General features: G+C 69.1%; 51 protein-coding genes (2 of these 51 running past the window's edge). 31 read left to right on the plus strand and 20 right to left on the minus strand.

The genetic code is table 11. The annotated features are described in order from the left end of the window. From BJEO58_RS05260 to BJEO58_RS05290, 7 genes are all read left to right on the plus strand, one after another. On the plus strand, positions 1-631 hold the 3' portion of the coding sequence (locus tag BJEO58_RS05260; protein ID WP_101588358.1) for an N-acetylmuramoyl-L-alanine amidase. The gene continues 980 nt to the left of window position 1, outside the view; the window shows 631 of its 1,611 coding nt (coding positions 981-1,611); its start codon lies off the left edge, out of view; its stop codon occupies positions 629-631. Positions 632-693: 62 nt separating this feature from the next. Then, positions 694-1,356, plus strand: coding sequence for a VOC family protein (locus BJEO58_RS05265; protein WP_101588359.1), 663 nt, complete (start codon positions 694-696; stop codon positions 1,354-1,356). 7 nt (positions 1,357-1,363) lie between these two features. After that, the gene (locus BJEO58_RS05270) at positions 1,364-2,167 is read left to right on the plus strand and encodes a VOC family protein (RefSeq protein WP_101588361.1); all 804 of its coding nucleotides are present in this window, start codon (positions 1,364-1,366) and stop codon (positions 2,165-2,167) included. Between the two features lie 3 nt (positions 2,168-2,170). Beyond that, entirely contained in the window at positions 2,171-3,058 is an 888-nt protein-coding gene (locus BJEO58_RS05275) for a LysR family transcriptional regulator (RefSeq protein WP_101588362.1), read from the plus strand. A gap of 164 nt (positions 3,059-3,222) precedes the next feature. Further along, on the plus strand, positions 3,223-4,206 hold the full coding sequence (locus BJEO58_RS05280) for a zinc-dependent alcohol dehydrogenase (protein ID WP_101588364.1): 984 nt from the start codon (positions 3,223-3,225) through the stop codon (positions 4,204-4,206). A 6-nt stretch (positions 4,207-4,212) separates the two neighbouring features. After that, positions 4,213-5,907: an acetolactate synthase catalytic subunit gene (locus tag BJEO58_RS05285; protein WP_101588365.1), complete on the plus strand. Its 1,695-nt coding sequence runs from the start codon at positions 4,213-4,215 to the stop codon at positions 5,905-5,907. 2 nt (positions 5,908-5,909) lie between these two features. Further along, positions 5,910-6,743, plus strand: a complete 834-nt coding sequence (locus tag BJEO58_RS05290; protein ID WP_101588366.1) for an SDR family NAD(P)-dependent oxidoreductase — start codon at positions 5,910-5,912, stop codon at positions 6,741-6,743. A 361-nt stretch (positions 6,744-7,104) separates the two neighbouring features. Here the strand turns inward: BJEO58_RS05290 and BJEO58_RS05295 are convergent, their stop codons facing one another. Next, the gene (locus BJEO58_RS05295; RefSeq protein ID WP_101588368.1) at positions 7,105-7,425 is read right to left on the minus strand and encodes a putative quinol monooxygenase; all 321 of its coding nucleotides are present in this window, start codon (positions 7,423-7,425) and stop codon (positions 7,105-7,107) included. A 256-nt stretch (positions 7,426-7,681) separates the two neighbouring features. Between BJEO58_RS05295 and BJEO58_RS05300 the strand changes: the two genes are divergently transcribed. Both BJEO58_RS05300 and BJEO58_RS05305 read left to right on the plus strand, forming a co-directional pair. After that, the gene (locus BJEO58_RS05300; protein ID WP_101588573.1) at positions 7,682-8,836 is read left to right on the plus strand and encodes a CaiB/BaiF CoA transferase family protein; all 1,155 of its coding nucleotides are present in this window, start codon (positions 7,682-7,684) and stop codon (positions 8,834-8,836) included. Beyond that, a complete protein-coding gene (locus BJEO58_RS05305) occupies positions 8,833-9,753 on the plus strand; it encodes a hydroxymethylglutaryl-CoA lyase (RefSeq protein ID WP_219617075.1) in 921 nt (306 codons plus the stop codon). Before BJEO58_RS05300 ends, BJEO58_RS05305 begins: the two co-directional genes overlap by 4 nt. A 188-nt stretch (positions 9,754-9,941) precedes the next feature. Here BJEO58_RS05305 and BJEO58_RS05310 read toward each other — a convergent pair whose 3' ends face one another. From BJEO58_RS05310 to BJEO58_RS05335, 6 genes are all read right to left on the minus strand, one after another. Beyond that, positions 9,942-11,324, minus strand: a complete 1,383-nt coding sequence (locus BJEO58_RS05310; RefSeq protein WP_101588370.1) for an NAD(P)/FAD-dependent oxidoreductase — start codon at positions 11,322-11,324, stop codon at positions 9,942-9,944. 99 nt (positions 11,325-11,423) lie between these two features. Further along, on the minus strand, positions 11,424-12,338 hold the full coding sequence (locus BJEO58_RS05315; RefSeq protein ID WP_101588371.1) for an ABC transporter permease: 915 nt from the start codon (positions 12,336-12,338) through the stop codon (positions 11,424-11,426). Next, on the minus strand, positions 12,335-13,240 hold the full coding sequence (locus BJEO58_RS05320) for an ABC transporter permease (protein WP_101588373.1): 906 nt from the start codon (positions 13,238-13,240) through the stop codon (positions 12,335-12,337). The genes BJEO58_RS05315 and BJEO58_RS05320 overlap by 4 nt, the downstream gene beginning before the upstream one ends. Further along, on the minus strand, positions 13,237-14,424 hold the full coding sequence (locus BJEO58_RS05325; RefSeq protein ID WP_101588374.1) for a polyamine ABC transporter substrate-binding protein: 1,188 nt from the start codon (positions 14,422-14,424) through the stop codon (positions 13,237-13,239). Before BJEO58_RS05325 ends, BJEO58_RS05320 begins: the two co-directional genes overlap by 4 nt. Further along, positions 14,417-15,565 (minus strand): ABC transporter ATP-binding protein, encoded by a 1,149-nt coding sequence (locus tag BJEO58_RS05330; RefSeq protein ID WP_101588376.1) that lies wholly within the window; start codon positions 15,563-15,565, stop codon positions 14,417-14,419. Before BJEO58_RS05330 ends, BJEO58_RS05325 begins: the two co-directional genes overlap by 8 nt. A gap of 14 nt (positions 15,566-15,579) precedes the next feature. Next, on the minus strand, positions 15,580-17,085 hold the full coding sequence (locus BJEO58_RS05335) for an aminobutyraldehyde dehydrogenase (RefSeq protein ID WP_101588378.1): 1,506 nt from the start codon (positions 17,083-17,085) through the stop codon (positions 15,580-15,582). 241 nt (positions 17,086-17,326) lie between these two features. Here BJEO58_RS05335 and BJEO58_RS05340 point away from each other — a divergent pair, with 241 nt between their 5' ends. The 3 genes from BJEO58_RS05340 to BJEO58_RS05350 are packed head-to-tail and all read left to right on the plus strand — an operon-like array spanning position 17,327 to position 20,591. Further along, the gene (locus BJEO58_RS05340; RefSeq protein WP_101588380.1) at positions 17,327-17,821 is read left to right on the plus strand and encodes an Lrp/AsnC family transcriptional regulator; all 495 of its coding nucleotides are present in this window, start codon (positions 17,327-17,329) and stop codon (positions 17,819-17,821) included. 14 nt (positions 17,822-17,835) lie between these two features. Continuing rightward, complete coding sequence (locus tag BJEO58_RS05345) at positions 17,836-19,203, plus strand: aspartate aminotransferase family protein (protein WP_246075910.1); 1,368 nt, start codon at positions 17,836-17,838, stop codon at positions 19,201-19,203. A 14-nt stretch (positions 19,204-19,217) separates the two neighbouring features. Beyond that, entirely contained in the window at positions 19,218-20,591 is a 1,374-nt protein-coding gene (locus BJEO58_RS05350) for an NAD-dependent succinate-semialdehyde dehydrogenase (RefSeq protein WP_101588383.1), read from the plus strand. 182 nt (positions 20,592-20,773) lie between these two features. Here BJEO58_RS05350 and BJEO58_RS05355 read toward each other — a convergent pair whose 3' ends face one another. Next, the gene (locus BJEO58_RS05355) at positions 20,774-21,475 is read right to left on the minus strand and encodes a DNA alkylation repair protein (protein ID WP_101588385.1); all 702 of its coding nucleotides are present in this window, start codon (positions 21,473-21,475) and stop codon (positions 20,774-20,776) included. Positions 21,476-21,663: 188 nt separating this feature from the next. On the opposite strand from BJEO58_RS05355, the gene BJEO58_RS05360 reads away from it, so the two are divergent. Further along, positions 21,664-23,571: a gamma-glutamyltransferase family protein gene (locus BJEO58_RS05360; RefSeq protein WP_101588387.1), complete on the plus strand. Its 1,908-nt coding sequence runs from the start codon at positions 21,664-21,666 to the stop codon at positions 23,569-23,571. Between the two features lie 5 nt (positions 23,572-23,576). Next, entirely contained in the window at positions 23,577-24,293 is a 717-nt protein-coding gene (locus tag BJEO58_RS05365; protein WP_101588388.1) for a GntR family transcriptional regulator, read from the plus strand. A gap of 76 nt (positions 24,294-24,369) precedes the next feature. Here BJEO58_RS05365 and BJEO58_RS05370 read toward each other — a convergent pair whose 3' ends face one another. Then, a complete protein-coding gene (locus tag BJEO58_RS05370) occupies positions 24,370-25,035 on the minus strand; it encodes a YoaK family protein (RefSeq protein WP_101588390.1) in 666 nt (221 codons plus the stop codon). Positions 25,036-25,218: 183 nt separating this feature from the next. Between BJEO58_RS05370 and BJEO58_RS05375 the strand changes: the two genes are divergently transcribed. The 4 genes from BJEO58_RS05375 to BJEO58_RS05390 all read left to right on the plus strand — a co-directional run bounded on the left by BJEO58_RS05375 (position 25,219) and on the right by BJEO58_RS05390 (position 29,461). Further along, positions 25,219-26,943 carry a molybdopterin-dependent oxidoreductase gene (locus tag BJEO58_RS05375; RefSeq protein WP_101588575.1) on the plus strand — a complete coding sequence of 575 codons (1,725 nt, stop codon included), beginning with the start codon at positions 25,219-25,221 and terminating at the stop codon, positions 26,941-26,943. Positions 26,944-27,108: 165 nt separating this feature from the next. Further along, positions 27,109-27,810 (plus strand): fasciclin domain-containing protein, encoded by a 702-nt coding sequence (locus tag BJEO58_RS05380; RefSeq protein WP_101588391.1) that lies wholly within the window; start codon positions 27,109-27,111, stop codon positions 27,808-27,810. Positions 27,811-27,968: 158 nt separating this feature from the next. Then, on the plus strand, positions 27,969-28,604 hold the full coding sequence (locus BJEO58_RS05385; RefSeq protein WP_101588393.1) for a sigma-70 family RNA polymerase sigma factor: 636 nt from the start codon (positions 27,969-27,971) through the stop codon (positions 28,602-28,604). Further along, on the plus strand, positions 28,601-29,461 hold the full coding sequence (locus tag BJEO58_RS05390) for an anti-sigma factor (RefSeq protein WP_101588394.1): 861 nt from the start codon (positions 28,601-28,603) through the stop codon (positions 29,459-29,461). The genes BJEO58_RS05385 and BJEO58_RS05390 overlap by 4 nt, the downstream gene beginning before the upstream one ends. Before the next feature lie 168 nt (positions 29,462-29,629). On the opposite strand, the gene BJEO58_RS05395 is transcribed toward BJEO58_RS05390, so the two are convergent. Both BJEO58_RS05395 and BJEO58_RS05400 read right to left on the minus strand, forming a co-directional pair. Then, positions 29,630-30,175 (minus strand): MaoC family dehydratase, encoded by a 546-nt coding sequence (locus BJEO58_RS05395; protein ID WP_101588396.1) that lies wholly within the window; start codon positions 30,173-30,175, stop codon positions 29,630-29,632. A gap of 198 nt (positions 30,176-30,373) precedes the next feature. Then, on the minus strand, positions 30,374-31,816 hold the full coding sequence (locus tag BJEO58_RS05400) for a TM2 domain-containing protein (protein WP_101588397.1): 1,443 nt from the start codon (positions 31,814-31,816) through the stop codon (positions 30,374-30,376). A 179-nt stretch (positions 31,817-31,995) separates the two neighbouring features. On the opposite strand from BJEO58_RS05400, the gene BJEO58_RS05405 reads away from it, so the two are divergent. Both BJEO58_RS05405 and BJEO58_RS05410 read left to right on the plus strand, forming a co-directional pair. Continuing rightward, positions 31,996-32,322: a hypothetical protein gene (locus tag BJEO58_RS05405; protein ID WP_101588399.1), complete on the plus strand. Its 327-nt coding sequence runs from the start codon at positions 31,996-31,998 to the stop codon at positions 32,320-32,322. A 12-nt stretch (positions 32,323-32,334) separates the two neighbouring features. Further along, positions 32,335-32,964 (plus strand): class I SAM-dependent methyltransferase, encoded by a 630-nt coding sequence (locus tag BJEO58_RS05410; RefSeq protein WP_246076074.1) that lies wholly within the window; start codon positions 32,335-32,337, stop codon positions 32,962-32,964. A gap of 82 nt (positions 32,965-33,046) precedes the next feature. Here the strand turns inward: BJEO58_RS05410 and BJEO58_RS05415 are convergent, their stop codons facing one another. After that, positions 33,047-33,808 carry an IclR family transcriptional regulator gene (locus BJEO58_RS05415; RefSeq protein ID WP_246075911.1) on the minus strand — a complete coding sequence of 254 codons (762 nt, stop codon included), beginning with the start codon at positions 33,806-33,808 and terminating at the stop codon, positions 33,047-33,049. 159 nt (positions 33,809-33,967) lie between these two features. Between BJEO58_RS05415 and BJEO58_RS05420 the strand changes: the two genes are divergently transcribed. The 3 genes from BJEO58_RS05420 (at position 33,968) to BJEO58_RS05430 (ending at position 37,324) form a co-directional block, all read left to right on the plus strand. After that, positions 33,968-35,251: an acyl-CoA dehydrogenase family protein gene (locus tag BJEO58_RS05420; protein ID WP_101588402.1), complete on the plus strand. Its 1,284-nt coding sequence runs from the start codon at positions 33,968-33,970 to the stop codon at positions 35,249-35,251. A gap of 14 nt (positions 35,252-35,265) precedes the next feature. Then, on the plus strand, positions 35,266-36,354 hold the full coding sequence (locus tag BJEO58_RS05425; RefSeq protein WP_101588403.1) for an acyl-CoA dehydrogenase family protein: 1,089 nt from the start codon (positions 35,266-35,268) through the stop codon (positions 36,352-36,354). Between the two features lie 61 nt (positions 36,355-36,415). Continuing rightward, positions 36,416-37,324, plus strand: a complete 909-nt coding sequence (locus tag BJEO58_RS05430; protein WP_101588405.1) for a crotonase/enoyl-CoA hydratase family protein — start codon at positions 36,416-36,418, stop codon at positions 37,322-37,324. Between the two features lie 21 nt (positions 37,325-37,345). Here BJEO58_RS05430 and BJEO58_RS05435 read toward each other — a convergent pair whose 3' ends face one another. Then, the gene (locus tag BJEO58_RS05435; protein WP_101588406.1) at positions 37,346-37,807 is read right to left on the minus strand and encodes an OsmC family protein; all 462 of its coding nucleotides are present in this window, start codon (positions 37,805-37,807) and stop codon (positions 37,346-37,348) included. 63 nt (positions 37,808-37,870) lie between these two features. On the opposite strand from BJEO58_RS05435, the gene BJEO58_RS05440 reads away from it, so the two are divergent. From BJEO58_RS05440 to hutU, 3 genes are all read left to right on the plus strand, one after another. Beyond that, positions 37,871-38,605, plus strand: coding sequence for an ArsR/SmtB family transcription factor (locus BJEO58_RS05440; RefSeq protein WP_101588408.1), 735 nt, complete (start codon positions 37,871-37,873; stop codon positions 38,603-38,605). A 149-nt stretch (positions 38,606-38,754) separates the two neighbouring features. Next, a complete protein-coding gene (locus BJEO58_RS05445; RefSeq protein WP_101588410.1) occupies positions 38,755-40,206 on the plus strand; it encodes a sodium:solute symporter family protein in 1,452 nt (483 codons plus the stop codon). 134 nt (positions 40,207-40,340) lie between these two features. After that, positions 40,341-42,101 (plus strand): urocanate hydratase, encoded by a 1,761-nt coding sequence (gene hutU / locus BJEO58_RS05450; protein WP_101588411.1) that lies wholly within the window; start codon positions 40,341-40,343, stop codon positions 42,099-42,101. Positions 42,102-42,294: 193 nt separating this feature from the next. Here hutU and BJEO58_RS05455 read toward each other — a convergent pair whose 3' ends face one another. The 7 genes from BJEO58_RS05455 to BJEO58_RS05485 form a co-directional block, all read right to left on the minus strand. After that, complete coding sequence (locus tag BJEO58_RS05455; RefSeq protein WP_101588413.1) at positions 42,295-43,926, minus strand: BCCT family transporter; 1,632 nt, start codon at positions 43,924-43,926, stop codon at positions 42,295-42,297. Between the two features lie 243 nt (positions 43,927-44,169). Then, on the minus strand, positions 44,170-44,487 hold the full coding sequence (locus tag BJEO58_RS05460) for a TM2 domain-containing protein (protein WP_101588414.1): 318 nt from the start codon (positions 44,485-44,487) through the stop codon (positions 44,170-44,172). 180 nt (positions 44,488-44,667) lie between these two features. Then, positions 44,668-47,145 carry an immunoglobulin-like domain-containing protein gene (locus tag BJEO58_RS05465; RefSeq protein ID WP_101588416.1) on the minus strand — a complete coding sequence of 826 codons (2,478 nt, stop codon included), beginning with the start codon at positions 47,143-47,145 and terminating at the stop codon, positions 44,668-44,670. Between the two features lie 192 nt (positions 47,146-47,337). Further along, the gene (locus BJEO58_RS05470) at positions 47,338-48,180 is read right to left on the minus strand and encodes a fumarylacetoacetate hydrolase family protein (RefSeq protein ID WP_101588418.1); all 843 of its coding nucleotides are present in this window, start codon (positions 48,178-48,180) and stop codon (positions 47,338-47,340) included. A 23-nt stretch (positions 48,181-48,203) separates the two neighbouring features. Then, a complete protein-coding gene (locus tag BJEO58_RS05475; RefSeq protein WP_180951833.1) occupies positions 48,204-49,052 on the minus strand; it encodes an ABC transporter permease in 849 nt (282 codons plus the stop codon). Between the two features lie 10 nt (positions 49,053-49,062). Further along, a complete protein-coding gene (locus BJEO58_RS05480) occupies positions 49,063-49,848 on the minus strand; it encodes an ABC transporter ATP-binding protein (RefSeq protein ID WP_101588421.1) in 786 nt (261 codons plus the stop codon). 5 nt (positions 49,849-49,853) lie between these two features. Continuing rightward, on the minus strand, positions 49,854-50,882 hold the full coding sequence (locus BJEO58_RS05485; RefSeq protein ID WP_101588422.1) for an ABC transporter substrate-binding protein: 1,029 nt from the start codon (positions 50,880-50,882) through the stop codon (positions 49,854-49,856). Between the two features lie 135 nt (positions 50,883-51,017). Between BJEO58_RS05485 and BJEO58_RS05490 the strand changes: the two genes are divergently transcribed. The 5 genes from BJEO58_RS05490 to BJEO58_RS05510 all read left to right on the plus strand — a co-directional run. After that, a complete protein-coding gene (locus BJEO58_RS05490) occupies positions 51,018-51,749 on the plus strand; it encodes a FadR/GntR family transcriptional regulator (protein WP_101588424.1) in 732 nt (243 codons plus the stop codon). A gap of 227 nt (positions 51,750-51,976) precedes the next feature. After that, on the plus strand, positions 51,977-53,164 hold the full coding sequence (hutI, locus tag BJEO58_RS05495) for an imidazolonepropionase (protein WP_101588425.1): 1,188 nt from the start codon (positions 51,977-51,979) through the stop codon (positions 53,162-53,164). Positions 53,165-53,322: 158 nt separating this feature from the next. Beyond that, positions 53,323-55,140 carry a histidine ammonia-lyase gene (hutH, locus tag BJEO58_RS05500; protein ID WP_101588427.1) on the plus strand — a complete coding sequence of 606 codons (1,818 nt, stop codon included), beginning with the start codon at positions 53,323-53,325 and terminating at the stop codon, positions 55,138-55,140. A 96-nt stretch (positions 55,141-55,236) separates the two neighbouring features. After that, complete coding sequence (locus BJEO58_RS05505; RefSeq protein ID WP_101588429.1) at positions 55,237-56,505, plus strand: allantoate amidohydrolase; 1,269 nt, start codon at positions 55,237-55,239, stop codon at positions 56,503-56,505. Then, positions 56,502-57,354 carry the 5' portion of an amidohydrolase family protein gene (locus tag BJEO58_RS05510; RefSeq protein WP_246075912.1) on the plus strand. The gene runs 830 nt beyond the window's last position, so the window shows 853 of its 1,683 coding nt (coding positions 1-853); it begins with the start codon at positions 56,502-56,504; its stop codon lies beyond the right edge, outside the window. Before BJEO58_RS05505 ends, BJEO58_RS05510 begins: the two co-directional genes overlap by 4 nt.

Genomic DNA, 57,354 nt, shown 5'->3' on the forward strand with positions numbered 1-57,354 from the left:
TCCGGCGATCGCCGACGACGCGACGGCGGCCATCGTCCATCACACCGCCGGCGCGAACGACTACGACGCAGAGGACGTGCCCGCCATCCTGCGCGGCATCCACTCCTTCCACGTCGAGGGGCAGGGCTGGGACGACGTCGGCTACAACATGTTCGCGGACAAGTACGGCCGCCTCTGGGAAGGCCGTGCGGGCGGGCTGTCGAAGGCCGTCGTCGGAGCGCACGCCGTGGGCTACAACACCGGGACGTTCGGCATCTCCGTGCTGGGCACGTTCGAGTCGAAGGCACCGCCGCAGAAGACGCTCGACGCGGTCAGCGGCGCGATCGCCTGGAAGCTCTCGCTCAGCGGTACGTCTGCGGACGCGAAGACGACCGTGGCCGGCGAGACGATGCGCACCGTGATCGGCCACCGCGACGTGGGCACGACCAGCTGCCCCGGGGACGCGTTCTACTCCGCTCTGGGCGACGTGCGCTCCACCGCCGTCGCGATGCAGGAGGGTGAGCGCAGCGTCGACTCGCAGCCCGACGAGGACGAGAAGAAGTCCGGGGACGAGAAGTCTGGCGATGCGGATGCAGACGACGGCCTCGGCGCCGGTGTCGAGCAGCTGTCGCCCGGGGTCGCTGACGCCTGATCTCCTGCCGCGGGAGGCGTGACCTGCGTCCCCTGCGCAGGCCGAGTCGGTAGGGTCTGAACATGACGATCACACAGACCCTCGATCATCTCGTCTACGTCGTTCCCGATCTGGAGGCCGGAGTCGCGGACTTCGCCCGGGCCACCGGTGTGCAGCCCGTCTTCGGCGGTGCCCACGAAGGGCGCGGGACCGCCAACTACCTCGTGCGGCTGCAGCCGGCCGGCTGGGCGGAGGAGCCGCGTCCGCTCACGTACCTGGAGATCTTGGGGCCCGACCCCGAGCAGGACCTCGAGGAGGGTGCCGTGCGTCCGCTGGGCGTCGACGAGGTCGATGCCCCGCGGCTGCAGACCTGGGCGATCCACCCCGCGGGCTTCGACGCGGTCGTCGCCCGAGCGCAGCAGGAGGGCGTCGACTTCGGGGAGGTGCAGGACCTGTCGCGCCGCACTCCGGAGGGCGAGCTCCTGGAATGGCGACTCACGGTGCGCGGCGCGCTGCCGTTCGGCGGACTGCAGCCGTTCCTCATCGACTGGGGCGACTCACCGCACCCGGCGGCGAAGGACCTGCCCGTCCTCACCCTCGAGTCGCTCACTCTCACCCACTCGGACGCGACGGCGGTGCGGCCGCCCCTGGGCATCCTCGGCGCCGACGGCACCGATGTCGAGCAGGGCACGGACGTGAGCATGAGCGCACGGCTGGGCACCCCCAACGGCACTGTCACACTCTGACGTGGGCATGAGGGCCGACGGCCGGACCGTCGTGGGCGAGGCTGTCGCAGGCGTGCCGGGCACGTTCGACCACCTCGTCGTCGCGGTGCCGGACCTCGCGGCGGGCGTCGCCGAGTTCGAGCAGCTGACCCGCGTGCGCTCCGTCCCGGGCGGGAGCCATCCCGGCCGCGGCACGGCCAACCACCTCGTGCCGATGGTGCCCCGGGGATGGGGCGCGGAGTCCCTGACGTACCTGGAGATCCTGGGGCCCGATCCGGAGCAGGACTCCGCGCTCGCCGCGCGCTCCCTGCCGGGGGTGACCGGGATCTGCGCCCAGCGGTGGGCGGTGCGCCCGGACGATCTCGACGGCACGGTCCAGGCAGCGGACGCGGCAGGCGTCGACTACGGGAGCGTCTTCGACATGGCGCGCTCGACGCCGGACGGGGGACGCCTCGAATGGCGACTCACCCGCCGGGCGCCTCTGGCCTTCGGCGGCGCGCAGCCGTTCCTCATCGACTGGGGCACGTCGCCCCACCCGGCCGACACCCTGCGGGAGCACTCGAGCGGCCGGACCGCACCTGCAGTACCGGCCGGGGCCTCGGGCGATTTCTCGGGGGAGTCCACCTCCTCGGTCGTGACCGAGCCCGCCGTCACCCTGGACGCTCTTGAGTTCTTCGGACCGGATCAGACGGGGCTGACAGCCGCGATCGGGACTCTGGCGGCGGCCCGGACCGTGGTGGCCGAGGCGTCAGAGCCGGGCTTCCGGGCGGTGCTCAGCACCCCGCGCGGCGAATTGACGATCACGAGCGTGCGGTCGGCCGAGGGCGTCTGATACGTGAACACCACGCTGTTGGAAGCATTCGTGGCCCTGGCGGAAGAACGCCACTTCGGTCGCGCCGCCGCCCGACTCCACCTGACGCAGCCTGCGGTCTCACAGCAGGTGAAGCGGTTGGAGAAGGAGCTGGGCACCGAACTGTTCGAGCGCCATCCGCGCGGCGTGCGCCTGACAGCGGCCGGATTCCGCCTTCTGGAGAAGGCCCGGGGCGTCCTGGCTGACGTCGCAGAGATCAGGTCGACGGCAGACGGGAGCAGCGCAAGCCTGCACGGGAGGCTTCGGATCGGGTATTCGGGCTACCACGTCGCGAACTTCCTGCCGAGGCTGCTGCGGCGCCTCCACGATGAGCACCCGTCGATCGCCGTCAGCCTGACCTCCGACATGCACGGAGGGCTGGCGCCGAAGGCGGTCCTCGATGGAAGCGTCGATTTCGCCTTCTCTCGCGAGATGCACCACGGCGAACATGTCGGGAGCCACGTGTATGCCGAGGACGAGGTCCTCATCGCGGTGGCAGAGGACCATCCGCTGGCGAGGCGAGCCAGCGTGAGCATCGAGGACGTGATGGACGAGCCCTTCATCACGTACCCGTTCGTGCGCGACGGAATGGTCCGCAACCTCATCGGCAGTATGGCGCAGAACTCGGGTGGCGTGTTCTCTGTCCGCTATGCCGTGGCGGATACGCCGATGATCCTCGCGCTCGTCGCGGCAGGCCTGGGCGTCGCGCAGACATTCTCCTCCGTGGAGCCCACGCCTGTCCGTGGGGTCCGGCTCCTGCCGCTCGAGGGGATGGACCCGCTCGAGAACACGATCATCTGGAATGCATCACGGTCCGCGGATCCGCTCCACAGGGCGTTCATCCGCATCATCGAGGAATCCCTGCCCCACTAGCCCATAAGGGCCCCTTATGGGGATGATGAAGATGAATCATTGGACGCGATCGGAGCGCGCGCATACTGTGACACCAAACACTCAGATGCCGTGGTTGTCGAGGATCGCTGACTGATTTTCAGGGCCTATTCAGCCGCGCTGCTAGAAAGGCGCGTGCAGCACCAATGAGAGCAGTTCTCGTCGACGATTCTGGTTTTGATCTCGTCACTGATTTCCCCCGGCCCGTGCCGTCGGATGGTGAAGTCCTGGTCAAGGTTCTTGCATGTGGAACGTGCGGCAGTGACCTGCACGTGTTCGAGAAGGACCCCAATTACGCCTGGGTGCGCACGGGCTTCCCGCTGGTGATGGGGCACGAGATCGTGGGCCGTCGAGCCGGTGGCGACGGCGCGTCCCGCGGTGGTGGTCTGGTCGTCGTCCGGCCGCGCGTCGATGCTGGCGAGGATGGCAGCCCGGTGCGGATCGGCTGGGATCGTCAGGGAGGTTTCGCGGAGTACGTCGTCGTGCCCGAGGAAAGCGTCCTCGACATCGCTGACGGGATCAGCGTGACCTCCGCGGCGCTGGCCGAGCCGCTGGCTGTCGCCGTCGCGGCGCTCCGCCGTTCGGGGGCGGCGGACAGGTTCGGGCCGCAGTTCCGGGCGCAGGTCGTCGGGATGGGGGCTGTCGGCGCACTGGCTGCGTGCGTCCTCGCTGCCGAGGGCTGCGCGGGGGTGGAGATCGTGGGGACCGAGCGGGACAGGAGCCTCGGCAGCTTCGAGATGCTCGAGGGGTTCGGCCTGGAGCCCGTGCTCCCCGGCGACGCGTCCGACTCCCGCGATCTCGTCGTCAACGCCGCGGGCAGCGCTGCGGCGGTGAGGGACGGCGTCGGACGGCTCGGGCGATACGGGGTCTTCCTCAACATCGCCCTCGGCGTGGGGGATGTCTCGCTCAACTTCGACGCGCTGACTCGCCGCGATATCACCCTTGTGAATTCCTATGGAAGCGAAGCAGTCGATTGGACGCAGACGCTTTCATATATCAATGGAAAGTCATTCGACCCCGCTGGAATCGTCTCGCACGCAGTTCCACTGGAGGACCTTTCACGTGGTTTCTCCATGCTTCAGGCGGGGCGCGCACGAAAAATACTCGTCGATATCGATATGGAAGGCTGAAGAACAGTGAATACCGTCGCAGATGTATTGGCGAAGCGATTGAAGAACCGGGGTCTCCGGCATTTCTTCGGCCAGAGCCTGCCGTCCAGGCTCGTCCTGTCTCTGGAGGAGCTGGGAGTCGAACAGGTCGCGTATCGGACGGAGAACGCGGGCGGTGCGATGGCCGACGGCTTCGCGCGTGTGAGCGGCACCGTCCCGGTCGTGACGGCACAGAACGGGCCGGCCGCCACGCTCCTGGTCCCTCCGCTCGTCGAAGCCAAACTCGTCCGTTCACCCGTGCTTGCCATCGTGCAGGAGGTGCCGAGCCGCTTCCGCGGGAAGAACGCCTTTCAGGAGATCGACCACTTCGAGCTCTTCCGCTCGAGCACGAAGGCCGTTCTCCGCATCGACGAGCCGGAGCGGGCAGTCGAGACCCTGGACCGTGCGATCGATCTGGCGCGAGGGGGAGTGCCGGGACCCGTCGTGCTGCTGACCCCGGCTGACATCCTGCTGGAGGACGTCGAGCCTGTCGTGGACGAACAGCCGGCAGGCCTCGAGTTCCCCGCCGATCGCACAGTGCCGGCATCCAACAGGCTCGCCGAAGCCGTTGACGCGCTCGCGCAGGCCGAACGGCCGCTCGTGGTCGCGGGCGGAGGGGTCCATCGCTCGGGCGCCACCGAGGCGCTGAGAGAATTCGTGCAGAGGCACCGCGTTCCGGTCGCCACGACCAATATGGGCAAGGGCGCGGTCGACGAAGCCGATCAGCTCTCGATCGGAGTCGTCGGCAATGCCATGGCGCCGCGGAGCACGACGCATGGCATGGATGCGCTCATCGCGGAATCGGACGTCGTCCTCGTCGTCGGCGCGCGGATGAATGAGAACGGCACCGATTCGTGGAAGCTGTTCCCCCGCTCGGCCACGTATATCCAGGTGGATATCGACCCTGAGGAGCTGGGGCGGAACTATCCGGTGATCCGCCTCCTGGGCGACGTCGACGCGACTCTCCGTGAGCTGACCGCAGCGTCCGGATCGCGCGGCACCTTCCTCTCAGCGTTCGACGCCGATTCTGCGATCCGACGGATCGCCGAGGTGAAGGCATCGGCGCAGGAGACCGTTTCCGGCGCGGTCGATCTCGAGCAGACGCCGATCAGGCCGGAGCGGATCGTGAAAGACCTCGCGGAGGCGGTGCCGGAGGACGCGATCCTCGTGGCCGACGCCAGCTACTCCACGATCTGGCTGTCGAACTACTTCCACGCCGCAGGTGGACGCTACGACTTCGTCGAGCCGCGCGGGATGGCCGGGCTGGGCTGGGGCTTCCCGATGGCGATCGGAGCAAAGGTCGCACATCCGGACCGCGAAGTCGTGTGCCTCACCGGCGACGGCGGATTCGGACATGTGTGGCAGGAGATGGAGACGCTGGCGCGGATGGGCCGCAAGGTCGTGGTCGTCCTCCTGGACAACGGGATCCTCGGATTCCAGAAGCACGCGGAGATCTCGAAGTACAGCGGAACGACCACCGCCACAGAGTTCGCACCGGTCGACCATGCAGGGATCGCGAAGGCATCCGGGATCGACGCCTTCGACGTGTCCGACCCCGCAGAGCTCGGTCCTGCCATCTCGAAGGCGCTCGACAGCGCGTCCTCGACGCTGATCGTCGTGAAGACCGATCCGCGCGCGTATCCGCCCATCACCGCTTTCGGCGACATCACTGCGGAGGTGTGACGATGCGTTCCTCGCAGACTGCCGGGAGCCGATCACCGCACCTCGCGGGGCAGGTGGCGATCGTGACGGGAGCCAGCAGGGGGCTCGGGCTCGAGTATGCACTCACACTGGCACGATCCGGAGCGGTCGTGGTGGTGCAGGACCGTGACTTCTCTCAGTTCGGCGAACATGCGGCGCCTGACGGCGCAGCCCGCTCAGCGGTGCAGGAGCTCGACGCGATCGGGGCCGAGTACCGGATCGCCGAGTTCGACGCGAGTGACGAAGCGCAGATGAAGGCACTCGTCGACTCCGTGGTGGAAGAGTTCGGATCGATCGACATCGCCGTCGCCAATGCGGGAGGCGGGACCGGATCGATCGGCGACTCGAGGGCGTCGTCGCTGGCGGGAGCCGATTTCGAGGCCGTCTTCAGAGGGAATGTCCTCACTGCCGTGTCCTTGGTCGGAGCCGTGGCGCCGCATATGAAGGAGCAGCAGTACGGACGTCTCGTCCTGGTGAGCTCGCAGGGCGGAATGAGAGCGAACACCCGTGGAAACTACGCGCATTACGGAAGCATGAAGTCCGCGATCATCAGCTACATGCGGAACCTCGCTCAGGACCTGGGCGAGTACTCGATCACCGTCAATGCGATCGCGCCAGGCTATATCGGAACGGATCGCATGATGCGTCAGTTCGAGTCGGTGGGCATTGACGAGATCGAAGGCCGTACAGCACTGGACCGCATCGGCACCGCACAGGAGTGCGCCGCCTCAGTCGATTTCCTGGTGTCTCCGGCGGCCTCGTACATCACGGGTTCACTGCTGACGATCGACGGTGGTTCGGTCCGCAACGGTGCGTGACGGTTCACCGGGCACGATCGGTACGAGTGACGTGGCGCAGGCGACGCTGACGGCTGCCAGCTGCTCTTCGCCTCGGCGTCGTCCTGCACCTCGGTCCCGAATCTGCAGGACGTGAGCTGCAGCGAGGACGACTGCTCAGGGGATCGCATTCTCCAGCAGTCGTCTCCGCAGCGCAGGTGACGTCTGAGCACCCGCGGGCGGCGGAGAAGCCCAGCAGGCCAGACGATCTATAAGGGTGCGGAACTCTGCCCAGTACCGATGTCCTTGCCGTGAGGACCGGAACAATACGGGGTGAATGACAACGGCTGTCCCCCGCTCGAGCCGAGCGGGGGACAGCCGTTGTCGTCTGCCGCGGACGGGCTCAGTCGAGCGTCAGCTCGCCCATCTCCTCCCACCCGTCTCCGTCGACCTGACGCGAGATGATGCGCGGAGTCTTCGCGAGGTGCGGGCGGATCGACTCGAGGCCCGCCTTGAAGTGGTCGCTGTTGACGTGGGGGCCGGCGCCCTCATCGGTGAAGCCCTCGACGAGCACGTACTCGTTGTCGTTCTCCAGGCTCTTCGACCAGTCGAAGAAGAGATTGCCCTCCTCGGCGCGGGTGGCCTCGGTGAACTCGCGGACGGCCTCCGGGAAGCCCTCGACGCTCTCCGGCTTGACCTCGAAACGGACGACGATGAAGTACACGGTTCCTCCTGCGGGATCGACTCACATGGTGTTCCACCCATCCTCTCACCGACTGCGTGTGCTCGAGATGCAGCGGGGAGCGCGGGGCTGACACGGGGTGGAGCAGCGGGTGGACGGGGTCGACGGCCAGATGAGTGCAGGCGGTCTCAGAACCGTGCAGCCCGCTTGTCCCGCCGCGGCGCGATGGAGGAGAGTGTCCGTCACACGCGAAGCACGCGGATCTGCACCTGAGCACGACTCCGAGGAGGGCGCACACATGCAGCACGGAACGACGGGCGGACCGTCTCCCCACGCTCTGGACGGCGTGCGGGTCGTCGAGCTCGGCACCCTGATCGCGGGGCCCTTCGCCGGCCGGATCATGGCGGACTTCGGGGCGACGGTCATCAAGGTCGAGAACCCGTCGAGCCCCGACCCCATGCGCACCTGGGGGCGAGTCCAGGGCACACGGCGCTCGCTGTGGTGGGCGGTGCAGTCGCGGAACAAGACGAGCGTCGGCCTCGACCTGAAGACGGAGGAGGGCAGCGCTCGCCTGCGCACGCTGCTCGACGAGGCGGACGTGCTCATCGAGAACTTCCGGCCCGGCACGTTGGAGCGGCTGGGTCTCGGCCCGGACGAGCTGTGGACGACGAACCCCGGTCTCGTGATCGCGCGGGTGTCGGGGTACGGCCAGACGGGCAGTGGAGCGCACAAGCCCGGCTACGCGGCTGTGGCGGAGGCCGCGAGCGGACTCCGCCACATGAACGGGTACCCGGATCAGCCGCCGCCGCGCACAGGCATCTCCCTGGGCGATTCGGTCGCGTCGCTCTACGCCGTGCAGGGCGTGATGATGGCGCTGTACTGGCGCGATGCGGCAGGCGGGGGCAAGGGGCAGGTCGTCGACGTGTCGCTCGTCGAATCGTCGTTCTCCCTGCTCGAGGGCGCGACCGCGGAGTACGCCCACAGTCAGGTGGTGCCCGGTCCCAGCGGCTCGCGGCTCACGGGCATCGCCCCGTCGAACATCTACCAGAGCAGCGATGGGAAGTGGGTCGTCATCGCGGCGAACCAGGACACGGTGTTCCGCCGGCTCGCGGGCGCGATGGGACGTCCTGAGCTCGCAGACGACCCCCGCTTCCGCGACCACCACGCCCGCGGCGTCCATCAGGACGAGCTGGACGACCTCATCGCGGCATGGGCCGTGGCATACGAATCCGACGCCCTCGGCCGGATCCTCGATGAGCACAATGTGCCGACGTCGAAGGTCAACGACATCGCGGACGTCTTCGAGGATCCGCTGTTCCGTGAGCGCGACATGCTCGTCGAGGTCAGCGACGACGAGGACACCGTCACACATCCCGGCATCGTTCCCCGCCTCACACGGACCCCGGGATCCATCCGCTGGAACGGTCCGGCAGAGATAGGAGACGCATCATGAGTACACCCACCGACACCATCGACAATATCGACATCATCGACGTCACCCCGCGGGATGGCCTCCAGAACGAGGGCGTGGTCGTCTCCACCGAGGACAAGGTCGAGCTCATCACGCGGCTCGCGGACACCGGCGCCCGCCGGATCGAGGCCGTGAGCTTCGTCCATCCGCGCCGCGTGCCGACGATGGCCGACGCGGAAGCGGTGATGGAGCGCGTCCCGGTGCGTGAGGGCGTCTCCTACATCGGTCTCGCGCTCAACGCGCACGGCATCCTGCGGGCCCTCGAAACGTCCGTCGACGAGGTGAACTTCGTCCTCCCCGTCACGGACGCCTTCGCCGAGGAGAACCAGGGCGGCTCGACCGGCAGCCTGCTCGCAGAGCTCGAGACCGCTCTGCCGGACTTCGAGGGATCGGGCAAGAAGCTCAGCGTGACCCTTGCCGTCGCGTTCGGCTGCCCGTACCAGGGCGATGTGCCGATCGCGGACGTCGTGCGCATCGCAGGCACCCTGCTCGACGCGGCGCCGCTGGACGAGCTGGCGATCGCGGACACGATCGGCTGCGGTGTCCCGGGCCAGGCCCAGGACCTGTTCGAGCAGGTGGGGGAGCTGAGTGACGTGCCCCTGCGGGCCCATTTCCACGATACGCGGCGGACCGCGATCGCCAACGTGACGGCGGCGCGCACGGCTGGTGTGACCCGCTTCGACAGCAGCGTGGCCGGCCTGGGCGGATGCCCGTTCGCTCCCGGCGCCGCCGGCAACGTCGCGACCGAGGACCTCGTGTGGGCGCTCGAGCGCGACGACTGCACGACGGGCATCGACCTGGAGGCGGCAGTGGACACCGGCCGCTGGATCACGGGGATCCTCGAGAAGTCCCCGGGTTCCGGGATTGCAGCCGCAGGAGCCTTTCCCGCCAGCCGGTGACCGGCGCCGGGAGCGCGCAATACACCCGCCCCCACCAGGCCCCAGACGCCGGTCCCCGCAATACCTACTAGCTTTCATCACACCGCATATGAAAGAAGTCGTGCGGTGTGATGAAAGTTGGTGGCTGGTGGACGGTGGCTGGTGGCTGGTGTTCTGGCAGGTCGATCTGCACTGCACAGCCGCGCCGCCTACGACGCGAAGCCCATGCCCGCACTCTCCAGCAGTTTCAGCAGCGGACCGCGCCGGCCCTGATTCTCGTCGGCATCGATGAGCGCCTTCGTCGTGAGGGCGACGCCCGCCCACGCGAACGGCTCCGGCGGGAACGGCACCGGCATCTTCCGGACCATCTCCAGCTGGGTGAGCTCCGTGTCCGCACCGGACAGCAGATCGAGCATCACGCGGCCGCCGAACCGGGAGGCGCCCACCCCCAGGCCTGTGTACCCCGCGGAGTAGGCGACCTGGCCGCCGTACGCCGTGGTGAAGAACGGGAAGAAGCGAGAGCACGTATCGATCGCACCTCCCCACTTGTGGGTGAAGCGGATCCCCTCCAGTTGGGGGAACGTCTCGATGAACTGGTGAGCGAGCGTCTCGAACGTCTCCGGCCGCTGGTCGTACTTCCAGGACACCTGCTTGCCGTAGTGGTAGACGGCGTCCCATCCGCCCCACAGGATGCGATCGTCCGCGGTCAGTCGGAAGTAGTGGAAGCGGTTCGCAGAATCCGCGAGGCCCTCTCGGTGCCGCCAGCCGATCGCCTCCATCTGCGCGTCGGTGAGCGGCTCCGTCATGAGTGCGTAGTCGTACACGGGCACGGTGTGGAGCTTCGTGCGCGCCAGCAGTGAGGGGAACACGTTCGTTCCCAGCGCCACGCGGTCGGCTTCCAGCGTCCCCTCGTCGGTCGTGAGCACGATCTGCGACCCCGCACGGTCCAGCGACCGCACGATCGAGTTCTCGTGCACCTCGACCCCCAGCTCCTGGATGACCCGCTGCAGTCCCCAGCACAGCTTCGCGGGGTCGAGGATCGATGCGGTCCTCGTCTCTCGCAGCCCGCCCAGGTACTGGGGAGAGCGGATGTGGTCCCGCAGAGCCGCCTCGTCCAGCCACTCGCGGTCCTCTGTCGGCGAGTGCTCCGGCGCCATCGCGTCGACCTGGTACTGCTCCGTCGCCACGCTGATGATGCCGGTGCGCTCGAAGTCGCAGTCGATGCCGTAGCGGCCGATCGCCTCCTCGATCGCGTCGAGGTTCTCGATCCCCAGCTCGACGAGACGGTCGTTCTCCTGGGGCACGTGCTGTTCGCCGTTCTCCCGACCGTGCGTGAGGCTCGATTCGCAGAAGCCGCCATTGCGTCCGGACGCCGCCCAACCGATCCGGCCGCCCTCCAGCAGGATGACCCGTCGCTCGGGATCGGCCTCCTTCGCGAGCAGCGCGGTCCACAGTCCCACGAAGCCGCCTCCCACTACGGCGAGGTCCGTGGACCGGGGGCCGGACAGGGCCGGCAGCGGGGCGGGGCGATCCGGGCTGTCCAGCCAGAACGGTGTCGTCGAGGCGGAGCTGAGCGATGCGGTGGGATCCATGGGAACCTCTCTGCGGGTCGGTGGGGCCGGTTCCGAACCGGCCCGGCGGTGCCGGTGGGCCGCTGCCGAGGTCCCGGCGGGGACCTCGGCAGCGGTCACCTAGCCGGCCATGGTCTTGATGATCTCCGTGGACGACGAACCGGACCTTCTGAGCACATACCCCACGACCGCGAGGGCGAAGAGCGTGAGGAGGAGCATGATCGTCGACATCGCGGCGACCTCGGGCCGCAGGGCCACACGGACGGACGCGAAGATGTACACCGGCCACGGCGTGTAGCCGGGCTGCTGCACGAAGCTGGAGAGGATCGTGTTGTCCAGGCTCAGCGTGAACGACATGAGCGCGCCGGCGAGCACGCCGGGCGCCGCGATGGGCAGGGTGATGTCGCGGAACGCCCGCCAGGGGGAGGCGCCCAGGTCGCCGGCCGCCTCCTCGAGCGAGGTGTCGATGCCCGCCATCCGCGCGCGGACGATGAACGTGACGATCGCCATCGAGAACATCGCGTGCGACACGATGAGTCTGACCAGGCCGTTGCTGAACGGAGTGAGACCCGCGTCGACGCCCAGCGTGACGAACCAGGGCAGGAACGCGATGCCGTCGACGATCTCCGGGGTGACGAGTGTGAACACGAGGACGCCCGTGAGCGCCGCGGCCCACCATCCGCCTCCTCGGACACGGGACAGCGCGATCCCGCCCAGCGTGCCGAGGATCGTCGACAGGAGCGCCGCCCCGACAGCCGCCTGCAGCGAGGTGACGACGGACGAGATGATGACGTCGTTGTTCACCGCGTTCACGTACGCGCCGAACCCGAACCCGGACCAGCGCGCCAGAACCCGTCCGCTGTTGAACGAGTACGTGACGATCACGGCGATCGGGGTGAAGAGGAACAGGAAGACGATCGCTCCCCACACCGCGAAGAGGGTGTTGCGCAGGCGCGTGCGCTTCTGTCCGCCGTAGGAGCGGCGCGTCCGCGGCGCCGGTGGGGCGTCGGCGTTCCTCGAGACGTCCGCACTCATGACGGCACTCCTTCCAGCTGGACACGGGTGAGTCGGTGGAACAGTGCGCGGCCGGCCCACAGGAGGAGTCCCGCGACCGCGGCCACAAGCAGGGTGACGAGCATGAGCGACACCGCCATCGCCGCACCCAGTGCCCAGTTCTGGGCCGTGTTGAACTGGCTGGCGATGATCTGCCCGATCATCGTGCCGCTCGCCCCGCCCAGCACGGAGGCGGTGATGTAGTCACCGGTCAGCGGGATGAAGACGAGCACGCAGCCGCTGATGACGCCGGGCATGGCCAGCGGCATCGTGACCCTGAAGAAGGTCGAGATGCGGCCGGCGCCCAGGTCGTAGCTGGCCTCCCGCAGGCGGGTGCCTGCTGTGTCCATCGCGACGAACAGCGGCAGGATCATGAGCGGGAGGTAGTTGTAGACGACGCCGATCTGCACCGCGGACCGCGTGTAGAGGATGTCCAGCGGCTCCCCGAGCATCCCCAGGCCCTGCATCCAGTCGGAGAGGAACCCGTCCGGCGACAGGATGATCTGCCACCCCAGGGTGCGGACCAGGAAGTTGGTCCAGAACGGGACCATGACGAGTGCGAGAAGCAGCCCGCGGCGCTCCGGCCGCACCTTCGTCGCCAGCCAGTACGTGAAGGGGACGGAGATCGCCAGGCACAGCAGCGTGCCGACGATGGAGATCCGCAGGCTCGCCAGCAGCGTGGACAGCACCGCTCCGTTGAAGACCTCGCCGTACCGGTCGAAGCTCAACCGGTCGGTCGCGACCGTCGTGTACTCGTCCGGCTTGTAGCCGAAGCTGTAGAACAGGACCATCGAGACGGGGATGACGAAGAAGAAGACGACGTACGCCCACGTGGGGAACGCGAGCGCTCCCGGTCCCAGGACCTTCGCTGCAAGCCGCTTCATGTCCCGCTCCTCGCCTGCGCGTCGGTGAAGATCTCCACGCGGCGTGCCTGCCCGGAGTTGAACTCGCTCGGCACCAGGCGGTCGAGCACCTCCTGCGTCGGGAAGACGATGTCCGCGAAGTCGAAATCGTCCTCGATCCCCGGTTCGGCCAGCACCGACGAGCCCGTGTGATAGCCGATGTAGTCGACCTGGGCGAAGGCGTTGTCGGGGGCGATGACGTGGTTGATGAACGAGTGGGCGGCGTCCGGATTCGGCGCGCCGGTGGCCAGGCACCAGTTGTCCGTCCAGATGTTCGCGGAGGGAGTGGGGAAGACGAACTTCCAGCGGTCCGGGTCATCAGCCTCCATGATCCCCTGCCGGGCGTCGCCGTTGAACGCCTGCATGAGGACGAAGCCGCCCTGCGCCATCGCCGTGTTCGCGTTGCCCAGGTAGGCCCGCGCTGTGGGGGCGAGCTGCTCGACGACGATGTCCGCCGCCTCGTCCAGCTCTCCCTCGTCGATCGTATTGAGATCGTGCCCCAGTGCGGCGAGTGCGATGGCGACGACCTCCCACGGGTCCTCCAGCAGCATCGTCGTCCCGTTCGCCTCATCCTGTGCGACGTCGATGAAGTCCTGCCAGCTGGTGAGTTCGCGGGGCACTGCGGAGGTGTCGTAGACGAATCCGGTCGTGCCCCACGCCTTGCACACGGAGTACTCGTCGTTCGGGTCGTAGTCCTGCCCGCGGAAGTTGGGGTCGATCGTATCGAGGTTCGGGATGAGGGACATGTCGAGCTTCTGGATGAGACCGTGCTCGGCCATGTCCGGCACCCGCAGGCCGGTGGGGACGACGATGTCGTAACCGGAGGTGCCGCGCGCGGCGGCGAGCTTCGCGATCAGCTCCTCGTTCGACCCGTACGCGTCGACCTGCAGCTTCACGTCGTGCGCCGCCGACCACGCGTCCAGCACGTCCGGGTCGTCGTAGTCGCCCCACGAATAGACGTTGAGCTTCGACTCGATGCGCCCGTCCGCGGCAGGGCTGGAGGCGACGCTTCCCGACGACTGGCACCCCGCCAGCAGCCCCATCCCCAGCGCTCCTGCCCCCGCGAGCATCCCCCGCCTCGAGAAACGGCCGCCGAGGCCGCCCCCGTACGAGGCGTACTGCGCCAGTGCCGGGCGAGGGGCGAGCACCCGCATGCGCTCACTCATCGCCGAACACCTGCACTGCGTCGGGGTCCCAGCTCAGGCGAGCGCGCTCGCCCTCCCCGACGTCCGTGGCGGCGGCGAACGGAACGCGGGCCAGGACCTCGGGCCCGTGGTCCAGCCGCACGAGGTACTGCACGACGTCGCCCAGGAACGATTCCCCGACGATGACACCGGTCGAGGAGTTCGTGGCCGGACCGTCGGCACCTGCGGAGTTCGATGCTGCAGCCGTTTCGGGTGCGAGCCGGATCGACTCGGGACGGATGGCGGCGCGGACCCGGGCGCCGGAGGAGAAGCCGGCGACTGCCTCGGCGGTGGCCTCGAGTGTCGTGTGGGCCGTCGGCAGGGTGACGGTTCCGCCGTCCCGGGCCTCCCCGATCGTGGCGTCGACGAAGTTCTGCTTGCCGATGAAGCCCGCGACGAAGGAGTTGGCAGGGCGCTGGTAGATCTCCTCCGCACCGCCGACCTGCTGGATCTCGCCTTCGCTCATGACGACGATCCGGTCGCTCATCGCGAGCGCCTCCTGCTGGTCGTGCGTGACGAAGACGAAGGTGAGGCCCAGCTCCGTGTGCAGCTTGATGAGCTCCAGCTGCGTCTCCTCGCGCAGCTTCCGGTCCAGCGCGGACATCGGTTCGTCCAGGAGGAGGACGCGCGGCCGGTTCACGAGTGCACGGGCCAGCGCGACGCGCTGCTGCTGGCCGCCGGAGAGCATGGCGGGCTTCCGCTCCGCGAAGTCGCGCATGCGGACCATCTCGAGCGTCTCCGCGACTCGGGGGCCGATCTCCTTCCGGGACACCTTCGCGCGCTTGAGGCCGTACGCGACGTTCTCCGCGACCGTGAGGTGCGGGAAGAGCGCGTAGGACTGGAAGACCGTGTTGACCGGCCGACGGAACGGCGGCAGCTCTGTGAGGTCCTCCCCGTCCAGCTCGATCTCGCCGTTCGTGGGCTGCTCGAATCCCGCGATCATCCGCAGGAGCGTCGTCTTGCCGCAGCCGGAGGGACCCAGCAGGGAGAGGAACTCGCCCGCACGGACCTCCAGGTCGACACCGCGGATCGCCGTGTGCTCGCCGAACTGCTTGCGCACCCCGCGCAGCGACAGGGCACCGCCGGCATGGGCCGTGTCCTGTGCGCGGTGCTGCGCGGGCACTGTCTGTTAAGTCGTCACTGTCGTGTCCTTTCCGGGAGGGCCGCGTCATCCGGGGTGGTGAAGACGATGTCCTGCCAGTCGCGGCGGGGACCGTCCGTCTCGTCGATGAGAACGTGCTTGATCTGCGTGTACTCGTCGAACGAGTACTGCGACATGTCCTTGCCGAAGCCGGAGGCCTTGTACCCTCCGTGCGGCATCTCCGACACGATCGGGATGTGCTCGTTGATCCACACGCAGCCGGCCTCGATGTCCGCGGCGGCGCGCAGCGCTCGGTTCGTCGTGGTGGTCCAGGCGCTCGCCGCCAGCCCGTAGGGGGTGTCGTTCGCCAGCTCGATCGCCTCATCGTCCGTGTCGAACGGGACGGCGACGAGCACGGGGCCGAACACCTCCTCGCGCCAGATCTCTGCGTCGGTGCCCACACCCGTGACGAGCGTGGGGGAGTAGTGCGCGGAGCCGGCCGGGGCATCGGCGGGGGTGCGGCCTCCGCAGCGGACGGTGGCACCGGAAGCCTGTGCGCGGGTGACGAAACCGGCGACCCGATCACGGTGCGCGGTGGAGATGAGCGATCCCATGTCCGTCGCGAGATCGGCGGGGTCGCCCACGGTCACGCCCTCCATGAGGGTCACGACCCGCTCGGAGAACGCATCGAAGAGCGAGCGGTGGACGATCGCCCGGGTCGCGGCCGTGCAGTCCTGCCCGCCGTTGATGAGGGAGCCGGCGACGGCGCCCCGGGCTGCTGCCTCGACGTCCGCATCGTCGAACACGACCAGTGGTGCCTTGCCGCCCAGCTCCAGATGGATGCGGGAGCCCTTGCGGGCGGCGGCCTCCATGACACGGCGCCCCACACGGGTCGACCCGGTGAACGAGGACATGACGACGTCCGGGTGGGCGACCAGCGCCTGTCCCGCGGTGGGGCCGTCGCCCGCGATCACGTTGAGGACTCCGGGAGGGAAACCGGCGGCGATCGCGGCCTCGGCGAGGATGCGGGAGGTGCCGGGAGTGAGCTCGGAGCTCTTCAGCACGATCGTGTTGCCCGCTGCGACCGCGGGGAAGACCTTCCACGCGGCCATCTGCAGCGGATAGTTCCACGGTGCGATCGAGCCGACGACGCCCAGGGGCTCCCGGCGGACCATCGACGTGGACCCGGGCCAGTAGGTGCCGGCGGCCGTGCCGGTGAGCTGACGGGCGGCACCGGCGAAGAACCGGGCGTTGTCGATCGCCCCCGGGACGTCGAAGTCCTGCGCGAGCCGCAGGGACTTGCCGGTCTGCTGCGATTCGACCCGTGCGAGTTCGTCCGCTCGCGCCTCCAGGGCGTCCGCCAGGGCGAGCATGAGGGCCGCACGGTCGCCGGGGATCGTGCGCTTCCAATCGGGGAACGCGGCGCGGGCTGATGCGACCGCCGCATCCACCTCCGTGAGGCCTGCGAGCCGGTAGGTGCCCAGGGCCTCGCCCGTGGCGGGGGCGATGAGGGTGTGCTCCGGTCCTGTGCCCTCGACCGGGCGGCCGTCGATGACGTGCATGCTGTGGTCCTCCACCGTTGAAGGCGACTCGGGTATAGCAGGTGTCTCTGGTCCGCAGCGGGCTTCTTCGTCCGCGGCGTGATGTGCGCCACAGAGGGCGATAAGGAAAACGGTAGCACGCAGATTCGCCGATTGGTAGAGGTTTGCTTCGTCGACCGATTATGTGGCGAAGCAATCCGTCGCCAGATTCTATTGCGACAAAGGAATCCGTAGTGGATAGTGTTTCGGGAGGAGGTGCACTGTGACAGTGGGTTCACGAGGTGGTTCGACGGCAGGCGCGCGGTTCGGCGATGTCGATCTGGACGACAAGTCGAAGGCGATCATCGAGGCGCTGCAGCACGACGGCAGGCGGTCGTACGCGGACATCGGCCGGGACGTCGGGCTGTCGGAGACGGCGGTCCGCCAGCGGGTCACGCGGCTTGTAGAGAACGGGACGATGCAGATCGTCGCGGTCACGAACCCGCTCCAGCTGGGCTTCCAACGGCAGGCGATGATCGGACTCAGCGTGTCCGGCGACCTCACCACCGCCGCTGCTTCGCTGGAGGATCTGCCGCAGGTCGACTACATCATCATCACTGCCGGGACCTTCGATCTCCTCGTCGAGGTCGTGTGCGCGGACGATGACGAACTCCTCGCGCTCCTCAACGACATCCGTGCACTGCCGCAGGTGGAGCGCACGGAGACGATGACCTACCTCAAGCTCTGGGACCAGATCTACAACTGGGGGACACGATGACCACGGGGGACACGATGACCACCGACAGCCAAGCAGGCATCCGCGACCACCTGTGGATGCACATGGCGAACCACAAGCACCTCTACGAGGGTGGGCGCACGCCCGTCATCACGCATGGGGAGGGCGCGTACATCTTCGATGACGAGGGCAGGCGCATCCTCGACGGGCTCGCCGGTCTCTTCACCGTGCAGGTGGGCCACGGGCGCGAGGAGATCGCGCAGGCGGCCTACGAGCAGACGAAGAAGCTCGCCTTCATGCCGCTCTGGTCCTATGCGCACGAACCGGCGATCGCGCTGGCGGAGCGACTGGCGGCGTATGCTCCCGGCGACCTGAACCGCGTCTTCTTCACCTCCGGCGGCGGTGACTCCGTGGAGTCTGCGCTCAAGCTGGCCAAGAACTTCTTCCAGCTCCAGGGGAAGGCCGGCAAGCACAAGGTGATCTCCCGTGCGACCGCTTACCACGGCACCCCGCACGGCGCGCTGTCCGTCACGAGCCTTCCAGGGCTGCGCAACCAGTTCGCGCCGCTGGTCCCCGGCGCCCACAAGGTGCCCAACACGAACTTCTACCGTGCGGATGAGCGCTTCGCCGGCGACGAGAAGGCGTTCGGACGGTGGGCGGCGGATCGGATCGCGGAGACGATCGAGTTCGAGGGCGCCGATTCCGTGGCGGCGGTCTTCCTGGAGCCGGTGCAGAACTCCGGCGGATGCTTCCCTCCGCCGCCCGGCTACTTCGAGCGGGTGAGGGAGATCTGCGATGAGTACGACGTGCTGCTGGTCTCCGACGAGACGATCTGTGCGTTCGGACGCGTGGGCTCGATGTTCGCGTGCGACGACTTCGACTACGTCCCGGACATCATCACGTGCGCCAAGGGACTGACGAGCGGGTATGCACCGCTGGGGGCGATGATCGCCTCCGATCGGCTGTTCGAGCCCTTCGGCCGCGGCGGGGAGACCTTCGCGCACGGATACACCTTCGGCGGCCATCCCGTCGCCTGTCAGGTCGCGATGGCGAACCTCGACATCTTCGAGACTGAGCAGCTCAACGCGCGCGTGCATGAGTACGCCGGGACGTTCCGGTCCACGCTCGAGCGGCTGCACGACCTGCCGATCGTGGGCGATGTGCGCGGCGCCGGCTACTTCTACGGCATCGAGCTCGTGAAGGACAAGGACACGAAGGAGACGTTCACGGACGAGGAGTCCGAACGCGTCCTCAAGGGCTTCGTGTCGCAGGCGCTCTGGGAGGGCGGACTGTACTGCCGCGCGGACGATCGGGGAGACCCGGTCATCCAGCTGTCGCCGCCGCTGACCTGCGGGCCGGACGAATTCGACGAGATGGAGCGGGTCCTCCGCTCCGTGCTCACGACTGCGTGGGACAGGATCTGAGGAGGGATCGACAGATGAGTCAGGGATACCGAGTGGAGGATCCGGCGACCGGCACGGTCGTCGAGCAGTTCGACACGATCGCAGACGCACAGCTCGACACGGTGCTCGCGACAGCGGCCGAGGCGCAGACGGCGTGGGCCGCGAAGTCCATCGAAGAGCGGGCGGAGGTCATCCGTCGAGTCGCCGACCTGTTCGCGGAGCGGAAGGACAACCTCGCCGCGATCATCGGCCAGGAGATGGGCAAGCGCGTCACGGAGGGTGTCGAGGAGGCGGAGTTCGCCGGTGACATCTTCCGCTACTACGCGGACAACGCGGCGCGGTTCGCAGCGGACCAGCCGATCGAGACGGACGGCGGCGACGCGATGCTGCAGCGCCTGCCCGTCGGAGTCCTGCTGGGCATCATGCCGTGGAACTTCCCCTACTACCAGGTGGCGCGCTTCGCTGCACCGAACCTCATGCTGGGCAACGGGATCGTCCTCAAGCACGCGGAGATCTGCCCCCGATCGGCCGCGGCGATCCAGGACATCCTGGTGAGCGCCGGCGTGCCGGAGGGCCTCTACACGACCGTGTACGCGGACCACGAGCAGATCGCGGCCGCGATCGCCGATCCGCGGATCGCGGGCGTCTCCCTCACCGGTTCGGAGCGAGCCGGTGCGCAGGTCGCCGCGCAGGCGGGCAGGCACCTCAAGAAGGCCGTGCTGGAGCTGGGCGGTTCGGACCCCTACGTGGTACTCGACACCGATGACGTCGCCGAAGCCGCGCAGACTGCGTGGGCGACCCGCATGTACAACACCGGGCAGGCATGCAACTCGAACAAGCGCCTGATCGTCATGGACGACATCTACGACGACTTCGTCGCGGAGCTCACGAGGCTCGCGCAGGGGATGACACCGGGTGCGTGGGCTGATGAGGACGAGTCGGTGTATCAGCCGCTGTCCTCCCGGCCTGCGGCGGAGAAGCTCGTGGAGCAGCTGAAGCGCGCGCGGGACGCGGGTGCGGTGCTGCAGACGGGCGGCGAGCTGGCCGCGGACGGCGCGTACGTGTCACCGGCGGTGCTCACCGACGTGCCGGTCGGCTCGGAGATCTACTACGAGGAGCTGTTCGGCCCCGTCGCCACGGTCTTCCGGGTCTCCAGTGATGATGAGGCGCTGCGGCTGGCCAACGACTCCCAGTTCGGTCTGGGCGGTGCCGTGTTCTCCACGGACGAGGCCCGGGCCAAGCGCGTCGCATCCGGCCTGGAGGTCGGCATGGCGAACGTCAACACGCCGGCGGGGGAGGGCGCGGAGCTGCCGTTCGGCGGTGTGAAGCGCTCCGGCTACGGCCGTGAGCTGGGGCCGGTCGGCATGGACGAGTTCGTCAACAAGCGCCTCTACTACGTGGAGGGGTGAGGGGCGAGGCCTCCCGCTACGCCGCAGGTCCAGCACGCCAGCCACCAACTTTCATCACACCGCATACGAAAGAAGTCGTGCGGTGTGATGAAAGTTGGTGGCTGGCGTGAGTCGCCCCGGCGTGGCTGCTGGCTGCTGATTGCTGGCTGCTGGTCTGGCGGGTCGATCGGCGCTGCGGAGGACTATCCTCGCGCTTCCTGCCTGCGCACCATCTCCGCGATCCACTCCGGTGCGTAGGGCGACGTGCAGTTCGGGGGAGTCGGGTAGTCCTTGAGGACCTCCAGCCGTTGGCCGATCTGCATTGCACGGCCGCGGAGGTCCGGGTGGTGGATGCCGATGTGCGCCAGGCACGTGTTCATCGCCCACTGCAGGCGTTCCGGGGCGGTGCTCATCCGGCCCTCGACCTCGTCCAGCAGTGCGGGGAGGTCGAGGCCGTCCGGCTTCTTCGCGACGCGGTCGGACGTGAGCGCCCACCCGGCGGTCTCGACGAGCGGATCGCTGTCCGCGTGCCATGACCGCCGGAGGTCGTCCGCGTGCGCACTCTTCTTCACGACGTAGTTCACCAGCCAGTCGTGGACCTTGGGAGTGCGGGCCTCGCGGATCATCGTGTCGAGCTCGTCGCGGTCGAACGCCTTGGGGCGGCACACGAGCAGGGCGAGCAGTCGCGCCGCGCTGTCGCCCGTCGCCCACAGCTCCCGCGCCAGGTCGTGCTGCGTCTTCAGCCGCTTCGCGACGGCGCGCAGCGTCGTGAGATTCACCGCGTGGTCGTCGCCATGGCGCTCGTTGACCGCGAGGAGGCGGGGGCCGGCGAGCTCGGACAGCTCGGTCATCAGCGCGACGGCGGTGGGGGTGTCTGCTGCGGTGGACTGCTCAGCCTGGGTCATGATCGGCCCCTTTCGTCTGGGGACGATCCTACGACCGCGGGCCGGGAGGGGGCGCGGGCGCCATGGTGGCTGAGGCGACGTGCCGGCCGGGTGGACGGCGACGCGCATCACGGTAATGTATACAACCGAGGGGCGGTGTTGCCCGCTCACGTTCGCCGCCCGCGCTTCACTGCAGGAGGAGACCACTGATGGCCGCTTTCGTCGCACCCGAAGGGTTCACGACCCGCCCGACTCTCGAAGGCACCTTCGGGATGTCCGCCTCGACCCACTGGATCGCATCCGGCGTGTCCCAGTCGGTGCTGGAGCGCGGCGGCAACGCGTTCGACGCGGCGACCGCCGCCGCGTTCGTGCTGCACGTCGTGGAACCGCACCTCAATGGCCCCGCCGGCGACATGACGGGACTCTTCGCGACGGCGGAGGAGCCCGACCGGCCCGTCGTCATGATGGGGCAGGGCTCGGCCCCGGCGGGCGCGACGATCGAGCACTACACTTCGCTGGGTCTCGAACTGGTGCCCGGCGCCGGTGCGCTCGCCGCTGCGGTCCCCGCCGCTGTCGACGCGTGGCTGCTGCTCCTGCAGGAGCACGGCACATGGGAACTGGCAGACGTGCTGGACTTCGCGATCACGTACGCGGAGGACGGCCACCCTGTCCTGGGTCGCACCGCCGGGCAGATCGCGGCCGTCGAGGACCTCTTCACGGAGCACTGGCCGACCAGTGCGGCGCTCTGGATGCCAGAGGGGCGCGTTCCGCAGCCGGGCGAGCTCATCCGCAATCCCGAATACGCGCAGGTCCTGCGCGAGCTCGTCGGTGCGGGCGGCGCCGACGGCACCCGGGAGGACCGCATCGCGGCAGCCAGGGAGGAGTGGCGCACCGGCCGGGTGGCGCGACTCACCGCAGAGTTCATCCGCACGGCCCACCGGCATTCGGACGGCGGCGACTACGCCGGCGTCATGACGGAGGCGGACTTCGCCGGGTCCTCGGCGCGCTTCGAGGACGCCGCGACCATCGAGTTCCGCGGCCACACGATCGCGAAGGTCGGGGTGTGGAGTCAGGGGCCGGTCCTCCTCGAGGCTCTGCGCATCCTCGATGGCTTCGACGATGAGCGCCTGGACCCGTCGACGGAGATCGGCGCGCACACGATCATCGAGGCGCTCAAGCTGGCGATGGCGGATCGCGACGTGCACTTCGGGGACAACGACCTCGACCTCGCGGATCTGCTGAACGACGAGTACATCGACGAACGCCGCGCGCTCATCGGCGACTCCGCCTCGACGGAGTTCCGGCCGGGCAGGCCGGGCGGGCGCGAGGGCCGGGTGCCGCCGCTCGTCACCGCGGAGCAGTTCGCCGCGCGGTTCGGCGGTGACACGACGGCTGCCGGCGGCGGGGAGCCGACGGTGCCCGGCGCCTCGGGCGGGGCCTCCTCCGTCGCGACGTCGTTCGCGGGCGGCTCCGGACACATGTTCGCGAACACCGACGCAGAGCCGGGAGCCGACGGCAGCGGAGCCGTCCGCGGCGACACGTGCCACATCGACGTCGTCGACCGGTGGGGGAACATGATCTCCGCAACGCCGTCCGGCGGCTGGCTGCAGTCCTCGCCGGCGATCCCCGGCCTGGGCTTCTGCCTGGGCACCCGCCTGCAGATGACCTGGCTGGACGAGGGGTCGGGCCAGCCGCTCACCCCCGGTCGCCGTCCCCGCACGACCCTGTCGCCGACCCTCGTCCTCAAGGACGGCAGGCCTGTCATCGCCCTGGGCACGCCGGGCGGCGACCAGCAGGACCAGTGGCAGCTGCTGCTCGTCCTTCGGCTGCTGGTGGGCGGCTATGAACCGCAGCAGGCGATCGACGCCCCGGCCCTGCACACGACGGCGATGGCCGGATCGTTCTGGCCGCGCACGTGGACGCCGGGCGGCGTGGTGGTCGAGGACCGCTTGGGCGAGGGCGTCCTCGCCGGGCTCGAAGCGCGCGGCCACGTGGTCACGCGGGCCGGCGACTGGGCGCTGGGCCGGCTGTCCGCCGTCACCCGCGACCCGGCCACCGGACTCATGACCGCCGGTGCGAATCCGCGCGGCGCCCAGGGCTACGCGGCGGGGCGGTGACTCTGATGCCCGGCGAAGCGGTCGGGAAGGACCCGAGCACTTCGGGCTCTATCGCCGTCCGCGTCACCCGGCGTGTGCGTGCGGACATCATCTCCGGGGAGATACCGCCCGGAACACGGCTCACGGAGAAGCTGCTGTCCGAGCAGTATGAGGTGTCACGCGTCCCGGTCAGGGAATGTCTGCGGGCCCTCGAGGCGGAGGGCCTCGTCATCGTGCGGCCGTACGCGGGCGCGACTGTCGTCGAGCCGCAGCCGGCCGACGTGGACGTTCTCTTCGACGTGCGCCGCACGCTCGAGGGCGAGATGGTGAGACGGGCCGCTGGACGGGCCGCAGGACGGGCGGGGCGCCAGCTGGAGCAGGACGGTCCGGACGAGGAGTGGTGGGCGCTGCGACGCGAGATCGGCCGTGTGCTCGACGAGGGCGACGAGGCCCTGCAGGAGGGGCGCGTCGACGAGCTGCCCGGCCTCAACCAGCGGTTCCACGCACTGCTCGCGGACATGAGCGCGTCTCCGTCGCTGTCCGGCATCCTGCGGCAGGTGTCCGGGAAGATCGAGAGGCTCTTCGCTCACACCGGCACGTACCGAGGCGATGCGGCGTGGGGAGAGCACAAGGAGATCCTCGCAGCGGTGGTCGAGGGGCGGGTCGATGAGGCCGGGGACCTCATGGCGTCGCACCTCGAGCGGTCGCGGGCCGGTCTGCGGGAGGGCGTCTCGGGCGACTGACCCTGCGACTGACCCTGCGGCAGGCCGGCCTGCCGCAGGCCGGGACGGATTCGGGGGCCGGGCCTCGGGCGCGGAGTCAGTCCCGGTGGCGAGAGCGGTGGCCGACGATCGTCACGGCACCGATGATGATTGCAGTGACCAGCACGCCCAGCCAGAGGTTCACCTGCAGGGTGAGTGCGCCGACGGATGCGCCCGTGAGGATGCCGAGCACCGCAAGGAGCCGGCGCGGCCACTTGTCGCCGGAGCCGCCGGCCAGACGGGACTCCGAGGCGAGGCCGACCATCGTCGACGTGACGACGACGGTCGTGACGTCCGCGACGCCGATCTTCCGGGCAGCAGCGGCCTGCATGCCCATGACGAGCGCGAGGACCGAGGTCGTGAGGGTGCCGACGAGGTGGTTCTCCGCGGGATCCTCGGCCATGACGAGTCCGGTGAGGGCGAGGCAGCCGATTGCGACGGCGGCCATGACCCCGGTCGTGCGGCCGGTCCACGCGCCCTTGGGGGCGGGGACCAGGATCCGCCCGGCGATGACGGCGCCGATGAGGAAGGCGAAGAACGCGAGTGCGGGACGCAGGACGGGAATGCCGGGAGCGCCCGCGAGGCCCATGCCCAGGATGACGACGTTGCCGGTCATGTTCCCGGTGAAGACCTTGTCGTAGCCCAGGTAGCCCACTGCATCCACGATCCCGGTCGAGAACGTGAGGGTGAGCATGAGGGCGAGGTGCATGCGTGCAGCGGTCATGAACGGATTGTATACAAACAAGGTCGGGTTCTCTGGCGCGTGCCCGCATGCTGTCTCGCGTCTCGCCGCCGTACCTACTGACTTTCATCAGTCCGCACATGAAAGAACCTGTGCGGGCTGATGAAAGGTGGTGCATGTCGCCTCGCTGTCGATCTGATCCGCGCTCGGCTCCGAACCTCGTACATGGGACACCTCACTCGCATCGCACCCGGGCTGCGCACGCGCGGCGCCCTCGCCGGCGTCGCAGCCACCCTCCTTCTGCTCGGGAGCGCGGACGCGCTCGCCCGTGTGCTCGGCGCCTCGACCTCCCCGCTCACCGCGGTGGGACTGCTGGTCATCCGGGTCCTCCCCACGGACCTCGTGAAGCTCGCGATCACGCTGTTCGGGGAGTCGGACAAGATCGTCCTCATCCTCACCGTCGGAGTCGCCGGACTGGTGATCGGCGGTCTGATCGGCGGCCTCCTCTGCACGCGACCCCACGTCGCACTGCTCACCTTCACCCTCGCCGAGGCCGTGCTCATCCTCCTCGTCGGCCTCCGCCCGGAAGCCGGACCGCCGGATCTCATAGCCTCCGCCGCCGGCTCCGTCCTGGCGGCGTTCTCCTTCGCCCTGCTGCTCGGTGCGAGGCGGAGGCCAGGTCGAACCACCCGCCAGACGGAGGTCAGCCAGACGGAAGCCGGCCAGACGGACGCCAGCCAGACGGACGCCGGCCGGACGGAAGCCAGCCAGACGGAAGCCAGCCAGACGGAAGCCGGCCAGACCGACGCCGGCCGAACGGACGCCGGCCAGACGGAGGCCGGCCAGACGGAGGCCGGCCGGACGGACCGCCCCGCCGGCTTCGGCCGGCGGGGCTTCTTCCTGCTCGCGGGCGCCTCGGCGATGGTGGGGGCAGTGGGAATCGCTGCTGGTCGCACCGTCGTCGCGGTGGGCAGAGGTGCCGCCGAGGCGGCTCGTCGGTTCGTGCTCCCGGCGCCGGCCGTGCCTGCGCCGCCGGTGCCGGACGGCGCCGAGGTGGGGGTCGACGGAGTAGCCCCCTTCACCACCGCGCAGGCGGACCTCTACCGGATCGACACTGCGCTGGTGCCGCCCGCGGTCGACCCGGATGCGTGGGAACTGCGGGTGGACGGCCTCGTGGAAGAGCCGTTCACGCTGACGTTCGACGAGCTGCTGGCGATGCGGCTCGAGGAGCACCGCATCACGCTCACCTGCGTGTCCAACCCGGTGGGCGGGGGCCTGCTGGGAACCGGCACCTGGACGGGCGTGCCGGTGCGCACGCTGCTGGCCCGGGCGAAGCCGCTTCCGGAGGCGGACATGGTCCTGTCGCGCTCCATCGACGGCTTCACCGCATCGACCCCGCTGGAGGCGATGACCGATGACCGCGCATCACTGGTCGCGGTCGGCATGAACGGCGAACCGCTGACCCCGGAGCACGGGTACCCGGTGCGCCTCATCGTCCCCGGGCTCTACGGCTTCGTCTCCGCCACCAAGTGGGTGACGCGGATCGAGGTCACGCGGTTCGACAGGGCGGAGGCCTACTGGACACAGCGGGGCTGGGACGCGAAGGCCCCCATCCTCGTGGCGTCGCGGATCGATGTGCCGCGAGGGCTCGACTCCGTGTCCGCAGGGGAGGTCGTCGTCGCCGGATCCGCGTGGGCCCAGGGGGTCGGCATCGCCGAGGTGCAGGTGCGGTTGGACGACGGGGAGTGGACAGCGGCGGACCTGGGGGCCGAGGCCAACGCCGACACATGGCGGCAGTGGCGGGTGACGCTGCCGGAGGTGGAGTCGGGCCGCCACTCCGTCACTGTGCGAGCGGTCGACCAGGAGGGCACGGTCCAGACGGAGGAGCGTCGCACCCCGATCCCCAACGCCGCGACAGGCCATCACCGCGTCGAATTCCGCGCGGAATGAAGAACGCCAGAACATTCGTCCAGAAAAGTTCCGATCCGACCCATCCACCGACAGATCTGCTCCGAACCAGGGGTACACAGCGGGACATCGCAGACCGCGAGACGGTGGCCCACCGAACGGTGAGGTGCATCGCCCGCCCGCTGGACAACGTGAAGGAGAACGACGATGAAGACGTCAATCGCAACAAGGGCATCGGCTGCAGTCGGGATCGCGGCGATCGGTCTGCTGGGACTGAGCGCGTGCGGCGGTTCGATGGACGAAGGCTCTGAGGGCGCAGGCTCCGAGCAGTCGCAGGACGCCGGCGGCATGGACGAGGGCGGCTCGTCCGAAGAAAGCATGGACGAAGGCATGGACGAAGGCTCCGCGGGCGGTTCGACGGACCTGGTGGGCGCGGGCTGCGAGGCCTACGCGGAGCAGGTGCCGGAGGGTGACGGCTCCGTCGAGGGCATGGCGCAGGACCCGGTCGCCACTGCCGCGTCGAACAACCCGATGCTCACGACGCTGACCTCGGCCGTGTCCGGTGAACTCAACTCCGACGTCGACCTGGTCGACACGCTCAACGGCGACGAGTTCACGGTCATCGCACCGGTCGACGACGCCTTCGCCGCAGTGCCGGAAGAGGACCTCAGTGCGCTGGCGGAAGACTCCGACATGCTCACGAACGTCCTCACCTACCACGTGATCCCCGGCCAGCTGAGCCCGGACGAGATCGTCGGTGAGCACGAGACCGTGCAGGGCGACACCGTCACCGTCGAGGGTGAGGGCGAGGACATGATGTTCGACGACGCCGGCCTGGTGTGCGGTGGCGTGACGACGTCCAACGCGACGGTCTACATGGTCGACAGCGTGCTCATGCCAGCGATGTGACGGTGGAGCGCTCCTCCTCTTCTGCACGGCCCCGGGGCGGTCCGGCCGACGACGATTCGGTCGGGCCGCCCCGCAGTCGCGCCCGTGGAGTCCCGCGAGTCACGACGGGCCCGCGCGTCACGGAAGCGGGGGAGGAGCACCCGTGCAAAACTGGACGGATGACGCCTGCCACGCCCGAGGTCCCCGGAGCCTCCGAGAACGGGGCGGCTTCCGTGAGCGGACGGGCTCTGCCGGGTCGGGAGGGGGACGGCGATCCCTGTGCCGACCTGCTGGGCCGCATCAGCGCGGCGGACGAGGAGGCGTTCGAACGCCTCTTCCGAGAGTACGGCGCGGTCATGCTCGCAGCGATCGTCCGGATCGTGAGGGACCGATCGCTGGGGGAGGAGATCCTCCAGGACTGCTTCACCGAGATCTGGAGGCGCGCGTCGTCGTTCGAGGCATCCCGTGGATCAGGACGAGGATGGGTCATCACCCTCTGCAGGAGGCGGGCGATCGACCGGGTCAGGGCGGTGCAGTCCCAGCGCGACAGGGACTGGACGCAGGGCGTGGGCCAGCTGTCCGTCGTGGCGGAGCCGGCGGAGGACACCGCGGTCGCCCGGGACGAAGCGCTCCGGACGGTGACCGCACTGCGAGAGCTGGGCGAGCCGCACGCGTCGATCATCGCACTCGCCTACTTCCAGGACATGTCGCACGCGCAGATCTCCCAGCAGATGGAAGTTCCGCTGGGAACCGTGAAGTCCCGGATCAGGGATGGTATGACGAAGCTGAGGACGATGCTGGAGGGAGGGCGATGAGCGTGGACCGCGATGACCGCGACTATCTGGCCGCCGGCTATGCACTGGGCGGTCTGTCGGACGACGACCGTTCCATCGCCGCCGGCCTCCTCGAGACCGATCCGTCCTTCCGCCGCGAGGTCGCCGAGTACGAGGATTCGCTCGCAGGCCTGGCGGAGACCGATGAGCCGCTCACCCCGAGCGCCGACGTGGCGGCCGCGATCCTCGCGATCCCGCGCTCCGAGGGCGGGAGTACTGCTGCTGCGAGCACGGCGGCCCCTGTGACACGTGTGGGGACGCCGGGATCTCAGGAGGCCCCTGCGAGAACTGCGGGCACTGTGGCCCCTGCGGGATCCCAGGAGACCCCGCGGGAGGAGCCTGTGTCCCTGAGTGAACTGCGAGCCTCCCGCAGGACGTGGCGGATGCTCGCGGGAGCGGCCGCCGCCGCAGTCATCGTGGCGGTCGCGGGCCTCGGCGGCGCACTGCTGCATGTGACGGGGGAGCAGCGGGAGCTCGACGAATCGCTGGCTCAGTCGCAGGAGCAGCTGGACCGTGCGGAGCAGCTGCTCACCGCTCCGGACGTGCGTACCGAGACCGTCGACATGGGTGATGACGCGGGTATGACCGTGGTGTCGTCGCTGACGGAGCAGATGTTCCAGGTCCGCACGCACGGTGCACCGTCGGTGCCGGACGATCGGGTCATGCAGCTGTGGCTCATCGATGACACCGGCGCCCACAGCGTCGGCTTCCTCGCCGACGGTGCCGTGACCGTCGACGGATCCGAGTTCGCAGGTGGAGCCCTGGTAGGGGTCACCGAGGAGCCCGCCGGCGGTTCGGAGCAGCCGACCTCGGACCCGCTGGCCGTCGTCGAACTCTGACGGCGGAGCACCGCGGCTGATCGTCTGATCGTCCTGGCGGAACTCTGCTGTCCCATCGGCCGCGCCACAGCACTGCCCAGCAGGAACGACCCGGGCGTCTGCTGCAGGATCAGGGGGTTCCCGATCCTGCAGCAGACGCCCGGGTCGTGTGCGACGGAGCCGGCGGTGTCAGCCTTCGGTGCCTGCGGCCTCGGCATCCTTCTTCGCGTACTTCTCCTCGAGCTTCGCGATGCGTTCCGCGTTGGGGCCGTGGCCCGTCTTGTAGACCATCGCGGTGCGCTCGAAGGAGCAGACGACCTCGTCGTGCTGGTTGTAGCCCTCGGTGCGAACGGTCACCATGCCCATCGTGGGACGTGACTTCGACTCGCGAACGCCCAGGACCTCGGAACGGGAGCGGATCGTGTCGCCTTCGAAGACGGGCTTCGGCAGGCTGATGTTCTCCCACGCGAGGTTCGCGAACACGTTCTGCGAGATGTCCGTGACGGTCTGGCCGGTCACGAGTGCCAGCGTGAACGTGGAGTTGACGAGCGGCTGTCCGAACTCCGTGTTCGCGGCGTACTCGTGGTCGAAGTGCAGGGGGGCGGTGTTCTGGGTCAGCAGCGTGAACCAGGAGTTGTCCGTCGTGGTCACAGTGCGGCCCAGCGGGTGTTCGAAGCGGTCGCCCACGACGAAGTCCTCGAAGTAGCGGCCGTTCCATCCGTAGTGCGTGGTCATACTCGGTTCCTCCGTGCCGGGGGGTGTCGAGCGCGAAGCCGATGGCCTGCGCTGCTCCTGCCCCATCAGGGCGGAGCGTGAACGGCTCCATCGTACGGAGGTCGCACCGAGGAGGGTGTGCGGGCCCACATGACAGACGGCGGTCCGCACCGTGAACCGGGCGGACCGCCGTCTGACGGGTGTCGAGCGGGCTGCGCGTCAGCCGACGGCGAACTCCCACGAGCCGTCCGCCGAGATCGACACGAGCGAGGGGCCGGGCTCCAGGGTGCCGATGCCCTCGTAGACGCCGATCTCATTGACGACGAGATTGGGCGAGATGCCGTCGTACTGGAGGCCGATGAAGTTGGACTCGCCGTCGTGGCTGAGCGTCACGTCGCCGCCGGGCCCGTCGTAGAGGAAGGACCCGGGACCCGTGCCGCTGTCCGGCAGTGCCGGTGCGCTGGAGACGGGGGCCACGGTGACGTTCCAGTCGCCGGTCGCTGTGACCTCGATGCCGGTGGCGTCGCCGTAGTCGTCGACGCCGATGACGTTGGAACCGCTGCCGCCCGCCGGCAGCCCCACGAGCTGGGAGCCCGTCATCTCGCCCGCATCGTCGACGCCGTACGTGCGCACACCCTCGCCGCTCACGTCCTCGACAGTCACATAGGCGGCGGTCACGCCCTCCGGCAGCGCGACGACGTCTGCGCCGGAGCCGCTCGCGGTGGTGGGCTCGAACGAGCCGTAGGTGGAGTCGGCCCAATCGGCGGCAGCGCCTCCTGCCGCCGGCTGTTCGTCCGGTGCCTCGCCTGCGCCGGCTTCGCCGCCTCCGGTCTGCTGGTCGTCGTCGGCGTTGTCGGCGTCGTCCGCGTTGTCATCGTTGTCATCGGAGGAGTCCGACGTCGTCGTGTCGTCGGATCCGGTCGGCGCGCCGCCTGTGAAGGAGAGAGCTCCGGTCATGGCCAGCACGATCACGAGGATGATGTTGAGCACGATGCCGACCAGCCACACGCCGATCGTGATGATCCAGGCCTTCTTCTTGTGCTGGTCGTAGCCTGTGAGCCTCCGGCCCTCTTTGTCCTTCGTCGCACCGACGAGGTGCATGATGAGGTCGACGAGTGCCCAGATGCCCAGACCGCCCGCGGTGAGGAGCTTGGCGATCGCGGTGCCGATCTTGCCCAGGTAGAACCGGTCGGCGCCGAAGCTGCCCAGCAGCCAGCCCAGCAGCCAGGTGACGACGAAGGACTTGTCCGATTCGCCCTGTGCCGGGCCTGCACCATAGCCGCCGACAGCCGCTGGTCCCGACCCGTACTGGCTGGTGCCGTACTGATCGGCTCCGTACTGTCCGGACGAGAACTGGTCAGGGGCCGCGCCGTACTGGCCGGGAGGGGCGCCGTAGTGTCCGCCGTACTGGTCGGGCTGAGCGCCATAGGGTGCTGCGCCCCCGTACTGTCCGGCGTCCTCGCCGTAGTGCCCGGGCTGCGAGGCGTACTGACCGCCGCCGTCCTGTCCGCCGCCGTACTGTCCGGCGAACTGGCTCTGGTCGCCGCGGTAGTCGTCCTGGGATCCGTAGGACGACAGGGGCAGTCCCGTGTTCGGGTTGTACTGGGTCTCGCCGTTGTCGGCGGAACCGGAACCGGAGGCTCCGTAGGGCGGTTGCGACATGAGGTCTTCCTCTTCGACTGCAGGGGGGCGTTCCGCTGAGTGGATGCGCGCGGCATGCTGCGCGGCCCGCCCGAGGTGGGGTCGTGACAAGTCTGACACGGCTGCCCTCCTGATCCGGATCCGCCGTGTGGCAGGATCGCCATGCGCGGGTGTCGGAGCCCCTGCGTAGACTTCTGGATATGGGCACTGAACCAATCTTCAAGGATGCGCACGACGTCTCGACCGCACCCGTCGTCGCACTGGGCCTGCTGGGCGGCTATGTCACGGCACGCGAGACGATGATCCGCCCACTGGGCGGTGCTGTGCTGGCCGCTGCGGGAGCGTATGCGGGACGCACGTGGCTGAAGAAGCGCGGAGCGGGGACGACTGCCGGGCTGTCCGCCGCATACATCCTGGGCTTCGGGCTCTCCCATCCGCTGGCCAAGAAGATCGGTCCGTGGCCAGCGGTCCTGTCCGTCACGGCTGTCGCTGCGGGTGCGTCGTACCTGCTGGTCGATCGGGACTGACGCGTGACGGGGCTGACCATCGGAGGTGCCGCGCAGCCTGAGCGCCGCGGGAACCTGTGGACCGAAGCGCTCGCACGCGATCCTGAGCACTCGAAGAACTATGCGGAGCGCTGGCGGCGCATCGAGGCGTCCGGCCAGGACGTCTACGGTGAAGCCCGCCTCATCGATGCGATGGCGGAGCGGGGCGCACGGATCCTCGACGCGGGCTGCGGCACCGGCAGGGTGGGAGGGTGGCTCGCCCAGCGCGGTCACACCGTCGTCGGCGTCGACCTGGACCCCTATCTCATCGAGGTCGCCCGGGAGGACCATCCGGATGCCGCCTGGCAGGCCCTCGATCTGGGGCAGCTGGATCTGCGCGAGACCGACGGCGACCGCATCCGGTTCGATCTGGTCGTCATGGCGGGCAATGTGATGACGTTCGTCGCGTCGGACGAACGTCGCCCGGTGCTCGAGCGCATCGCCGACCACATGGACCCGGACGGACGCTTCGTCTGCGGGTTCGGAGCGGGTCGCGGGTACTCGTTCGACGAGTTCTTCGCGGACGCCGACGCCGCCGGACTCGCCCTCGACCTGCGGCTCGGCACATGGGATATGAAGCCGGCGTCGGACGACTTCGTGGTGGCGGTCTTCCGGTCCCGCTGAAGGGTCCGGTTGAGCAGGGGGGGGACCGTCGTCGACGCCGGCCCAACCGGTCAGACCCCGCCACTCACCGGGTGCCTGCCACTCACCGCTCGCCCCGCCGCTCGCCCCACCGCTGCCGTTTGTCACGCAGGAAGTCGACGATGACGTCCTCGCGGGCGGCCACCTCCGCGTGATCGCCGATGCAGGCGACGGCTGCGACCGTGCGGCCGGCCACCGTCACGGCAGTCGCGATCCCCTCGATCTCCACCTCGGACACGTCCGGTGTCACCACGAGCCCGTCGCGTTCGATGGCGGGCAGCTCCTGCAGGAAGCGCTCGACCAGCGGCTGATCCTGCTCTCGCGCTGTGCTGAGGCGGGCCCAGAGGTCACGCCGCTCCATGCCTGCGAGCAGCACCCAGCCGCTCGAGCACCGCAGCAGTGATCGCTTCACGTAGTTCTCCGCCAGATAGCCGTACGTCGGGCTGGTCGAGGCGTGGTCGACGTAGTAGAGGTCGGAGCCCACGATGATCCCCAGCACGGTCGTCATGCCGGTCTGCTGGTGGATCTCCTCCAGGTCCGCGTGCGTCACGACGTCCGAATCCGGGGTCCCTGCGAGTCGGGTGAGGAAGTGCGGGGCCGGGCCCAGGGTGTAGAGCCTGTCGCGCTCCTCCAGGTACCCGGTCGCGACGAGACCGTTCGCCAGTCCCTGGACGGAGCTCAGCGGTGCGTCGAGGAGTCGGGCCAGCTCCGTGAGATTCGCTCCGTGCGGACGCCGGGCCACGAGGTCGAGCACCTCCGCGACCCGATCGATCATCCGGTGGCGCGGTCGCGGCTTCGCCCTGTCGGGGGTGGGGGGAGTGTGCACAGGGTCTCCAGAGGGTCAGTGGTCTTCGGCACAGTGTAGATTCGCCCGGTCGCTCACCGCAATTCAGTAGACGAGTACAGAACCACGTATTACTGTGTGAGGTCAGTCGCGGTGCACAGGCAGTCCCGCGACTCCGACGACGATTGAGGTGACACCCGGATGGGCGGACAACTCGTCCCGCAGCTCGTCACAGAGGACGAGCAGACCCGCGCACTGAGACTGGAGGTCCGCAGCTTCCTCCAGCGGGAGGTCGCGGCGGGCACCTTCACCCCGTGGGTCGACACGTGGCTGACCCGTTGGGACAACGACTTCACGAAGAAGCTCGCCGCGCGCGGCTGGGTCGGCATGACGATCCCCACGGAGTACGGCGGGCATGGGCGGACGTTCCTCGAGCGCTTCGCAGTGACGGAGGAGCTGCTGGCCATGGGCGCGCCGGTCGCCGCGCAGTGGGTGGCGGACCGTCAGATCGCTCCGTCACTGCTGCGGTTCGGCACGGAGGAGCAGAAGCAGGCCTTCCTGCCCGCTATCGCCTCCGGGGACCTCTGCTTCGGCATCGGCATGTCGGAACCAGAATCCGGCTCCGACCTCGCGAGCGTCCAGACGAAGGGGCGCCGGGTCGACGGCGGCTGGCGCATCACCGGCCGCAAGACGTGGACGTCCGGCGGCCACGTGGCGGACGGCTTCTTCGCGCTCGTCCGCACGGAGCCGCTCGACACGGCGCACCGCCACGCGGGACTGTCGCAGTTCATCGTCGATCTGCGCGCCGACGGCGTGAGCATCGATCCGATCGTCTCGATGAACGGCGGTCACCACTTCAACGAGGTCACCCTCGACGACGTCTTCATCCCGGACGACCGCGTGCTCGGCGAGCCAGGCGAAGGCTGGCATCAGGTCACGTCGGAGCTCGCCTTCGAACGCAGCGGCCCGGAGCGCTTCCTGTCGACCTTCGCCCTGCTCGGGGAGACAGTCGACCACCTGCGCGCCGCGCGCACGCAGGCCCCCCTCGAGGACGTGCCCGCAGCCGACGGGCCCGCGGACGGCAGATCCGCTGCGCCCGCCCGGGCGGCCTCGGTCGGCTCGCCGTCCTCAGCTGCGGCCATCGCCCCGACCTCGCCGTCCTCCGCTCCCGCCCCCGGCGGAGCGCTGGGCCGCCACATCGCCCGCGTCACCGCGCTGCACCACATGTCTCTGTCGGTCGCCGCCAGCCTGCAGGCCGGTGAGAACGCGGACACCGCCGCCGCGCTGGTCAAGGTGCTCGGCACCACCGAGGAGGGCGACATCGCGGAGACCGTCGACCGCCTGGTCGGCGATGTCGCAGCGGACAGCCCCCGTCTGCAGGACCTGGTCGACGCCGCGATCGCGCAGCGACCCGGCTTCACCCTGCGCGGCGGGACGAACGAAGTGCTCCGCGGCGTGGTCGCGCGCAGCCTGGGCCTGCGGTGAGAGAGGAACACACGATGACGAACGAACAGCTCACCGACGCGGCCGAGGTCGCGGCCGAACTCCGAGCAGTGGCCGCCGACATCTTCGCGGACGCGGCAGGCCGGCTCACCGACACCGTCGCCCGGCCCCTCGACGCGCAGGTGTGGGCGACGCTCGAGTCGACAGGACTCGCCCGCCTCACCGGCTCCGAATCCTCCGGCGGCAGCGACGCCGGCTGGCTCGAGGCCGCCGCCGTGCTGGGTGAGGCGGCCTCCGCCGGAGTGCCGCTGCCGCTGCTCGAGCACGACCTGCTGGCCGGCTGGCTGCGCGATGCGGCAGACCTGCCCGTTCCGGCCTCGGCCGAGGCCGGAACGGGTTCGCCTGCCGATGCCGCCGGTGCCGCTCCGTCCATCTCCACCGCGGCCGAGGCCGTGGGGACCGGCCGGCCGGTGACCGTTCCGTGGCTGCCGGCCGCCGCCTCGGTCGTGGTGCTCGACTCGAGCGGCGAGCGTCCGCAGGTCTACGAGATGGCGGCGAGTGATCTCGTGTTCGACGAGCGCTCGTCCGTGACCGGTGAGCCGCAGGCGGTCGCCGTGCTGCCGACGGGAGTGGCCGGCGCAGTGGAGGTCTCGGAGGAACTCGCAGACGAGTTCCGGCACCGCGGAGCGCTGGGCCGCGCCGTGCAGATGGCGGGGGCCGCAGAGGCGATCTCCCGGCTGTGCGTGGAGCACGTGACGACCCGCGTGCAGTTCGGGCGGCCGATCGGCAGGTTCCAGGCCGTGCAGCAGCTCGTCACCGATGTGGCGAGCGAAGCGGCCCTCACGCGGACCATCGTGGATCGCGCAGTGCTGACAGTCGCGGAGCACGGCATGCAGGACGCTCGCTCGCGCTTCGTCATCGCGGCGGCGAAGGCGTGCGCCGGGGGAGCCGCGGAGACCATCGTGCGCAACGCCCACCAGATCCACGGCGCGATCGGCACGACGCTCGAGCACTCGCTGCAGCGGCGCACCCGCCCCGTCATGGGGTGGCGCCGCGAGTTCGGCTCCACCGCGGAGTGGGAAGCGCGGATCGAAGGGCAGGTCCTCGACCAGGGCGCAGACCTGTGGGAGCTGATCACGGCATGACGGGCCAGGCATGACGGGCCAGGCACGAACGGAACACGCACAGAGACGACGAGGAGTCACCATGGCAGACGGCGCGCAGCACGACAGCACACAGGACACCGGCAGCGCAGGCACCGGCGGCACGGGCACCGGCAGCACGGGTACCGACAGCGCAGACACCGGCAGCACAGACACCGACGCGCTGCTGGTCGAGCGCGACGGACACGTGGAGACGTGGACCCTCAACCGCCCCGACAGCCGCAACCCGATCTCCGACGATGACATGGTGGCGGCGATCATCGACGCGGTCGATGCCGCGAATGCGGACCCGGCAGTCCGCGTCGTCATCCTCACCGGTGCGGGCAAGGCGTTCTCCGCCGGCGGTGACGTGAAGAAGATGCGGGACCGGTCCGGCATGTTCGGCGGGCACCCGCACCAGATGCGGGGCGGCTACCGCTACGGCATCCAGCAGATCCCGCTCGCGCTGCAGCGCCTCGATGCGCCGCTCATCGCCGCGGTGAACGGCCCGGCGGTGGGCGCCGGCTGTGATCTCACCGCGATGGCGGATATGCGCATCGCGTCGGAGACGGCGTGGTTCGCGGAGTCCTTCGTGAAGCTCGGCATCATCCCCGGCGACGGCGGCGCCTGGTTCCTGCCCCGCCTCGTGGGGCCGGCACGCGCCGCGGAGATGACGCTCACCGGTGACCGGGTCGACGCGAAGACCGCCCTGGAGTGGGGCCTTGTCAGTCGTGTCGTCGCCCCGGAGGACCTCATGACGGAGGCGCGTGCGCTGGCCGATCGTGTTGCGGTCAACCCGCCGCACGCCGTGCGCATGGCGAAGAAGCTGCTGAAGGAGTCCGACGGGTCGAGCCTGTCCTCGCTGCTCGAGCTGTCCGCGGCGATGCAGCCGTTGGCCCACCACGCGCCGGACCACGCAGAGGCGATCGACGCCTTCCTCGACAAGCGGGACCCGACCTTCACGGGGGAGTGAGGCGGGCCGCCCCGCTTTCCCTCACTCCTCGTCGATGACGGTGGTCGTCACCTCGACGGGGACTGCCAGTGAGTTCGCGACGTAGCAGCGCTCATGGGCGATCTGCGCGAGCTGCTCGATCTCCGCGTGATCCGTGCCGGCGGGGACCGTGACGGTGACGTCGAGCGACACCGTGTCGAGTCGAGCCGGCTCTGCCTCGAGCAGCAGACGCGACGCCGCTGTGTCCTCGTACCCGAGGATCGTCGCCCCGGCGCGGGCCGCAGCTCCGAGGAAGGAGAGCATCTGGCACGAGGCGGCGGCCGCCACGATGAGCTGTTCCGGGTTCCACCGGGCGGGGTCGCCGCGGAACGACGGATCGGCGCTGAGGTCGAGGTCCACCGCGGCCGGCGGTGTCGTGATGACATGGTTGCGCGAGAAGGAGCGGATGCCTCCCGCGGTGGTACCGCTCCATCGGGTGTGTGTCTCATACGAGTGCGAAGCCATGGTCCCAGTGTGCGCGGGCGATCGTTCGGCGATCGCCGAAGTATCTGGGCGTAGCCTGGAACCATGGACAGCCGCAGTCCGGACCCGGGCACCGCGGAGTCCGGAGCCCGCCGGCGCGATCGTGACTTCTCCGCGCTCGGGAAGGCCTTGGCCTCACCCGCGCGCTCCGTCATGCTGTCCCTCCTCATGGACGGCACGGTGAGACCCGCCGGGGAGCTCGCGCGGGCGGCCGGGGTGTCCGCCTCGACGGCATCCGGGCATCTCTGGGTGCTCGTCGACGCGGGACTCGTCACGTGCACGGCGCGGGGGCGGGGCCGCTACTACCGGCTGAGCGGGCCAGAGGTGGCTCATGCACTCGAGACGCTGGGGCACATCGCGCCCGCTGCGCCCGCCACCGGGTACACGGGAGTGCGCGCCGCTGAGAAGCTGGCCTCGGGTCGGTTCTGCTACGACCACCTGGCCGGACGCCTCGGAGTCGGGCTCACCCGGGGGTGGGTCGCCGCCGGCTGGCTCGACGACCCCGACCACCTGCAGCTCACCTCAGCCGGACGCGACGGGTTCGCCGATCTGGGTGTGGACGTCATCGGTCTCGACGCGCTGCGTCGACCCACCACGCGGGCCTGCCCGGACTGGACCGAGCGACGGCCTCATCTGGCAGGGGCCCTCGGCGCCGCCGTCGCCGCTCTGTGCGTCGAGTCGGAGTGGGTCGTGCGGCGACCCGGCAGTCGAGGTGTCCGGGTGACCGATGCGGGAGCGGCTGTCTTCCGCCAGCGGTGGGGCGTCAGCTTCTCCCCGTAGCGTCGCCCTCTGCAGGCACGGGACGGGGCCGGACCGCGCGTCCCACCCGGCGGAGCTCCCCTCCGTGCGGCCCAGTACTCTCTGAGAGGCACCACGGAGACGTCACAGCTCCCTGATGTCGGACCATGACTGCGGAACGGGGAACGGGAATGACGGATACGACGATCATGACCCTCATCATCATCGCGTACCTGGTGATCGTCGCGGTGATCGGGCTCGCCGGGACCAAGCTCATCAAGGGCTCGGACGACTTCATGCTGGCGGGCCGCAGGCTCGGACCCTTCATGGTGATCGCGGGCCTGACCGCCACCCACATCGGCGGCGGCGCAGTCATGGGGGTGAGTGAGGACAGCTACGTCTACGGCTTCAGCGGCGTCGCGTACAGCGTCGGCACCGCACTGGGGCTCATCCTGCTGGGCGTGCTGTCAGCGGAGAGGCTGCGGAGTCTCTCCCTGCGGACCATCACCGACTACCTGGCGCTTCGCTACGACTCGAAGACGGTGCGCGGTCTGGCCTCGGGCCTCTCCATCATCGCCGTGACCGGCATCGTCGCCGCTCAGGTCAACGCCGCCGGCGGGGCCCTGGCGATCCTGGGCATCGATCCGACGATCGGTGCCATCGTCGCAGTGCTCCTGTTCATCGCCTACACGGTCGTCGCGGGGATGTGGGGCGTGGCGCTCACCGACGCCGTGCAGGTCACCATCGTCGTCATCGGAGTGCCCATCGCCGCGATCGCCGGTCTGCGTGCGGCCGGCGGAATGGACGGGCTGCGGACCTTCGCGGAGACCAGCGGAGACATCGTGGGCGCCGACTACTTCTCCCCGGTGGGCATGGGCGTCATGGCGATGCTCGGCATCATCACTCCGGTGATCATGTACGACCTCATCGGCCAGGACTTCTACCAGCGCCTCTTCTCCGCGCGCAGTGCGGCCGTCGCGCGGATCTCCGCGATCACCGCCGGCCTGCTCCTCCTGGTCTTCGCGATCTTCCCGGTCATCGGCGGCATGAGCGCGCGTGCGCTGTTCGGCGATCTGGAGCACTCGTCGTCGGCCCTGCCGACCCTCATCTCCGAGGTGCTCCCCATCGGCGTCGCCGCGATCATCGTCGGCGCGATCCTCGCGGCCGTCATGTCCACGGCGGATTCGCTCCTGATCGCCGGCAGCACGCACATCACGAACGACTTCTACCGCGAGATCATGGGGCGCGATCCAGAGGACGACAGCCCGCGGACGCTCGTCGTCGCCCGTGTCTGGACCCTCATCCTGGGCGTCGGCGCGCTGGTGTTCGCACTCAGCGTGCCGGGGATCATCACCGTCCTCTCCCTCGCCTACACGATGTACGCCTCCGGCGTCTTCGTGCCCGTGATCGGCGGTCTGCTCTGGCGGCGTGCAACCCGCGCCGGAGCCCTCGCAGCGATCATCGCAGGGTCCGTGGGCGGACTCGCGGGGGTGTTCGGCCTGTTCGACTACGGCGCCGTCCCCGAGGTCGTGGTCGGGGGCGCCGCATCGCTGCTGGCCTTCGTCGTGGTCTCCCTGCTCACGAGGCCCGACGCTGGGGCGGAGCATGCGGACGTGCGCCAGAAGAGGGACGCCGGGGCCTGACGCCCCGCTCCTCCCAGTCCGAGATCTCGGACACGAGCAGTGTGCGGGCCCCTTCTCCGCGAAGGCCGCGGGCCTCACGATGGTGAACAGAGCATCCGATCGTGTTCGCCGCCGTCCGCACCGGAGGAGTCCCCATGTCACAGCCGACCAGCTCTGCGCCCCGCCCCCGCACCACCAGGACCACTCCCGCCCACACCACCCACGACCCCTCCCGCACGATCCGCGCCCCGCGCGGCACGGAGATCACCGCTAAGTCCTGGCAGACCGAGGCGCCCAAGCGGATGCTCATGAACAACCTCGACCCCGAGGTCGCGGAGCGTCCCGAGGACCTCGTCGTCTACGGAGGTACGGGGCGCGCCGCGAGGTCGTGGGAGGCCTACGAAGCGATCGTCCGCACCCTCGACGAGCTCGAGGACGACGAGACCCTCCTGGTCCAGTCCGGCAGGCCCGTCGGCGTCCTGCGCACGCACGAGTGGGCGCCGCGCGTCCTCATCGCCAACTCGAACCTCGTGGGTGACTGGGCCACCTGGGAGCACTTCCGCAAGCTCGAGGCGGAGGGGCTCATGATGTACGGCCAGATGACCGCGGGGTCCTGGATCTACATCGCGACCCAGGGGATCCTGCAGGGCACGTACGAGACGTTCGGCGCGGTCGCGGACAAGCGCTTCGGCGGGACGCTCGCCGGCACCCTGACCGTCACCGCCGGCTGCGGCGGGATGGGCGGCGCGCAGCCACTGTCCGTCACCCTCCACGGCGGTGCGTGCCTCATCATCGATGTGAACGAAGCGTGCCTGCGCCGGCGCCAGTCCAAGCGCTACCTCGACGAGGTCGAGTCCGACCTGGGCACGGCACTCGCGAAGGTCCTCGCCGCGAAGCAGGAGAGGCGCCCGCTGTCGGTGGGGCTCGTCGGCAACGCCGCCGAGGTCCTGCCCGCACTGCTGGACCGTCCCGAGTCCGCGCAGGTGGACATCGTCACCGACCAGACGTCCGCGCACGACCCCCTGTCCTACCTGCCGGCGGGTGTGGACCTGGACGACTGGCACGACGAAGCCGCACAGGATCAGGAGAAGTTCACCCTGCGGGCGCAGGAGTCCATGGCGGAGCACGTCCGTGCGATGGTCGAGTTCCAGGACCGCGGTGCAGAGGTGTTCGACTACGGGAACTCGATCCGCGACGAGGCCCGGAAGGCGGGCTGCGACCGTGCGTTCGAGTTCCCCGGCTTCGTCCCCGCCTACATCCGTCCGCTGTTCTGCGAGGGCCTGGGACCCTTCCGCTGGGTGGCACTGTCCGGGGACCCGCAGGACATCGCGGTGACCGATGCCGCGCTCAAGGAACTGTTCCCCGACAACGAGCACCTGCACACCTGGCTCGATGCCGCGCACGAATTCGTCGAGTTCGAGGGGCTGCCGGCCCGCATCTGCTGGCTGGGCTACAAGGAGCGGCATCAGGCGGGGCTCCTCTTCAACCGCCTGGTCGTGGAGGGGAAGGTGTCCGCCCCCGTCGTCATCGGACGCGATCATCTGGACTCCGGATCCGTCGCCTCGCCCTACCGGGAGACGGAGGGCATGGCGGACGGCAGCGACGCCGTGGCGGACTGGCCGCTGCTCAACGCGATGGTGAACACGTCATCGGGGGCGACATGGGTGTCGCTGCATCACGGCGGCGGCGTCGGCATGGGCCGTTCGATCCACGCGGGTCAGGTCTCCGTGGCCGACGGGACGGCCCTGGCCGCGCAGAAGCTGGAGCGCCTGCTGACGAACGACCCCGGCATGGGCGTGCTGCGGCACGTGGACGCCGGCTATGACCGGGCGCACGAGGTCGCACAGGAGCGCGGGGTCTGGGTGCCGAGCGATCCGACGCTGGATCAGCGCGATCCCGACTCCACGAGGGACTGACACGGGAGGCCGACACCGCGCACGTGACCCGGCGGCAGGCACGACGTCGTGAGTCCCTGCCGAGGAGCATGGCGCTGCGTGTCCGGCTCCTGGGAACGCAGAAGGGCCGTTCCTGCACGTGACATGCAGGAACGGCCCTTCGACGTCAGCGAGACGCGGCTGTGAAGTCGGCCGGCACCTCGGGCGCGGATGCTCAGTCGAGCGACGGCTCCGGGGAGCCGGGAACCGCCGCGGACTCGCCGTCGCGAACCGCCTTCTGCGCGGCGTTGAACTCCTCGTCGCCCCGCAGCTCGAGCACCAGGGAGACGCCGAGCACCGCCACGATCAGCGTGAACGGCAGTGCGGAGAGCATTGCGGCCTGCTGGAGGGCGGCGAGGCCCCCGACCAGCAGGAGCACGACGGCAGTCAGCCCGGTGACGAGTCCCCAGACGAGGAGCACGGTTCGGCGCGGATTCAGGGAGCCCTGCGAGGACAGCATGCTGAGCACGAACGTGTTCGCGTCGGCACCGGAGACGAAGTACAGGACGACGAGGATGATCGCGATGATCGAGGTGACCGTCACGAGCGGGAGGTGCTCCAGCGTGGCGAAGAACGCGGAATTGATGTCCTCGAGCGCTGCGGCTCCGATCTCACCGCCGCCGTTCATGTCGATGCTGATGGCGGTGCCGCCGAAGATCGTGAACCAGAGGAAGAAGACGAGGCTGGGGATGCCGACGACTCCGGCGACGAAGCCGCGGACGGTGCGCCCCTTGGAGATCTTCGCGAGGAACACGCCCACGAAGGCTCCCCAGCTCAGCCACCACGCCATCATGAAGTAGGTCCACCACTGCATCCACTGGACGTCTTCGGGGGTGCTGGGAGTGATGAAGCTGACGGCGAAGAACTCGCTCAGGTACTGGCCGACCGACCGGAAGAACAGGTTCGAGAGGAAGTTCGTGGGGCCGACGATCAGGACGTAGATGCCCAGCCCGGCGGACAGCAGCATCGTGATCTGACTGAGGTACTTGATGCCGCGGTGGACGCCTGACAGAGCAGACAGCGTGAAGAGCACGGTGATGACCGCGATGATGACGATCTGTCCGACGAGCGAGGACGGAATGCCGAAGACTCCGTCCAGTCCTTCTGCGATCTGGGCCGCGCCGAGGCCCAGCGAGGTCGTCGTGCCGAAGAGGGTGGCGATGACGGCGAAGATGTCGATGACCTTCCCCAGCCAGCCGTCGACGCGATCGCCGAACACCGGACGGAGCATCGGCGAGACGAGGCCCGGGCGGTTCCTCCGGTGCGTCGAGTAGGCGATCGCCAGTCCGAAGACGCCGAACACGCCCCACGCGTGGGGGCCCCAGTCGAAGTACGAGAACTGCATGGCGGTGACCGCCGCGTCGATCGTCCCCGCCTCTGCGCGCCCGTGGGGCGGTGCTGCGAAGTGGGAGATGGGCTCTGCGACCGCGTAGCTGATGAGACCGATGCCCATCACGGCGGAGAGGATCATCGCGAGCCAGGCCCAGGTGGTGTACTCCGGGCGCGCCTCGTCGGATCCCAGGCGGATCGTGCCGTAGCGACTGAGCGCCAGGTAGATGAGGAGCGCGATGCAGCCGAGCGGGACGAGGAGGTACAGCCAGCCCACGCTGCTCGCAGTCGCGTCCATCGCGGAGGTCATCGCGTTGTTGAGCGAGGTCGCGGAGATCCATGCCCAGAGGACGAAGAGGGCGATGATGGAGAGCGCTCCCCAGAACACTCCGCCTATCGGGCCGGCCCGTACGGGTGCCGGGGCAGCCGGAGCGGGTTCAGGGGGTTCGCTGGTCGTACTGCCGTCAGGATGGTCCATGGTTCCTTAGATCTGCTGAAGAGGGGGTCCGCGCGGGCAGGGGCGGCCGGAGGCACTGCATGCGGGGCGGACGGTCGGAGCCGTTTCGCTGTTCACGGCGCGGTACACCCTAGCCCCGATCACGGGTGGGAGCGCCACTGGGACCGTGCATCCTGGCGTGATGGGACGCAGCACACAGAAAGAACCGTCCCCGCGTCAGTACGCGGGGACGGTTCTTCGTGAACGGTTCTGAGCCGGTTGGCGTCACATCAGTTCAGTGACGTTCCCTGCGGTGAGGGCGGCGGAGCAGCCTCCGGACAGCAGGCCGAGTACGATGAGGACGATCGTGACGATGCGGGTGACCTTCTTGTGCTCTTCGAAGCCTTCGAGCGGTCGGCCCTCCTTGTCGCGCGTGTTGCCCGTGAGGACCATGATGAGGTCGATGAGGGCCCAGATCCCGAATCCGCCGGCGGTGATGAGCTTGAGGATGCCCGTGCCGATCTTGCCGAGGTAGAAGCGGTCGATGCCGAGGGTGCCCAGGAACTGTGCGAGGGCCCAGGTGACGAGGTAGGACTTGTTCATGGGGCAATCGTACGACGCGACGGCCCCCTGTCCACACCACGTCGTGTTTCAGGTCTGCAACTGGTCGCCGGAGCGGGGAGTGCTGCCGTGCAGAAGCGGGGCCCGCCGACGTGCGTCGGTGGGCCCCGCTTCATTGCTGATCGCTCCGCGATCACTCAGCGCAGTGTCACGCCTTCAGCGTCATGCCTTCCTGCGGCGGGAGGCGACGAGCGCTGCGATGCCCGCTCCCAGCAGGGTCACGCCGGCGCCGAGGCCGGCGAGGGTGGCACCGGTGCGCGGCAGGTCGCCGCCGTCACCCCTGTCCTCGCCGTCGTCCTGGCCGCCGCGGGGAGCGTCGTCGTCGTTCCCGTCGCCCGATCCATCCTCGTCCCGGCCGTCGTCATCGCGGCCGCCGTCGGAGTCGTCGCGCGGATCCTCGGTCGGGTCGTCGCTCGGGCCGTCGGTCGGCTCTCCCGAGGGATCATGTGTCGGCTCCTCGGACGGCTCACCGGTCGGCTCCTCGGTCGGGTCTTCGGTCGGCTCCGGCGAGGGGGCCTCGGCGACGGTGATGGTCCGGGTCGCCGTGCCCTCGTTCCCGGCCGTGTCCGTCGCGCTGTAGGTGAGGTCGTACGTGCCGGCGGTGGCGGTATCGACGCTGCCGTCGACCGTGATGCCCTCGTCGGTGAGCTCGCCGCACTCGTCGGACGCCTCGACGCCCTCCATCGGGTCGAACTCGTCGCCGACCGTCAGCTCCGTGTCACCCGGGGTCTCGATCTCCGGAGCCGTCCGGTCCTTGACCAGCTCGACCTTGTCGATCTCCTCGCCGTTGTCCACGCGCACGGTCGTCGTCGTGATCGAGCATTCGCCCACCTCGACCTCGGCGGTGGTGGGAGTCCTCGACTGGTCGCGGACCGCGGTCCACGGCGTCGTCGCCTCCGGCACCAGGTTGTAGTACTTGCTGCCGGACGAGGAGTTCGCCGTGATGTACAGCAGCTCGTTGCCCTCCGGGTGCACCTGGTCGTGCCCCTCCGGTGCCTCCGTCGTCTCCTCGCTGGAGACCTCGGTGCCGTCCATGAGGTGCGTGCGCGCGTACGAGTGGTCGTGGCCCGCGAGCACCATGTCGATCCCGTCGATCTCCGCGAGGACCGGGGCGAGCCCCTCACGGATCTCTGCGCCGTCCGTGTGGGCGTGGATGCCGGCGCTGTAGATCGAGCGGTGGAAGGTGAGGATCGTCCAGGTGGTCTCGTCGCCCTGCTCCGCGATCGCCTGTTCGATGAACTCGCGATGCGACTCGAAGTCGCGGTTCTCCGTCGAGATGTTCAGGTGCAGGACGTCGTTCTGGGTGAACCAGTAGTTGCCGCCGGTGGGATCGCCCTCCCACTGGTTCGGCAGGTTGAAGTGCTGGCCGAACAGCGCCTGCGGCTCATCACCCGCGTAGTCGTGGTTGCCCAGCGTCTGCGCCGATGTCTGCGTGCGCATCTGCTCCGGGGCGAGGTACGACCGGTACTCGTCAGGGTTCCCGGAGCCCGTCTCGATCTGGTCGCCCGCAGACAGCAGGAAGTGGGAGTCGGGGAACATCTCGTTCGAACGGTCCAGGGTCGACTGCCACCCGTTGCCATCGGACTCGATGTCGCCCGACGACCCGATCTGCGCATCCCCGATGAACGTGAACGAGTGCTCGAGGTCCTCATCGTGGTTGACGAACGTCATGACGTCGGACCAGCCGCCCTCGTCACTGCCGACCCGGTAGGAGTAGGTCGTGCCCGGCTCCAGGCCGGTGACCGTGGCGTGGACGTAGTCGTTCGTGCCGTCGTCGGAGGCGCCGCGCTCCGTCTGCTCGAACGTCTGCGCGTCGTCCGGCAGCTCGGACTGCTCGCCCTGCGCGATCTGGACGGACTCGTCGGCTCCGGTGTCCGTGAACCACGACAGGTTCCGCTCGGTCTGGTCAGACCCCACACCCAGGAGGATCGAGGACTGGCCGACCTTCTCCGGCTCCGGCCCGAGCGTGAGGTCCTCGAAGTCGAAGTACACATCGGAGCTCGTCGCGCGGCCCTGATGCAGCTGCACGGCGATCGTGTTCTCGCCGGGCTCCAGGACGTCTGGATCCACCCCGAAGGTGCCCTCTCGCGGTGCCGACGAGTTCGACCCCCCGTACTGCATGTTCCGCCGCTCGCCATCGGCCGGGAAGTCGAAGCCCTCGTCGTGGAAGCCGGCGACGCGCTCGCCGTTGACGAAGATCGTCGCGGCATCGTCGTAGCGGACCGTGCCGGTCAGCCGCGCCGCGTCCTCCAGTTCATCCGCGTCGACGGTCAGATCAGTGCGGAGGAAGAACGTCTCGGTGTTCGGTACCCCCTCGCCGTCCTTGTACTGACGCAGCAGATTGTCCGGTGTGAAGCCGCCGTTCAGCTCGTCGAGTTCACCGCGGAGTGCGCCGAACGATCCCACGGCCGTGGGCCACGCGGAGTCATCGAAGGACGCGTCCGCCCAGCGGGTGCGATCGGGCAGACCATCGGCCGGGTCTGTGTCGTCGTCCAGATAGCTCCACTCGGCCTCTCCACTCACCAGCAGGTTGGTCGGCGAGACGGTATCGGACTGCGAGGTGAAGGCGGATGCAGCGGCCGCGGGGCTCAGGAGGGTGAGGGCCGCTGAGGCGGCGAACAGCCTGGTCAGGTACTTCATGCGGTTCCTTCGTGGAAGTGGGGAGGGTCCCGTACGACGCTAGGTGGGCGGGGTTTCCTGAGGGTTTCCCGAAGGTGAAGCGGGAGGGTGCTGAGTGTGGAGCGTGCGCGAAGGCGCCTGGCCGCCCGCGCCGTGGAGAGGCGCGGACGGCCAGGCGTCACCGGTGGTTCGATCGCCGCGATCGCCGCGCGGTCAGCGGACGACCACTGTGTTCGACAGCTCTCCGAGGCCCTCGATCTCGCAGCTGATGACGTCGCCGTCCTTGAGGAACGCGGATGCATCCATGCCGAGGGCGACGCCCGCGGGAGTGCCTGTCCAGATGAGGTCGCCGGGCTTGAGCGTGATGACGCGGGACAGGTGCTCGATCAGGACGTCGATGGGGAAGATCATGAGACTCGTGTCCGCGTTCTGACGGGTCTGCCCATTCACTGCACTGGAGATGCGAAGAGCTCCCGCGTCCGCCACCTCGTCTGCGGACGTGATCCACGGGCCGATCGGGCCGAACGTGTCCATTCCCTTCGCGTAGTCGAACTGCCCGTCGCGACGCTGGCAGTCGCGGGCAGAGACGTCATTCCCCACCGTGTAGCCGGCGACGACGGAGAGGGCGTCCTCCTTGCTGACGTTCTTCGCCTCCTTGCCGATGACGACGACCAGCTCCACTTCATAGTCGACCTTCGACGTCACTCCGGAGTCGACGACGATGTCCCCGGTCGCACCCGCGAATGACGAGGGGAACTTGGAGAAGACGACGGGATGGGTGGGGATATCGCTGCCGGTCTCCTCCACGTGCGCTACGTAGTTCTTGCCGATGGCGATGGATTTGTCGAGCGCTCCTGTGGGCGGGAGGAACTCCGAAGGCGCCACTTCCGGTGCAGAGAGCAGGTCGTCGTTCGAGATGCCGTCCTGGAGACTGGCGACGAGGTCTGCGTACGACTCAGCAGCAGGTATGACGCTGGATGCAGCCACCCAGCGGTCACCGTCCTCGCTGAGGATGAATGTCGGTGTGCCATCGACGAGGGTGCGGGCGAGTTTCATGAGGTTTCCTTTTCTAGGGGTCTCTACGTGGTCTTCTTCGAATCCCAGAAGGCGAACTTCTTCTGGGCGAGGGTGACGAGGCCGAACAGCGCCAGCCCGAGCATGCTGAGGACGAGGATGAGCGCGAACACACGGTCGAGTGCGATCCGTGACGCGGCGACGCGCACCTGCTCGCCGAACCCGACGCCGCCTCCGATGAACTCCGCGGCGACCGCGCCGGTGACGGCGGAGACGATTCCGATCTTGAGTCCAGCGAAGATGAACGGCAGTGCTCGGGGGAACTTGAGCTTCCAGAAGATCTCCCAGCTGCTCGCGCGCATCGAGCGGAAGAGCCTGATCTCCTCGGCGCTCGCGGCATTCATACCGGCTGCTGTGTTGATGATGACCGGGAAGATGGACATGAACGCCGCCATGAGGAACTTCGAGGCGATCCCGAAGCCGAACCAGGCGATGAAGACGGGAACGAACGCGATCTTCGGGCTCGCCTCCACGACGACGAAGAGCGGCATGACTGCTTTCCGTCCGAACTCCGTCTGACCGATCCACAATCCGATGAGGAAGCCGACGGACGACGCGAGAAGGAAGCCCAGCACGATCTCCTGGACCGTGATCCACAGCTGGCCCATGAGGAATCCGCCGGTCGTGAGCTGCTTGACCACCTCGATGATCTGTCCGCCGACGCTCAGGGGTGACGGCAGGATGATCTCGGATACTCCGCCGAACGATACGAGGAGCTGCCACAGTCCGAGCGCGATGACGACGACGAGCGCGACGGCAGCGGGTTGGGGAAGCCTGTCGAGCCACCCGCTGAGCAGTGATACCCGGGATCGCTTCCTGCCAGTGGGCTGATGGACGGTAGGACTGCTGGTCACGGGTGCCTCCTCACGCTGCGGTGTCATGCCCGCGGTCGAGCGCGCGGCGGACGCGGGTCGTGTACCGGCCGAATGCGGGATCCTCCATGATGCTGAGCTCTCGCGGCCGAGGCAGATCGATGTCGATGACCTCGCTGATCCGCCCCGGGTGGGTGGCCATGGCGTAGACGGTGTCGGAGAGGAGCACCGCTTCCGGGATCGAGTGGGTCACCACGATGACCGTCGCCCCCTGTGCGGCGGCGATCCGTTGGATCTCGAGATCCATCTTCTCCCTCGTGAGTTCGTCGAGGGCCCCGAACGGCTCATCGAGGAGGAGCACCTGTGGTTCAGTGATGAGCATTCGACAGATGGCCGCGCGCTGCGCCATGCCGCCGGACAGCTCATCGGGGAAGCGCTCCTCGGATCCGCTGAGCCCCACCATCGTCAGCAGGGCCTCCGCCTGGGGGCGTGCGGTGCGAGCGGCCTTCTTCCCGCTCTGGATCTCGATCGGCAGCAGGATGTTCTCGATGACCGAACGCCACGGGAGGAGCGTCCCCTTCTGGAACATGATGCCCACTTCACGGGGCGGGCCCTCCACATCGGCGCCGAACAGCTCGACCGTCCCGGTGGACTGTGAGAGCAGACCGCCCATGATGCTGAGCAGAGTCGACTTGCCGCAGCCGCTGGGGCCGATGAGGGAGATGATGCTTCCCTGCGGCACGTCCAACGTCACGTCCTGGAGTGCCACGACACCGGCGCGGTCGAACGACTTCGTCAGGTCGGCGATGCGATAGCTCGTCTTGACGTCGACATCCATGGGGATCACTCGTTGATCTGGTCGAGGAGTTCGTTCGTGAACGCCTCGGACACGTCGAGCGACTCGTCTGTGACGATCTCTGCTTCCAGCGCATCCGCGAGGATCGCGTCCCAATCCTCCTGAGCCATGTGGCCGAATGGCTCGTCCTCATGGACCGGTGTGCGGTTCTGCTTGATGAGGTCGAGGATCGACAGTGCATAGTCCTCGTCCTCCAGCTCCTGCGGCTGGTATTCCGCGCACGCTTCGAGGGCGGCCTGTGGGTCATCGGCGACGAGTTCGGCCGCGCGGATCCACGCGCGTGAGTATGCGACCAGTGCGTCTGGGCGGTCCTCGATGACGGCGGCAGGGGCTGCGTAGCCGTTGCCGAACATGTAGTCGACCGAATCGGTCGTCAGGTCCGTCATGTCGATTCCGGCGTGCTCGATCGTGGCGTACCCGTCCGCGGATGCGGCGTACGCGTCGATCTCACCGCGTTCGAACGCGGCGACGGCGGTACCACCTTCGCCCACGGTGAGCTTCTCGTACTCGTCCGTGGAGAAGCCCTCGTTCGACATGATCGCGTCGACGAAGCTCACCTCGTTGCCGTCCGCGGTGGCCACGCCGATGGTCCTGCCTTCCAGATCGGAGGCGGATTCGATCCCGGAGTCGCTGTCGGACACCAGGTAGAAGGAGCCGCCGGGGCGGACGTTCAGGAAGTACTGGATGTCCTCCCCCCGTTCCAGGGCGGCGAGGACCGGTGTGGCACCGGGTCCCCCGAAGTCGGCTTGTCCGGCGGCGATGGCTTGGAGGACGCCGGCGGAACCGTTGACCGCCTCGAGGTTGATCGTCACGCCCTCCTCTTCGAAGAAGCCGTTCTCCTGTGCCACATAGTTCTCGATGGAGACGAGGCAGCTGGTCGTGGGCAGTGCGACCGTGAGAGTGGGCGTCTCCCCGCTCTCACCGCCTCCTTCAGCGCCTGCCTGCTCGGCTGCGGGACCGCCGCAGCCGGCGAGCACCAGTGAGAGCGCAGCGATGGACCACAGTGACTTCTTCATGTCGACTCCCTTGTCGAGATCGCGCGAGCATCGTCGACTTCACGCGTAATGGTTGTAACCATTAGCCCTGATGCTAGTGTGACGTGAAACACACGTCAAGGGATCTGCCGGATCCAGAACGGATACGGTTCCGCTATGCACAATGCGAAGTTCTTCGAAGACCGCCGGACACAGGGCGACCGACTGGCGGACCGGATCGAGGGGCTCATCGCAGACCGGGACCTGAAGCCCGGTGATCTGGTGGCGACCAAGACCGAGCTGCAGGAGTGGTCCGGCAATGCCCGAGCCACGGTGAACGAGGCCGTGCGGGTCCTCTGCGACCGCGGGCGCCTGGTGGCGCGTCCGGGGCCCGGCGGGGGAGTCTTCGTCGCGAAGGGCAACCCGCTCGTGACGCTGGGCAGGACTCTTCTCGATGTGGGGGAGCAGTCGGAGCGGATCACGGAGATGATCGCAGTCCGCGACCACCTCGAGTCGATGGTCTTCGAGGAGGCGGTGCTGCATCGTCGGGAGTCCGACATCGACGATCTCGCAGTCGCGATGGAGAGGATCCGTGAGGCGCGCGGCGATGCGAGTGCATTCCTCGCGAAGATCTGGGACCTCCACGCGCGGATCGCGAGGATCACGCCCAATTCGGTGCTGTCCGACCTCTACCTGGGGCTCCTGGACTCGCTGCGTGCGAGCGTGGTGGATGTGGCCAACCCGGGGGACGAGCGGAGCGGCGAGTACGTGGATGCTCGGATCGGTGCGCATCAGGCACTGGTGGAAGTGATCACCTCCGGTGACGAGGCCCGTATCCCGGCGGCGCTCGATGCGCACGCGCTGGGTCAGTACAACGAGGAGCGCGACAACGTCGGGCTGCGCTCCTGACCACAGCGTCAGCGGTTCCGCGGCACTCGAAGCCGGTTCGAGGATCGCCCGTGCACGGGACGGGTGTCCGAAACCTCGGACACGCGGCCGCACGCGGCTCTGTCCCGACCCGTCCTCCAGCGCACATACTGGCCTGACCACGCCCGCTCGGGGCAGTGTGCGGGTCCCCGCGCCGCGGCGCACGAGGTCCGCTGGCACTGCCCTGCACGCAGCCAGGAGGAGCCCCGATGACGACCCGCATCACCGGCATCGCAGAGCTGGTCACGAACGACCCCGCCCACGCCCACCATGCGGACCCCGGTGGCCGGCTGGGCGTCCTGCACGATGCGGCGCTCATCGTCGACGGCGGTCGCGTCGTCTTCGCGGGCCCCGTCGCCGATGCCCCGTCCGCCTCTTCGGACGACCTCACCATCGACGTCGCGGGCCGGTCCGTCATCCCCGGCTTCGTCGACAGTCATAACCACCTGGTCTTCGCCGGCGATCGCACGGAGGAGTTCGCGGCCCGGATGTCCGGACAGTCCTATTCCGCCGGCGGCATCCGCACGACCATGACGGCAACGCGTGCGGCCACCGATGACGAGCTCGAGGAGAATCTCGTGCACCTCATCGATCAGGCGCGACGCCAGGGCACGACGACGCTGGAGATCAAGACCGGCTACGGCCTCACCGTCGAGGACGAGCTGCGAGCACTGCAGATCATCGCCCGCCACTCCGACGAGTCCACTCTGCTCGCTGCGCACATCGTCCCGCCCGAGTACGCGGACGACCCGGACGGCTACGTCGATCTCATCGTGGACGAGGTCATCCCGCGGGCCACCACGGCGAAGTGGATCGATGTCTTCTGCGACCGCGGAGCGTTCACCCCCGAACAGACGGAGCGCATCCTCGCCGCGGGGAAGACCGCGGGGCTCACGCCCCGCGTCCACGCGAACCAGCTCCAGCACGGGGAGGGACTCCAGCTCGCCGCGCGCACCGGCTGCGCCTCCGCCGACCATGCGACCCACGCGACCGACGAGGATCTCGCCGCTCTCGCAGCCGCCGGCACCGTCGCGACTCTGCTGCCGGGAGCCGAGTTCTCCACTCGGGCCGTCTATCCGGACGCCCGCCGGTTCCTCGCGGCCGGAGTGGACCTCGCGCTGGCCACCGACTGCAATCCCGGGTCGAGCTTCACGAACTCCATGCCGTTCTGCCTCGCCGTGGCCGTCCGCGACATGCACTTCACGCCCGCGCAGGCACTCCACGCCGCGACGGCGGGAGGCGCGCGCGCACTCCACCGCACGGACGTCGGCCACCTGGCCCCGGGCGCCCGGGCAGACTTCGCGATCCTCGACGCTCCGTCCTACGTGCAGCTGATGTACCGGCCCGGGGTCCCGCTGGTGCAGCGCGTCTTCCTCGCGGGCGAGGACGCGCACTGAGCCCGCTGCACGACTCCGCCGCGCTCCCGCCGAGCTCCCGTCGCACGACCTCGCCCGCACCCCTCCCGTTCCGCGTCCACATGGGCGACGATGGACCTGAGGGCATCCAGCCGGCCCCGGCCGGCGATCACCGTTCCGTCCCGCAGCAAGGAGGCCCCATGACCGACACCCCCATCGACCGCACCCGCGCCGTCGACGGGCCCGAAGCACCGGCCCACGACCTGACTGCCCCTCGCGATCAGTCTGCCTCTCGCGACCGGACGGCGATCCGGACTCCGACGCCCGTCGCGCTCGATCCCGAGGCGCTGAGCTTCGCGGACGTCGTCGCCGTCGCACGCCACGGCGCACGGGTCACGATCCCCACGGCCGTGCGGGACTCCGTCGCCGAGGTCCGGGCCGCGGTCGACGCCCTCGCCACCGCGGACCGCCCGGTCTACGGCGTCTCCACCGGGTTCGGCGCGCTCGCCCAGCGCCACATCCCCCACGACCTGCGCACGCGGCTGCAGAAGTCGCTCATCCGCTCGCATGCCGCCGGCGTCGGCACACCCGTCGAGCCCGAGGTCGTCCGCGCTCTCATGCTCCTGCGCGCCCGCACCCTCGCGACCGGTCGCACCGGTGTGCGCACGGAGACGTTCGAGTCCTACGTCGCTCTGCTCAACGCGGGGATCACCCCCGTGGTCCACGAGTACGGGTCGCTGGGCTGCTCGGGGGACCTCGCGCCCCTGTCCGCCTGCGCGCTGGTCCTCATGGGTGAGGGGGAGGTCCACGGGCCGCTGGCCGACGACGGCACCCCCACTGCGCCGGTCCAGGCCGCTGAAGCTCTCGCCGAGGCCGGGATCGATCCCGTCGAACTGCGCGAGAAGGAGGGGCTCGCGCTGGTCAACGGCACCGACGGGATGCTCGGCATGCTGATCCTCGCCCTGCATGACGTCGACGTCGTCCTCACGACGGTCGACGTCACCGCCGCCATGAGCGTCGAAGGTCTGCTCGGCACGGACCGCGTCTTCCGACCGGATCTCCACCACCCGCTGCGCCCGCATCCGGGACAGGCGGAGGCCGCGGCGAACATGGTCACGACGCTCACGGGCTCCGGCATCGTCGCGAGCCACCGCGACTCGACGCACCTCGTCCAGGACGCGTATTCCCTGCGCTGCGCCCCGCAGGTCAACGGAGCGGCTCGTGACGCGGTCTCCTTCGCGGCGCAGACGGCCTCCCGCGAACTGCGCGCGGCGATCGACAACCCCGTCGTCCTGCCCGACGGCACGGTCTCCTCCAACGGGAACTTCCACGGCGCCCCGCTGGCCTACGCGCTGGATCTCCTGGCGATCGTGCTGGCCGACGTCGCCTCGATGGCGGAGCGCCGCACCGACCGCTTCATGGACACGTCCCGCAGCCAGGACCTGAACCCGTTCCTCGCGGACGACCCCGGCGTGGACTCCGGACTCATGATCGCCCACTACACGCAGGCCGGCGCCGTCTCGGAGATGAAGCGCCTCGCCGCGCCCGCCAGCGTCGACTCCATCCCCTCATCGGCGATGCAGGAGGATCACGTGTCCATGGGATGGGCCGCAGCCCGCAAGCTGCGTCGCTCCGTCGACGCGTTCGCGAACGTGGTGGGGATCGAGCTGTACGCGGCCTCCCGCGGAGTGGAGCTGCGCGAGGCCGCGCCGTCGCCCGTCTCCTCTGCTGTGCTCGAGTGCCTGCGGCCTGAGGTCCCCGGCCCGGGCCCGGATCGCTTCCTCAGTCCGGAGCTCGAGGCGACGATCGCGCTGGTCCGGTCCGGTGAGGTCCTCGCCGCCGCAGACTCCGCCGCCCACCTCGTGCGCGTGCTCCCCGAGTTCGCGGCGTCAGAACCCGCCGAACCCGATGAGCGTGCCGACCCGGCCGACCCGGCCGACCCGGCCGACCCGGCCGACCCGGCCGACCCGGCCGACCCCGCCGACCCCGCCGCTGCCGGGGCCCCGACCGCTCTCTGAGGCCCATCGACCTGCACACCCACTGACCCGCACACCCACTGGCCCGCTCACCCACTGACCTGCACACCCGCTTCATCGGACTGGAGGAGGATCACCATGACGGACGTCGTCTCCCTGCTGGCACAGATCAAGGACACCGGCCGAGACCCGCGAGGTTCCGGCTACCTGCGCCCCGGCTTCAGTCGCGTGGAGCGCGATCTGCGCGCATGGTTCGTCGCGGAAGCGGAGGCCCGCGGCCTCGACGTGGAGGTCGACCACAACGGCATCACGTGGGCGTGGGCGACGCCGCCGGGCGAGAACGCGGTCGTGACCGGTTCCCACCTGGACTCGGTGCCCGGGGGCGGTGAGTTCGACGGACCGCTGGGTGTGGCCTCGGCGCTTGCTGCCGTCGACGAGCTCACAGAGTCGGGACGGCTCGCACGCGCGGGCAGACCGCTGGCGATCGCGGTGTTCCCGGAGGAGGAGGGATCCCGGTTCGGCCTCTCCTGCCTGGGGTCGCGCCTGCTCACGGGGGCTGTGGGGCCGAAGCGAGCGCTCGCGATGACCGACGATCGCGGGGACACGTTCGCAGAGGTCCTCACCCGCCACGGCCTGGATCCCGAGCGGGTCGGCAGAGACGACGAGCGATTGAGCCGCATCGGCTCGTTCCTCGAACTGCACGTCGAGCAGGGCGTGGGGCTGATCAACACGGATCAGCCGGTCGCGGTGGGATCGTCGATCCTCGGGCACGGCCGCTGGCACGTCCGCTTCGAGGGGCAGGGCAATCACGCGGGCACGACCCCCATGGCACGCCGAGCGGACCCGGTCGTCGCTGCGGCACGCACCATCGGAGACATCCCGACGATCGTCAGCCGCTTCGACGGGGCGGTGGCCACGGTCGGCCGCACGCGGGTGCACCCGGGCGGGACGAACGTCATCGCCTCCGCCATGGACGTGTGGCTGGACATTCGTCACCCCGACGACGAGGTCGTCCAGGAGGTCCTCGAGGAGATCGCGGCGCGGGCCCGCGACCGAGCCTCCGGCGCCGGATACCGGAACCAGGAGGTCACGCTCACCGTCGACCAGGAGTCGTACTCGCCGACGACCCACTTCCACGCAGACTTCACCCGGCGGCTGTCCGCGCTCCTGCCGGAGGCTCCGGCGCAGTCGACGGGAGCCGGCCACGACGCGGCCATCCTCGCCGCGCACGTGCCGTCCGCCATGCTGTTCGTCCGCAACCCCACCGGTGTGTCCCATGCGGCGGAGGAGGCCTGCGAGGACGACGACGCCCGCGCAGGCGTGCGCAGGCTCGCCGACGCGCTCGCGATGGAACTGGGAGTGGAGGAATCGGCGACCGGAGATCCGGGAGCGGAGGACCGGCCGTGACGTCGGCACGGCCTGCGACCTCGGCGACGGGGGAGGCCGCGGTGCCGGCCGGGGTCTCGGACCCAGCCGGAGACTCGGACCCAGCCGGAGACTCGGTGGCGGCCGGGGCCGCGAACTTCTGGTGCGAGCGCGCCTGGGTGGACGGCGCCGTCCGTGACGGTGTGCTGCTGCGAACAGACGAGGCGGGCGTCCTCTCCGAGGTGCGGGTCGGGGTCACCGCCGCCGAGGTCGCAGCCGAGTCTCCGGACCGAGCCGCTCCCGATGGGAGGACAGGTGCGCCCGCAGCCGCAGCCGCGCCCGCGCCCCTCCAGCACCTGTCCGGGATCGCGTTCCCCGGTGGGGTGAACGCGCACTCCCACGCGTTCCACCGGATGCTGCGGGGGCGCACCCACGCAGACGGGGGAACCTTCTGGACGTGGCGCGAGGTCATGTACGACGTGGCGCGGCGACTCACCCCGGAGTCATATCGAGTGGTGGCGCGGGCCGTGTTCGCGGAGATGCTCGCGGGCGGGTGGACCAGTGTGGGCGAGTTCCACTACGTCCATCACGCACCTGACGGCGAGCCGTACGGGCACGCGGATGGAATCGCAGGGGAAGCGGAGGCGGACCGCGCGGCGGACACAGCGGAAGCGGGAGTCGCTCCGCCTGCGGGTGCACACGCGATGGAGCTGGCGCTCGCGGCTGCGGCAGAGGACGTCGGCATCCGCCTGCGCCTCCTCGACACCTGCTATCTCACCGGGACGATCGGGGAGGAGCTGTCGGAGGAGCAGGCGCGGTTCGGCGACGGCGACATCGAGGGCTACCTCCGCAGGCACGCAGCCCTCGCCCGCATGCTCGCGGCGCGCTCCT

This window comes from Brevibacterium jeotgali, from assembly GCF_900169175.1.
Lineage (GTDB): Bacteria > Actinomycetota > Actinomycetes > Actinomycetales > Brevibacteriaceae > Brevibacterium > Brevibacterium jeotgali.

Coding starts and splice junctions, on each gene's coding strand:
- BJEO58_RS05305 (WP_219617075.1), top strand. CDS start 8,833: ATGAGTACACCCACCGACACCATCGACAATATCGACATCATCGACGTC.
- BJEO58_RS05300 (WP_101588573.1), top strand. CDS start 7,682: ATGCAGCACGGAACGACGGGCGGACCGTCTCCCCACGCTCTGGACGGC.
- BJEO58_RS05455 (WP_101588413.1), bottom strand. CDS start 43,926: ATGGACCATCCTGACGGCAGTACGACCAGCGAACCCCCTGAACCCGCT.
- BJEO58_RS05270 (WP_101588361.1), top strand. CDS start 1,364: ATGAGGGCCGACGGCCGGACCGTCGTGGGCGAGGCTGTCGCAGGCGTG.
- BJEO58_RS05390 (WP_101588394.1), top strand. CDS start 28,601: ATGAGCGTGGACCGCGATGACCGCGACTATCTGGCCGCCGGCTATGCA.
- BJEO58_RS05490 (WP_101588424.1), top strand. CDS start 51,018: ATGCACAATGCGAAGTTCTTCGAAGACCGCCGGACACAGGGCGACCGA.
- BJEO58_RS05465 (WP_101588416.1), bottom strand. CDS start 47,145: ATGAAGTACCTGACCAGGCTGTTCGCCGCCTCAGCGGCCCTCACCCTC.
- BJEO58_RS05355 (WP_101588385.1), bottom strand. CDS start 21,475: ATGACCCAGGCTGAGCAGTCCACCGCAGCAGACACCCCCACCGCCGTC.
- BJEO58_RS05315 (WP_101588371.1), bottom strand. CDS start 12,338: ATGAGTGCGGACGTCTCGAGGAACGCCGACGCCCCACCGGCGCCGCGG.
- BJEO58_RS05505 (WP_101588429.1), top strand. CDS start 55,237: ATGACGGACGTCGTCTCCCTGCTGGCACAGATCAAGGACACCGGCCGA.
- BJEO58_RS05350 (WP_101588383.1), top strand. CDS start 19,218: ATGAGTCAGGGATACCGAGTGGAGGATCCGGCGACCGGCACGGTCGTC.
- BJEO58_RS05375 (WP_101588575.1), top strand. CDS start 25,219: ATGGGACACCTCACTCGCATCGCACCCGGGCTGCGCACGCGCGGCGCC.
- BJEO58_RS05435 (WP_101588406.1), bottom strand. CDS start 37,807: ATGGCTTCGCACTCGTATGAGACACACACCCGATGGAGCGGTACCACC.
- BJEO58_RS05395 (WP_101588396.1), bottom strand. CDS start 30,175: ATGACCACGCACTACGGATGGAACGGCCGCTACTTCGAGGACTTCGTC.
- BJEO58_RS05345 (WP_246075910.1), top strand. CDS start 17,836: ATGACCACCGACAGCCAAGCAGGCATCCGCGACCACCTGTGGATGCAC.
- BJEO58_RS05420 (WP_101588402.1), top strand. CDS start 33,968: ATGGGCGGACAACTCGTCCCGCAGCTCGTCACAGAGGACGAGCAGACC.
- BJEO58_RS05325 (WP_101588374.1), bottom strand. CDS start 14,424: ATGAGTGAGCGCATGCGGGTGCTCGCCCCTCGCCCGGCACTGGCGCAG.
- BJEO58_RS05320 (WP_101588373.1), bottom strand. CDS start 13,240: ATGAAGCGGCTTGCAGCGAAGGTCCTGGGACCGGGAGCGCTCGCGTTC.
- BJEO58_RS05265 (WP_101588359.1), top strand. CDS start 694: ATGACGATCACACAGACCCTCGATCATCTCGTCTACGTCGTTCCCGAT.
- BJEO58_RS05335 (WP_101588378.1), bottom strand. CDS start 17,085: ATGCACGTCATCGACGGCCGCCCGGTCGAGGGCACAGGACCGGAGCAC.
- BJEO58_RS05385 (WP_101588393.1), top strand. CDS start 27,969: ATGACGCCTGCCACGCCCGAGGTCCCCGGAGCCTCCGAGAACGGGGCG.
- BJEO58_RS05480 (WP_101588421.1), bottom strand. CDS start 49,848: ATGGATGTCGACGTCAAGACGAGCTATCGCATCGCCGACCTGACGAAG.
- hutH (WP_101588427.1), top strand. CDS start 53,323: ATGACCGACACCCCCATCGACCGCACCCGCGCCGTCGACGGGCCCGAA.
- BJEO58_RS05470 (WP_101588418.1), bottom strand. CDS start 48,180: ATGAAACTCGCCCGCACCCTCGTCGATGGCACACCGACATTCATCCTC.
- BJEO58_RS05280 (WP_101588364.1), top strand. CDS start 3,223: ATGAGAGCAGTTCTCGTCGACGATTCTGGTTTTGATCTCGTCACTGAT.
- BJEO58_RS05405 (WP_101588399.1), top strand. CDS start 31,996: ATGGGCACTGAACCAATCTTCAAGGATGCGCACGACGTCTCGACCGCA.
- BJEO58_RS05360 (WP_101588387.1), top strand. CDS start 21,664: ATGGCCGCTTTCGTCGCACCCGAAGGGTTCACGACCCGCCCGACTCTC.
- BJEO58_RS05425 (WP_101588403.1), top strand. CDS start 35,266: ATGACGAACGAACAGCTCACCGACGCGGCCGAGGTCGCGGCCGAACTC.
- hutU (WP_101588411.1), top strand. CDS start 40,341: ATGTCACAGCCGACCAGCTCTGCGCCCCGCCCCCGCACCACCAGGACC.
- hutI (WP_101588425.1), top strand. CDS start 51,977: ATGACGACCCGCATCACCGGCATCGCAGAGCTGGTCACGAACGACCCC.
- BJEO58_RS05485 (WP_101588422.1), bottom strand. CDS start 50,882: ATGAAGAAGTCACTGTGGTCCATCGCTGCGCTCTCACTGGTGCTCGCC.
- BJEO58_RS05440 (WP_101588408.1), top strand. CDS start 37,871: ATGGACAGCCGCAGTCCGGACCCGGGCACCGCGGAGTCCGGAGCCCGC.
- BJEO58_RS05370 (WP_101588390.1), bottom strand. CDS start 25,035: ATGACCGCTGCACGCATGCACCTCGCCCTCATGCTCACCCTCACGTTC.
- BJEO58_RS05445 (WP_101588410.1), top strand. CDS start 38,755: ATGACGGATACGACGATCATGACCCTCATCATCATCGCGTACCTGGTG.
- BJEO58_RS05365 (WP_101588388.1), top strand. CDS start 23,577: ATGCCCGGCGAAGCGGTCGGGAAGGACCCGAGCACTTCGGGCTCTATC.
- BJEO58_RS05430 (WP_101588405.1), top strand. CDS start 36,416: ATGGCAGACGGCGCGCAGCACGACAGCACACAGGACACCGGCAGCGCA.
- BJEO58_RS05380 (WP_101588391.1), top strand. CDS start 27,109: ATGAAGACGTCAATCGCAACAAGGGCATCGGCTGCAGTCGGGATCGCG.
- BJEO58_RS05400 (WP_101588397.1), bottom strand. CDS start 31,816: ATGTCGCAACCGCCCTACGGAGCCTCCGGTTCCGGTTCCGCCGACAAC.
- BJEO58_RS05290 (WP_101588366.1), top strand. CDS start 5,910: ATGCGTTCCTCGCAGACTGCCGGGAGCCGATCACCGCACCTCGCGGGG.
- BJEO58_RS05310 (WP_101588370.1), bottom strand. CDS start 11,324: ATGGATCCCACCGCATCGCTCAGCTCCGCCTCGACGACACCGTTCTGG.
- BJEO58_RS05460 (WP_101588414.1), bottom strand. CDS start 44,487: ATGAACAAGTCCTACCTCGTCACCTGGGCCCTCGCACAGTTCCTGGGC.